The 57048-nt window shown below is 42.5% G+C and carries 65 protein-coding genes; 54 read left to right on the top strand and 11 right to left on the bottom strand.

From position 1 onward, the window contains the following. Window positions 1-215 precede the first annotated feature (215 nt). Window positions 216-689 carry a (2Fe-2S) ferredoxin domain-containing protein gene (locus I8748_RS07695; RefSeq protein ID WP_198124041.1) on the bottom strand — a complete coding sequence of 158 codons (474 nt, stop codon included), beginning with the start codon at window positions 687-689 and terminating at the stop codon, window positions 216-218. Between the two features lie 245 nt (window positions 690-934). On the opposite strand from I8748_RS07695, the gene groES reads away from it, so the two are divergent. From groES to I8748_RS07675, 4 genes are all read left to right on the top strand, one after another. Then, window positions 935-1246, top strand: coding sequence for a co-chaperone GroES (gene groES, locus I8748_RS07690; RefSeq protein ID WP_096558463.1), 312 nt, complete (start codon window positions 935-937; stop codon window positions 1244-1246). Window positions 1247-1340: 94 nt separating this feature from the next. After that, the gene (groL, locus tag I8748_RS07685) at window positions 1341-2975 is read left to right on the top strand and encodes a chaperonin GroEL (protein WP_198124040.1); all 1635 of its coding nucleotides are present in this window, start codon (window positions 1341-1343) and stop codon (window positions 2973-2975) included. A 96-nt stretch (window positions 2976-3071) separates the two neighbouring features. Continuing rightward, window positions 3072-3884: a DUF4351 domain-containing protein gene (locus I8748_RS07680; RefSeq protein WP_198124039.1), complete on the top strand. Its 813-nt coding sequence runs from the start codon at window positions 3072-3074 to the stop codon at window positions 3882-3884. A 455-nt stretch (window positions 3885-4339) separates the two neighbouring features. Continuing rightward, window positions 4340-4600, top strand: a complete 261-nt coding sequence (locus tag I8748_RS07675) for a hypothetical protein (RefSeq protein WP_225896349.1) — start codon at window positions 4340-4342, stop codon at window positions 4598-4600. A 257-nt stretch (window positions 4601-4857) separates the two neighbouring features. Here the strand turns inward: I8748_RS07675 and I8748_RS07670 are convergent, their stop codons facing one another. Genes I8748_RS07670 through I8748_RS07660 form a run of 3 tightly spaced genes read right to left on the bottom strand, consistent with a single transcriptional unit; the run spans window position 4858 to window position 10286 of the window. Further along, window positions 4858-8358 carry an AAA-like domain-containing protein gene (locus I8748_RS07670; protein ID WP_198124038.1) on the bottom strand — a complete coding sequence of 1167 codons (3501 nt, stop codon included), beginning with the start codon at window positions 8356-8358 and terminating at the stop codon, window positions 4858-4860. Window positions 8359-8369: 11 nt separating this feature from the next. Further along, window positions 8370-9932, bottom strand: coding sequence for an AAA-like domain-containing protein (locus I8748_RS07665; RefSeq protein WP_198124037.1), 1563 nt, complete (start codon window positions 9930-9932; stop codon window positions 8370-8372). A 9-nt stretch (window positions 9933-9941) separates the two neighbouring features. Continuing rightward, window positions 9942-10286 (bottom strand): CU044_2847 family protein, encoded by a 345-nt coding sequence (locus I8748_RS07660; protein WP_198124036.1) that lies wholly within the window; start codon window positions 10284-10286, stop codon window positions 9942-9944. A gap of 168 nt (window positions 10287-10454) precedes the next feature. On the opposite strand from I8748_RS07660, the gene I8748_RS07655 reads away from it, so the two are divergent. Continuing rightward, a complete protein-coding gene (locus I8748_RS07655) occupies window positions 10455-11597 on the top strand; it encodes a hybrid sensor histidine kinase/response regulator (protein WP_198124035.1) in 1143 nt (380 codons plus the stop codon). A gap of 209 nt (window positions 11598-11806) precedes the next feature. Here the strand turns inward: I8748_RS07655 and I8748_RS07650 are convergent, their stop codons facing one another. Beyond that, a complete protein-coding gene (locus I8748_RS07650) occupies window positions 11807-12268 on the bottom strand; it encodes a pentapeptide repeat-containing protein (RefSeq protein ID WP_198124034.1) in 462 nt (153 codons plus the stop codon). Between the two features lie 64 nt (window positions 12269-12332). Between I8748_RS07650 and I8748_RS07645 the strand changes: the two genes are divergently transcribed. Next, window positions 12333-12509, top strand: coding sequence for a hypothetical protein (locus tag I8748_RS07645; protein ID WP_214662466.1), 177 nt, complete (start codon window positions 12333-12335; stop codon window positions 12507-12509). A 70-nt stretch (window positions 12510-12579) separates the two neighbouring features. Here I8748_RS07645 and I8748_RS07640 read toward each other — a convergent pair whose 3' ends face one another. After that, complete coding sequence (locus tag I8748_RS07640; RefSeq protein ID WP_198124032.1) at window positions 12580-13443, bottom strand: alpha/beta fold hydrolase; 864 nt, start codon at window positions 13441-13443, stop codon at window positions 12580-12582. A gap of 296 nt (window positions 13444-13739) precedes the next feature. On the opposite strand from I8748_RS07640, the gene I8748_RS07635 reads away from it, so the two are divergent. Continuing rightward, window positions 13740-14882 (top strand): glycoside hydrolase family 10 protein, encoded by a 1143-nt coding sequence (locus I8748_RS07635; protein ID WP_198124077.1) that lies wholly within the window; start codon window positions 13740-13742, stop codon window positions 14880-14882. 252 nt (window positions 14883-15134) lie between these two features. Here I8748_RS07635 and I8748_RS07630 read toward each other — a convergent pair whose 3' ends face one another. Next, complete coding sequence (locus tag I8748_RS07630) at window positions 15135-15362, bottom strand: helix-turn-helix domain-containing protein (protein ID WP_318781200.1); 228 nt, start codon at window positions 15360-15362, stop codon at window positions 15135-15137. 220 nt (window positions 15363-15582) lie between these two features. Between I8748_RS07630 and I8748_RS07625 the strand changes: the two genes are divergently transcribed. The 5 genes from I8748_RS07625 (at window position 15583) to I8748_RS07605 (ending at window position 20820) form a co-directional block, all read left to right on the top strand. After that, window positions 15583-15831, top strand: a complete 249-nt coding sequence (locus tag I8748_RS07625) for a hypothetical protein (protein WP_214662465.1) — start codon at window positions 15583-15585, stop codon at window positions 15829-15831. A 90-nt stretch (window positions 15832-15921) separates the two neighbouring features. Then, complete coding sequence (locus tag I8748_RS07620) at window positions 15922-16347, top strand: DUF2358 domain-containing protein (RefSeq protein WP_198124030.1); 426 nt, start codon at window positions 15922-15924, stop codon at window positions 16345-16347. Window positions 16348-17240: 893 nt separating this feature from the next. Next, window positions 17241-17897, top strand: a complete 657-nt coding sequence (locus I8748_RS07615) for a Nif11-like leader peptide family natural product precursor (protein ID WP_198124029.1) — start codon at window positions 17241-17243, stop codon at window positions 17895-17897. A 241-nt stretch (window positions 17898-18138) separates the two neighbouring features. Next, entirely contained in the window at window positions 18139-18723 is a 585-nt protein-coding gene (locus tag I8748_RS07610) for an FHA domain-containing protein (protein ID WP_198124028.1), read from the top strand. Between the two features lie 141 nt (window positions 18724-18864). Beyond that, the gene (locus tag I8748_RS07605) at window positions 18865-20820 is read left to right on the top strand and encodes an FHA domain-containing protein (RefSeq protein ID WP_198124027.1); all 1956 of its coding nucleotides are present in this window, start codon (window positions 18865-18867) and stop codon (window positions 20818-20820) included. 150 nt (window positions 20821-20970) lie between these two features. Here the strand turns inward: I8748_RS07605 and I8748_RS07600 are convergent, their stop codons facing one another. Then, a complete protein-coding gene (locus tag I8748_RS07600) occupies window positions 20971-22380 on the bottom strand; it encodes a tetratricopeptide repeat protein (protein WP_198124026.1) in 1410 nt (469 codons plus the stop codon). Window positions 22381-22751: 371 nt separating this feature from the next. Here I8748_RS07600 and I8748_RS07595 point away from each other — a divergent pair, with 371 nt between their 5' ends. The 6 genes from I8748_RS07595 (at window position 22752) to I8748_RS07570 (ending at window position 30296) form a co-directional block, all read left to right on the top strand. After that, the gene (locus tag I8748_RS07595; protein WP_225896348.1) at window positions 22752-23474 is read left to right on the top strand and encodes a GDSL-type esterase/lipase family protein; all 723 of its coding nucleotides are present in this window, start codon (window positions 22752-22754) and stop codon (window positions 23472-23474) included. A gap of 322 nt (window positions 23475-23796) precedes the next feature. Continuing rightward, on the top strand, window positions 23797-24231 hold the full coding sequence (locus I8748_RS07590; RefSeq protein WP_198124024.1) for a hypothetical protein: 435 nt from the start codon (window positions 23797-23799) through the stop codon (window positions 24229-24231). A 323-nt stretch (window positions 24232-24554) separates the two neighbouring features. Beyond that, a complete protein-coding gene (locus tag I8748_RS07585) occupies window positions 24555-25844 on the top strand; it encodes a cation:proton antiporter (protein ID WP_198124023.1) in 1290 nt (429 codons plus the stop codon). Between the two features lie 721 nt (window positions 25845-26565). Then, complete coding sequence (locus I8748_RS07580; RefSeq protein WP_198124022.1) at window positions 26566-28755, top strand: cation:proton antiporter; 2190 nt, start codon at window positions 26566-26568, stop codon at window positions 28753-28755. A 4-nt stretch (window positions 28756-28759) separates the two neighbouring features. Next, window positions 28760-29269 (top strand): hypothetical protein, encoded by a 510-nt coding sequence (locus tag I8748_RS07575; RefSeq protein WP_198124021.1) that lies wholly within the window; start codon window positions 28760-28762, stop codon window positions 29267-29269. An 82-nt stretch (window positions 29270-29351) separates the two neighbouring features. Continuing rightward, window positions 29352-30296, top strand: a complete 945-nt coding sequence (locus I8748_RS07570) for an AMIN domain-containing protein (RefSeq protein WP_198124020.1) — start codon at window positions 29352-29354, stop codon at window positions 30294-30296. 445 nt (window positions 30297-30741) lie between these two features. Here I8748_RS07570 and I8748_RS07565 read toward each other — a convergent pair whose 3' ends face one another. Next, window positions 30742-31281: a DUF3172 domain-containing protein gene (locus I8748_RS07565; RefSeq protein WP_096558138.1), complete on the bottom strand. Its 540-nt coding sequence runs from the start codon at window positions 31279-31281 to the stop codon at window positions 30742-30744. A 76-nt stretch (window positions 31282-31357) separates the two neighbouring features. On the opposite strand from I8748_RS07565, the gene I8748_RS07560 reads away from it, so the two are divergent. Continuing rightward, the gene (locus I8748_RS07560) at window positions 31358-31537 is read left to right on the top strand and encodes a hypothetical protein (protein WP_198124019.1); all 180 of its coding nucleotides are present in this window, start codon (window positions 31358-31360) and stop codon (window positions 31535-31537) included. Here the strand turns inward: I8748_RS07560 and ndhN are convergent. Both ndhN and I8748_RS07550 read right to left on the bottom strand, forming a co-directional pair. Further along, window positions 31518-32006 (bottom strand): NAD(P)H-quinone oxidoreductase subunit N, encoded by a 489-nt coding sequence (gene ndhN, locus I8748_RS07555; RefSeq protein WP_198124018.1) that lies wholly within the window; start codon window positions 32004-32006, stop codon window positions 31518-31520. The genes I8748_RS07560 and ndhN overlap by 20 nt on opposite strands. An 825-nt stretch (window positions 32007-32831) precedes the next feature. Further along, window positions 32832-33092 (bottom strand): hypothetical protein, encoded by a 261-nt coding sequence (locus I8748_RS07550; protein ID WP_214662464.1) that lies wholly within the window; start codon window positions 33090-33092, stop codon window positions 32832-32834. A 147-nt stretch (window positions 33093-33239) separates the two neighbouring features. Here I8748_RS07550 and rplC point away from each other — a divergent pair, with 147 nt between their 5' ends. The 35 genes from rplC to secG all read left to right on the top strand — a co-directional run bounded on the left by rplC (window position 33240) and on the right by secG (window position 56864). Further along, window positions 33240-33875, top strand: coding sequence for a 50S ribosomal protein L3 (gene rplC / locus I8748_RS07545; protein ID WP_198124016.1), 636 nt, complete (start codon window positions 33240-33242; stop codon window positions 33873-33875). A gap of 120 nt (window positions 33876-33995) precedes the next feature. After that, a complete protein-coding gene (rplD, locus tag I8748_RS07540; protein ID WP_198124075.1) occupies window positions 33996-34628 on the top strand; it encodes a 50S ribosomal protein L4 in 633 nt (210 codons plus the stop codon). Continuing rightward, window positions 34621-34935, top strand: a complete 315-nt coding sequence (locus tag I8748_RS07535; RefSeq protein WP_096558134.1) for a 50S ribosomal protein L23 — start codon at window positions 34621-34623, stop codon at window positions 34933-34935. Before rplD ends, I8748_RS07535 begins: the two co-directional genes overlap by 8 nt. Window positions 34936-35044: 109 nt before the next feature. Then, window positions 35045-35908 (top strand): 50S ribosomal protein L2, encoded by an 864-nt coding sequence (gene rplB / locus I8748_RS07530; RefSeq protein WP_198124015.1) that lies wholly within the window; start codon window positions 35045-35047, stop codon window positions 35906-35908. 113 nt (window positions 35909-36021) lie between these two features. Next, window positions 36022-36300 (top strand): 30S ribosomal protein S19, encoded by a 279-nt coding sequence (rpsS, locus tag I8748_RS07525; RefSeq protein ID WP_096558132.1) that lies wholly within the window; start codon window positions 36022-36024, stop codon window positions 36298-36300. Window positions 36301-36438: 138 nt separating this feature from the next. Further along, window positions 36439-36798: a 50S ribosomal protein L22 gene (gene rplV, locus I8748_RS07520; protein ID WP_096558131.1), complete on the top strand. Its 360-nt coding sequence runs from the start codon at window positions 36439-36441 to the stop codon at window positions 36796-36798. A gap of 52 nt (window positions 36799-36850) precedes the next feature. Then, window positions 36851-37606 carry a 30S ribosomal protein S3 gene (gene rpsC / locus I8748_RS07515; RefSeq protein WP_198124014.1) on the top strand — a complete coding sequence of 252 codons (756 nt, stop codon included), beginning with the start codon at window positions 36851-36853 and terminating at the stop codon, window positions 37604-37606. A 93-nt stretch (window positions 37607-37699) separates the two neighbouring features. Next, complete coding sequence (gene rplP, locus I8748_RS07510; RefSeq protein WP_096558129.1) at window positions 37700-38125, top strand: 50S ribosomal protein L16; 426 nt, start codon at window positions 37700-37702, stop codon at window positions 38123-38125. A 3-nt stretch (window positions 38126-38128) separates the two neighbouring features. Beyond that, window positions 38129-38356, top strand: a complete 228-nt coding sequence (gene rpmC, locus I8748_RS07505; protein ID WP_198124013.1) for a 50S ribosomal protein L29 — start codon at window positions 38129-38131, stop codon at window positions 38354-38356. 6 nt (window positions 38357-38362) lie between these two features. Then, complete coding sequence (rpsQ, locus tag I8748_RS07500) at window positions 38363-38614, top strand: 30S ribosomal protein S17 (protein WP_198124012.1); 252 nt, start codon at window positions 38363-38365, stop codon at window positions 38612-38614. Between the two features lie 42 nt (window positions 38615-38656). Further along, window positions 38657-39025, top strand: a complete 369-nt coding sequence (gene rplN, locus I8748_RS07495; RefSeq protein WP_096558126.1) for a 50S ribosomal protein L14 — start codon at window positions 38657-38659, stop codon at window positions 39023-39025. Then, window positions 39025-39372: a 50S ribosomal protein L24 gene (rplX, locus tag I8748_RS07490; RefSeq protein ID WP_096558125.1), complete on the top strand. Its 348-nt coding sequence runs from the start codon at window positions 39025-39027 to the stop codon at window positions 39370-39372. The genes rplN and rplX overlap by 1 nt, the downstream gene beginning before the upstream one ends. A gap of 104 nt (window positions 39373-39476) precedes the next feature. Continuing rightward, on the top strand, window positions 39477-40025 hold the full coding sequence (gene rplE / locus I8748_RS07485; protein ID WP_198124011.1) for a 50S ribosomal protein L5: 549 nt from the start codon (window positions 39477-39479) through the stop codon (window positions 40023-40025). Between the two features lie 20 nt (window positions 40026-40045). Beyond that, the gene (gene rpsH, locus I8748_RS07480) at window positions 40046-40447 is read left to right on the top strand and encodes a 30S ribosomal protein S8 (protein WP_198124010.1); all 402 of its coding nucleotides are present in this window, start codon (window positions 40046-40048) and stop codon (window positions 40445-40447) included. A gap of 79 nt (window positions 40448-40526) precedes the next feature. Further along, a complete protein-coding gene (gene rplF / locus I8748_RS07475) occupies window positions 40527-41075 on the top strand; it encodes a 50S ribosomal protein L6 (RefSeq protein WP_198124009.1) in 549 nt (182 codons plus the stop codon). Window positions 41076-41077: 2 nt separating this feature from the next. Next, complete coding sequence (gene rplR, locus I8748_RS07470; RefSeq protein ID WP_198124008.1) at window positions 41078-41440, top strand: 50S ribosomal protein L18; 363 nt, start codon at window positions 41078-41080, stop codon at window positions 41438-41440. A gap of 100 nt (window positions 41441-41540) precedes the next feature. After that, the gene (rpsE, locus tag I8748_RS07465; protein ID WP_198124007.1) at window positions 41541-42065 is read left to right on the top strand and encodes a 30S ribosomal protein S5; all 525 of its coding nucleotides are present in this window, start codon (window positions 41541-41543) and stop codon (window positions 42063-42065) included. 95 nt (window positions 42066-42160) lie between these two features. Further along, window positions 42161-42604 carry a 50S ribosomal protein L15 gene (gene rplO, locus I8748_RS07460; RefSeq protein ID WP_198124006.1) on the top strand — a complete coding sequence of 148 codons (444 nt, stop codon included), beginning with the start codon at window positions 42161-42163 and terminating at the stop codon, window positions 42602-42604. A 112-nt stretch (window positions 42605-42716) separates the two neighbouring features. Further along, window positions 42717-44030: a preprotein translocase subunit SecY gene (secY, locus tag I8748_RS07455; RefSeq protein ID WP_198124005.1), complete on the top strand. Its 1314-nt coding sequence runs from the start codon at window positions 42717-42719 to the stop codon at window positions 44028-44030. Next, a complete protein-coding gene (locus I8748_RS07450) occupies window positions 44030-44590 on the top strand; it encodes an adenylate kinase (RefSeq protein ID WP_198124004.1) in 561 nt (186 codons plus the stop codon). The genes secY and I8748_RS07450 overlap by 1 nt, the downstream gene beginning before the upstream one ends. Window positions 44591-44784: 194 nt before the next feature. Next, window positions 44785-45009, top strand: coding sequence for a translation initiation factor IF-1 (gene infA, locus I8748_RS07445; protein ID WP_006276978.1), 225 nt, complete (start codon window positions 44785-44787; stop codon window positions 45007-45009). A 382-nt stretch (window positions 45010-45391) separates the two neighbouring features. Further along, window positions 45392-45505, top strand: a complete 114-nt coding sequence (gene rpmJ, locus I8748_RS07440) for a 50S ribosomal protein L36 (protein WP_015129703.1) — start codon at window positions 45392-45394, stop codon at window positions 45503-45505. A 118-nt stretch (window positions 45506-45623) separates the two neighbouring features. Then, window positions 45624-46004 carry a 30S ribosomal protein S13 gene (rpsM, locus tag I8748_RS07435; RefSeq protein ID WP_198124003.1) on the top strand — a complete coding sequence of 127 codons (381 nt, stop codon included), beginning with the start codon at window positions 45624-45626 and terminating at the stop codon, window positions 46002-46004. Window positions 46005-46061: 57 nt separating this feature from the next. Further along, entirely contained in the window at window positions 46062-46457 is a 396-nt protein-coding gene (gene rpsK, locus I8748_RS07430; RefSeq protein WP_096558115.1) for a 30S ribosomal protein S11, read from the top strand. A gap of 450 nt (window positions 46458-46907) precedes the next feature. Continuing rightward, a complete protein-coding gene (locus I8748_RS07425; RefSeq protein ID WP_198124002.1) occupies window positions 46908-47855 on the top strand; it encodes a DNA-directed RNA polymerase subunit alpha in 948 nt (315 codons plus the stop codon). A 33-nt stretch (window positions 47856-47888) separates the two neighbouring features. Then, window positions 47889-48239, top strand: a complete 351-nt coding sequence (gene rplQ / locus I8748_RS07420) for a 50S ribosomal protein L17 (RefSeq protein ID WP_096558113.1) — start codon at window positions 47889-47891, stop codon at window positions 48237-48239. A 156-nt stretch (window positions 48240-48395) separates the two neighbouring features. Then, a complete protein-coding gene (truA, locus tag I8748_RS07415) occupies window positions 48396-49274 on the top strand; it encodes a tRNA pseudouridine(38-40) synthase TruA (RefSeq protein ID WP_198124074.1) in 879 nt (292 codons plus the stop codon). 37 nt (window positions 49275-49311) lie between these two features. Continuing rightward, window positions 49312-49767, top strand: coding sequence for a 50S ribosomal protein L13 (rplM, locus tag I8748_RS07410; RefSeq protein ID WP_198124001.1), 456 nt, complete (start codon window positions 49312-49314; stop codon window positions 49765-49767). Next, a complete protein-coding gene (gene rpsI, locus I8748_RS07405) occupies window positions 49767-50183 on the top strand; it encodes a 30S ribosomal protein S9 (protein ID WP_096558111.1) in 417 nt (138 codons plus the stop codon). Before rplM ends, rpsI begins: the two co-directional genes overlap by 1 nt. 156 nt (window positions 50184-50339) lie before the next feature. Then, window positions 50340-50579, top strand: a complete 240-nt coding sequence (rpmE, locus tag I8748_RS07400) for a 50S ribosomal protein L31 (protein WP_198124000.1) — start codon at window positions 50340-50342, stop codon at window positions 50577-50579. Between the two features lie 98 nt (window positions 50580-50677). Further along, complete coding sequence (prfA, locus tag I8748_RS07395; RefSeq protein WP_198123999.1) at window positions 50678-51778, top strand: peptide chain release factor 1; 1101 nt, start codon at window positions 50678-50680, stop codon at window positions 51776-51778. Window positions 51779-52026: 248 nt separating this feature from the next. After that, window positions 52027-52824 (top strand): Rpn family recombination-promoting nuclease/putative transposase, encoded by a 798-nt coding sequence (locus I8748_RS07390; protein WP_198123998.1) that lies wholly within the window; start codon window positions 52027-52029, stop codon window positions 52822-52824. Between the two features lie 161 nt (window positions 52825-52985). Then, window positions 52986-54680, top strand: coding sequence for an ABC-F family ATP-binding cassette domain-containing protein (locus tag I8748_RS07385; protein ID WP_198123997.1), 1695 nt, complete (start codon window positions 52986-52988; stop codon window positions 54678-54680). Between the two features lie 203 nt (window positions 54681-54883). After that, entirely contained in the window at window positions 54884-56482 is a 1599-nt protein-coding gene (gene gpmI, locus I8748_RS07380) for a 2,3-bisphosphoglycerate-independent phosphoglycerate mutase (protein WP_198123996.1), read from the top strand. A 148-nt stretch (window positions 56483-56630) separates the two neighbouring features. After that, entirely contained in the window at window positions 56631-56864 is a 234-nt protein-coding gene (secG, locus tag I8748_RS07375) for a preprotein translocase subunit SecG (protein ID WP_096558106.1), read from the top strand. Window positions 56865-57048: the final 184 nt, after the last annotated feature.

Here is a 57048-nt window from a genome sequence, read left to right as displayed (position 1 = left end):
GCTCATTGGCAGAAGTCCAGTAAGGATACGTAGAGCAGTAGTTTTTATAATGCGCTATTATATATCCCTTTGAAAGCGGCAGGTGGAAAACGTTGATTAAATAATAATCCTTCTAGTTCACACTAGTTCACAAGTAAGTATTGGCTTAAGATGACCCTAGCTGCAAAACAACCCGCGCTTTCATTGGCTTACTGCTTTACTATATCCTTCAGATGTTAAGCCTCTATCAAATGTTCACAAGCAAGTAAGGGAGTTTCCGGCAAAGGATGGGTTAAAAATGCATATTCTTCCACCACCTTATTGCCTATCAAGTGTTCTTGGATGATCCGCTCAATAACTTCCGGGTTTGCTTGGCGATACCAGACACCATCCGGGTAAACAACCATTATCGGCCCAGAACAACAAACTCGCAAGCAATTGGCTTTGGTTCTGAAGATGCAAGTGGGACGACTTTCTTGGGGGCGATCGAGTTTTAGCTCTTTGAGACGCTTTTTTAAGTATTCCCAGGCTTCCACACTAGCTTGTTTTGAACAGCAGTTAGCAACTGTCTGGTCAGCACAAAGAAAAATGTGTCGCTGAATTTTTGCTAGTCCCAGAGTTTCTACACAATTACTTAAGGCTTGATTGTCCGGGGGTTTAGTGGTTTTGGGGATTTGTCGGCTTTTCTGGATCACTGTATTGTTACTCATTGAGCGGCTCCCTGATTACAGTTCTATAACAATTTGCAAGCTTTGCAAACAAACTTGACCATATAAAAATATTCGTAACTTACAGAACAGAACCCGAAAGCTCTGAATAATTGAGTATTCATACTTAAGTGAGCCTGCGATTACCGAGTTCGGGAACCCGTACACAAGCAATTATTGCCATTGGGTGCTGCTCTTCGGTAAATTAGCACTCAGGAGTTGAGAGTGCTAACTCTGGAGAAAATTCTATGGCAGCTGTATCTCTAAGCGTATCTACAGTAAAACCTTTAGGCGATCGCGTATTCGTGAAAGTGAGCGCCTCTGAAGAAAAAACCGCAGGTGGTTTGTACTTGCCCGACACCGCTAAGGAAAAGCCCCAAGTAGGCGAAGTAGTAGCCCTTGGCCCTGGCAAGCGTAATGACGACGGTAGCCGTCAAGAATTGGAAATCAAAATCGGCGATAAGGTGTTGTACTCCAAGTACGCTGGCACCGACATCAAACTCGGCACCGAAGAATATGTACTGCTTTCTGAAAAAGACATTTTAGCAGTCGTTGCGTAATCGTCATTAGTCAGTAGTCAGTGGTCAGTAGCAAATGACAACTGACAACTAACAACTGACAACTAACAACTAATCAATTAACAATAGAACAACTATGGCAAAGCGCATTATCTACAACGAAAACGCCCGTCGCGCCCTAGAACGAGGCATTGACATCCTGGCTGAGGCTGTAGCTGTTACCCTTGGCCCCAAAGGTCGTAACGTAGTCCTAGAAAAGAAATTTGGCGCACCCCAAATCGTTAATGACGGTGTAACCATCGCCAAAGAAATCGAACTAGAAGACCACATTGAAAACACAGGTGTGTCTTTGATTCGTCAAGCTGCTTCTAAAACCAACGACGCAGCAGGCGACGGTACCACCACCGCCACTGTTTTAGCCCACGCGATTGTCAAAGAAGGCTTGCGGAACGTTGCAGCAGGTGCTAATGCGATTTTGCTGAAGCGCGGTATCGACAAAGCTACCAGCTTCCTCGTGGATAAAATTGCTGAACACGCTCGTCAAGTAGAAGATTCCAAAGCTATTGCTCAAGTTGGTGCAATCTCTGCTGGTAACGATGAAGAAGTCGGTCAGATGATTGCCCAAGCAATGGACAAGGTAGGCAAGGAAGGCGTAATTTCCCTAGAAGAAGGGAAATCCATGACTACCGAATTGGAAATCACCGAAGGGATGCGCTTTGACAAAGGCTACATCTCTCCTTACTTTGCAACCGATCCTGAGCGGATGGAGGCAGTATTTGATGAGCCTTTCTTACTGCTCACCGATAAGAAAATTGCTTTAGTACAAGACCTCGTACCAGTGTTAGAGCAAGTTGCTCGTGCTGGTCGTCCTTTGGTGATTATCGCCGAAGATATTGAAAAAGAAGCTTTGGCAACTCTGGTAGTTAACCGTTTGCGCGGTGTACTCAACGTTGCTGCTGTGAAGGCTCCTGGCTTTGGCGATCGCCGCAAAGCTATGCTAGAAGATATCGCTGTCTTGACTGGCGGTCAATTGATCACTGAAGATGCTGGTTTGAAGCTGGAAAACACCAAGATTGATGGTTTAGGTAAAGCTCGCCGTGTCACCATTACCAAGGACAACACCACAATTGTTGCTGAAGGTAACGAAGTTGCAGTTAAGGCTCGTGTAGAACAAATTCGTCGTCAAATCGAAGAAACCGAATCTTCTTACGATAAAGAAAAACTGCAAGAGCGTTTAGCTAAACTCTCCGGTGGTGTAGCTGTGGTGAAAGTCGGTGCAGCTACCGAAACCGAAATGAAAGACAAGAAGCTGCGCTTAGAAGACGCTATCAACGCTACCAAAGCTGCTGTAGAAGAAGGTATCGTTCCTGGTGGTGGTACAACTCTGGCTCACTTGGCTCCTTCTTTGGAAGAATGGGCAAACAGCAACCTCACAGGTGAAGAGTTGATTGGTGCTTTGATTGTCGTTCGCGCCTTACCTGCACCTTTGAAGAGAATTGCTGAAAACGCTGGTCAGAATGGTGCTGTCATCGCTGAACGCGTTAAAGAGAAAGAATTTAACGTTGGCTACAACGCTGCAACCAACGAATTCGTCGATTTGTTAGCCGCGGGTATTGTTGACCCTGCCAAAGTGACTCGTTCTGCTCTGCAAAACGCTGCTTCCATCGCTGGCATGGTGTTGACAACCGAATGTATCATAGTTGACAAGCCCGAACCTAAAGACGGCGCTCCTGCTGCTGGTGCTGGCGCTGGTGGCGACTTCGATTACTAATACTTGATAGTCCCCTGTTTGTAAAACAGCTGCTTCCCTTGTGGAGGCGGCTGTTTTTTTATGGGAATATTTTTGGAATGAGGAAAAAAGAGAGATTTGAGTTACGACAACGCTTGTAAATATTTAGCTGAACAGTACCGGGCTGAGTTTGTCCGCTGGTTGCTTGGGGTAGAAGTGCAAAAAATTGAAGTGTTAAAAACAGAACTTACACTTGAACCAATACGCGCAGATTCCGTAACCTTTCTGCAAGCAGCTAACCAAATTTTGCACATTGAATTTCAAACCTTGGCGACATCTAACCCGCCCCTTAATTTCCGAATGCTTGATTATTCTGTGAGATTGAAACGTCAATACCGATGTTCTGTAACTCAGGTGGTAATCTTTTTGCAGGAAACTAATAACGAGGTAGCTTTCACAGAAGAATATCGAGACGAGACAACAATTCATCACTATCGGGTAGTTCGCCTGTGGGAGCAAGATTCAGCAGTATTTTTAAGCAATTCTGCACTATTACCTCTAGCAACTTTGACACGAACTAACTCGTCGCAAGCTTTACTGGCACAAGTGGCTGAACAAATCGCTACAATTTTAGATAGAGAGGAACGACAAAATATTGCGAGTTGTGTAGAAATTATTGCGGGTTTGCGATTTGATAAAGATTTAATTAGGCAATTATTACGGGAGGATATTATGCGCGAGTCTGTAATTTATCAAGATATCGTTCAAAAGGAAGCATTTAAACTGATTAGTCGTCAGCTTAAAAGGCGCTTTGGTGATATTGATGCATCATTAGTTGAGCAGGTTCGTAATTTATCTGCGGAACAGTTGGAAAATTTAGGGGAGGCGTTATTGGATTTTTCGCAAGTAGCTGATTTAGTAGTTTGGTTAAACCAACAAGAGCAAGCTTAATTCAATCGTGAAAACTGCTATTTGGAAGTTAAATTAGAGGCAACTTTTTATAAAAATATAAATATCTGCATTAGTACCAAGAAGCATCCCTAAAAATTTAGTGAGTTTAACAAACAGATTTTTAATAGTCCACTATTTTTATCATGAATACAACTCTACTTGATTACTAAGAGCGGTTAATAAATTCTTCAGGCTCAATCCCTGCTTGTTTTGATTAGGGATGAGTGGAGTTGACACAACCTTAAATTATATTAGATACAAATGTAGTCTTGTAGTTTTTGGGTGATCGTCTGCTTTATGATGAGGGTGTATTAGCGTTCGCGCAGCGTGTCGCAAAGCAACTCAGCTCACCGTTCGCGTAGCGTCTCCTAGGGAAGATATTACTATGCTTGGTGTTTTAGCCATAAGTCGTTTTTAAAAGCTAAGATAAAAGTGCAGCATTCCATGTTCAACCCATGATCAACCCTAAATTAATGATTGAACCTTCATACTGGTTGGAAACAGGAATAAAACTAGAAAAAGTTAATAATCTTAATCTTTTTAAGTTTACCGAAGAACTACAAGCTCGTTCAGATGAACTGCTAGAACGAAGCAAATCTGGATTAATCACACCAGAAGAAAAAGCTGAATTAGATGGTATATCTGAGTTGGCGCAGATTTTTACCTACGCTAATTCTGTTTTAGCTGCTGAATCAAAATGGTTCCAAACCAATTGATATAAATGATGAACGTCATGGTAATGGGTTCATTCAGAAATCTCGGCGACTTTGGTTGCAAGCTGGTTGGCATCCTCCACAGGCAGATCCGCATCAGGAAACAGAAAATTAATTGAGTGAGAAATGTGCGATCGCCTGCTTTGTTGTGAGGTGCGTTAGCCAAGCTTACCGAATGTATAACTTCTCAGCAATTTTTGGATACTATTACCTCTGGTAAATAAATGCGATCGCCTGCTTTGACAAGTGTTATCTCTGATCTATTCAGGTTTTGTCTTAACAATAACATTATCAAAAAATACAGCTACTCCATCACTATTATCTGGTAATGAGATAACTCCTATTCGTCCATCACTGTAAGAATTATCTTCAAAAATACCGATTCTTTGACCATTAATCCACCAAATTATTCTTTCGCCCTCGCACACAATTCTCAATTGATTCTCATTCTTATTACCTTGCTTGATACTAGTGGAGTAATGCCATCCCACTTTGTCTTCCCAACGCTTACTTGTTGAATATTTACCCATATAAAATTGTCCATTACCTTTAATTAGCAAATAATAAAATTTTTCATCAACCTGATCACTATATCGAGCAACTATACCGAATCCTGCATCGTCAGATCCACTTATTTTCGTGGCGTTTACTGAGAAATCAACATTTTTAATTATCTGATTTTGCTTACCCCAAATAGACAAACTCCAGTTATTTTGAGACTCAGGATGAAATAAACCTCCGCCTGTGATAATTGCTGATGGGTCATGATTCCATTCTTTTGATGGGTATTGAAAATCATCTACAAGTATAGTGTGTGAGAAAAAATCTGTATGATTTTGAAATCTAGGAGTTATCAAGCCAATCGAAAATAATATAAAAGGTATGATAATAGCAATTGTATAGATTTTAGATAAGTAAGAATGTTGTTCTATAAGTTTAAAAGACTGAATCAATCCTATAGCTCCACCAATAAAGCAGCCTAATACTAACCATCCAATTTCTGCTGGTTCGATACCAATCACTCTTAATGGATATGCAGTTAAGTCAGCAGTTATAATAAAAGTTGAACCAATCCAAGCACAAATATTAATTAAAAATTTAATTACAAATAAACTTAATAATAATATTGAAATTAACAATACAGCTTTTATAAACAAAGGCAGAAAAATTACTTTACTTCTGCTCATATATGAATAATTATATATCCGCTGATTATTTGTAATATTTATATTTTGAATATTTTCTCTCAATTCATTTATTCGATTGGAAAAAACTGTTATTTTTAACCCAACTTTGGTTTTAATATAATTCATATAATTTGAATATTTATATAATATAAATATCAAAAGCAGAACTATTAAACTTCCAAATATTGAACATGTTAACTGGATCTCTGGTATTCCTAATATACTCAAATGAATAAATGGAAAAAATTCCAGCCAATAAGAAGATTTGGTTACTTCAGGTGGATATGATAAAAGCCAGCTATCATCTAAGTCTACTGATAGGAATCTTCCTAAAATATGGCGAATTATAAACATAATTAATCCGAGAGGAATACCAATTATAACAGCGGATTTAGCATTAGCAATTATGTCCCGTATGCAGCTTTTTTTAAAATAAACAGGTACTTCAAATTCACCCTGATTAGTTTTTAGAAAAACTTTCTCTTTATACCATCCTGCTTCCAGCGATGTTGTATTTATATTTAAGGAAAACTCTAAGCATGATTCTTCAAATTTAGACGGTGTGATTTGAAGATAATTTTTATTAGTAAAAGCAGTTCCCTTAATTTTTGCGTCTGATGGGTCACAAGTTAGTTGAAATGAGGCAGAAAAGAAATTACTATCATCTCTGAGAACTCCTAAGTTTAATTCAGGTATTTCTACAAGTTTAGCGTATATTATTATGTAGCTTACCTCTATAATAATACGCTTTTCTTGCTTAATATTTTCTAGATTTATCTCTATAAAACCAGAGTATTTTCCTGGTTTTACCTCAATAGTATTCAAATCAATATCAAGTGTTTTATCAATAGATGAATCAAATTTATTATTAACAATTCGCAAGCCAGGTAGATTACCAACAAGGGTTACATTTCCCCATGCAAAACCACGACCTTTATTAACAATATTTAGAGAAAATCTATGTTGAGTTCCAACTGCTACTTCACCGAAGTCTTTATGATTCTGTTCAAAAGCAATTTTCGGATAGGCATCACGTCCTACATGTTCACATAGTGCCCGTACAAAGATTTCCAAACCTTTACGCTTTTCGTGCTGGTAGGAACGCACAATTTCTAGTGACATGTTTGCTATATCTGTCTTAGACCGAAGTAGCCAATCTTTAAAAATTCCATTGAACAAATACTGTTCTGCTATATCTGGATCATTATCACATTCCTCAATCAAATCATAAATAGAAAACAATTTTTTATCTTTAAATATAAATTTATATGGTTCTGAAATTTCTTCTAATTCTCTTGTACGGAGTTCTTGGCTAGCCTGTAAAAAATCGTAATCTTCCCTACTTAAATTCCTTTTGTCTGCCCATTTATGCGCCTTATTTAACTCATCTTTACGCAAAAGCCTCGATTCATCTTGACGGTTGCTTGCTAGCCAAGCTGTGATTTTTTCTCTATAACCTGGTGGTCGTAAATTTGCTAACTCATTGTTAAGCCATTCTTGATCAAAAACATTTTCATAAATACGATTATAGACCTGTAATTTACTATGTTTTTTAACGACCAATCCTGTCAGTCTTAATTCCATCTGTTCGTAATTGTCATTCGCTGATATTCCCTGTTGTTGCAAAATCTGTTGATACAGTCCTAGTAGCTGACTAGCACGTTGTTCATTGCCCAAAATGCGATTGCGTATTGTCTTCAAATGCTCCGGATTATCCTGTGATTCCCAATTTTCGATGATACGCGATCGCACCAATTCTTCAACTCCCGATGCTTCTATACCATTAGGGATGAGCTTACAAAGCTTTTGGGTCAGAAACGGTTGTCCACCCGTCCAATCCAAAATTTCTTCTAGTACTAATTGGGGATTGCTGACTTTTCCCTTTAATCCATTAACTAAAGGCTTAACGTCGTCTTCGTACAAATCAAAGCCTTTTAATTCAATAGCTCGACCTATATTAAACGGTGTGCGTTGTTTATTCTTTATCAAATCTGAGGGAGTCGCCACACCCAACAAGCAGAATGTTAGGCGTTTATAGATTGGTTTATGAACTCGTTGGTTATAGCATGACCGGATCATACTCAAAAAATCATCAGTAGAAAAATTTTTCAAACTCAAAACTGTATCAATTTCATCAATAAAAATAACAATATTTTCTGGAATTTCCTTGAGTAAATTTTCTTCAATAAACTTGCTTAAGTGGTTTACTGGAGACAATGATTCGTGACTATTCCACCAATTATCTAAATCAAAAGTTTCAGATATATTTAAATCTGTAACCAGTCTGTTGATTACGCCGGCGTACCATTCCTTTGGGGTAATATCCGTACCAATTTCGTTCAGGTCAAATGCTGCACAAGTAATTCTGTTTTTCTCCAACTGTTCCATCACTCTTACCCGCAGACTCGATTTACCCATTTGTCGCGAGTTCAGGACATAGCAAAACTCTCCCTGCTTCAAGGCTTGATAGAGTTCCACATCTGCCTGTCGCATTACATATGTGGGGGCATCAGGTGGTAAAGTCCCCCCGACTTGGTATTCGTAGTTTGGTAGAGGATCTGGTAAATTTGCCATAAAGATTACAGCTATAGGTAATCGCAAAAATATTGGCGATACAAGTCACATAGCGGCGTAACACAGTTGCCACTGTATTTCACCAATCTCATATTCCGTAATTTAGATGCTTTACGGATGTCAATTTTAATTGGCGTATTAGCATCAGCTACTTGCTTCATAGCTGTCAGCAATTCTGAATCTTGCTGCAAAATTGATAACTGGTGATATAGATGATCGCCATACAAACCACCATCGGTGGGAGCAATTTGTAATAGTTCTTTCAATGTCATTTCGCGTCGTGCTATTTTATACAGTGCTTTCTTCACCAGCCAAGGATGTCCGCCTACCATTTCCATCAGTTGGGTAACTTGCTGTTCATTCCAACCGAGTTTTAGGTGTTGTACTAAATTCTGCACCTGTCCTTGATTTAACTCTGGTATTTCAACAGCCATCCCTACGTTGAACGGCGACTTATTTTTACCTAGAATGTACTCTTCTTTGGAATAGGCAATGACTAACCGCAGCTTTTTCCAAATCGCCTTACTCTTAGCATTTTCATGCCAAGTTCGCAGCAATGGCAGAAAATCCCCTGCGATCTTTTCATGGGAGAAAATTACATCGACGTTATCCAATCCCAAAATCAAAGAACTGCTGATTGCTGGTAACAAATATTTTTCAAAATAGTTTGTACATTTGCTATTGGCACCCAGCACACCTTGCCAATTTTCAGTTAGGCTATATGGTAGATTCAATTCTCCAGCTATCTTGCCACAAAACCATTGCAAGAAACGTTTTAGACAATTAAATACTTCTTTTTCTGGTTCTTGAAAGTCCACTCGTACTGCTTGATAGCCTTGCTGAGTTCCATAATATAAAATTTGAGTCATTAAGTAAGTTTTGCCCCATTGCAAAGGAGCTTGCAACCGGATTAATGCTCCTGGTTTCTTAATCTCTTTGTAACAATCATTATAAAAAGCCTCATCGAAAAACGGAAATTCGAGTTCTGTGGCTATTTCTGGATACAGCAAACCTGTCAATTCAGGCCAATTTTCTTGCACTGTTGATAGTGGTACAGCTAATCCTCCTTGCTTTCCGTCGAAAGCAGCAATCATCCCAACTACAGCTTGTAGTTGAATATCAAAGACGGGAGAACCGCTATAGCCATCGATGATTTCTTGGGAGTCTGCCATTGTCCGCAACCGTAACATTGGTAGGTTATCAAAATCACTACTATGGTTAGCATCGGTGATACTGCCTTCAATCGTGGCACCTTTTGGATACTCCAAAGAACGCCCATAGCCTATCGAGCGAAATTGATTCCCCGGTTCAAAACTCAATGAGAGAGTTACAACTTTGCCTTGATAACCAGGTAATTGCAATATGGCAAAATCATGACGTTTTTGAGCGCCTAAATAAATTAACTCAACTTTCTGCCCATTGATTCGGACTTTTTCCCAACCACCGACTGACTCAACTACATGGGCGCAGGTAAGTAAATGTCCTGTAGGTGAGATGAAAAAGCCCGTGCCTTGGATATTACCTTCTGGTGTAGCGATCGCCACCGTACAAGCCTTAACTAAATCCCAACTCATGAAAATTTGTTACTTGTTTTCTTCTGGTGTCAATTTCCAAGTTATTTTCACCTTCAGTGATGCCTGCCCAGTGGATTCAACCACATAGACCGAACCTTTAGCAGTAAAATTGACTCCAAACTCAACTTCTGCGCTTACAGGTTGCGATTCTTGCTGCAAGGTACGAAATGCTTTTGTAATGGGACGACACCCGCGAACAATCAAATCTCTAACTGCATCGAAGCTTGCCTCTACTTTTTCCACAGGCAATTCACCAGGAGCTGCAACACGACCCACTGCTGTATCTGGTAACTCAACTGCTACCAAAATCGTGCCGCCATCTTCTGTATTCAGTTCTAAAAGTTTACGAGCCATAATTTAATAAGGGCTGTCAAGTAGTTTTTAAAATAAATTTATTTAAGTTTTTAGGTAAACAATTTTTCTTACGAGAGAATTTACTTAAGGGTAATAACTAAAAAAATTATACTAGTAAACCAGTTTCGCTAAAAATTTACTTTTATTCCTCTACTTTGGCAGCTTTATATGAGTTTACAATCTTCTCGTTCTGACAAAATTTTGGTTGTCGATGACTCTCCTGATAATGTGTTTTTGATCAAAACCATTTTGGAGGAAGAAGGCTACACAATTAGCACAGCAGAAAATGGGATTTCAGCATTGGCACAACTACAAGCATCGCCTTGTGATTTAGTGCTACTGGATTTGATGATGCCTGGAATGGATGGATACGAAGTTACTAGGCGGATTCGTGGGGATATGAAAATGCAGCAATATATCCCCATTTTGTTGATAACTGCCCATGATGCGCCGAATGTGGCACATGGATTAGACTTGGGTGCTGATGATTTTATCCGTAAACCCGTGACAGTAGATGAATTACTCGCACGAGTGCGATCGCTCCTAAGATTAAAGCACAGTATCGATGAACGTGATGAAATCGCCCGCCAGCGAGAAGATTTTGTCTCTCGCCTCACCCACGATTTACGCACTCCCCTAGTAGCAGCCGATCGCATGTTAATGCTATTTCAACAGGGTGCTTTGGGCAGTTTATCACCACAAATGCAAGAAGTGATTACTATCATGGCTCGCAGCAATATTAATTTGCTGACTATGGTAAATACCTTATTAGAAGTTTATCGCTTTGAAGCCGGTCGTAAAACCCTGGCATTTCAACCAGTTAATTTAGCCAAATTGTTAGAAGAGGTAGCTGGAGAACTGACTCCTTTAGCACAAGACAAAGCACTATCCATCAATTTGGATTTTACCGAAGAATCAACCACAATTATGGGCGATCGCATGGAATTGCATCGTCTATTCACTAACCTTGTGGGAAATGCGATCAAATTTACTGAAATCGGTTCGGTGACTATCCGCCTCACTTTTGTACCGTTGACTAGCAAATGCATCAGCTACTCTCAGTTTTCTTTGCCCTCCACGGTTAGTGATTACATTACCATTGAAGTTGCCGATACAGGCTCAGGTATTCCTCCTGAAGAACAAGCCACTTTGTTTGAACGATTTCGTCAAGGTAGCCACAAAAGTTCTGGCAGTGGCTTAGGATTGTACCTTTCTCGCCGCATCGTAGAGGCTCATCACGGTACTATCATTGTCAAGTCTGAGTTAGGTAAAGGTAGTGTATTCATTGTTAGCCTACCAGTTAAACAGTAGGTAACTTATAAGTTATGATTTATGTCATTTTTTCCCTAGATAAATCATAATTTATAAGTTAAACATGTATGAATTGGGAACTCAGCAAAACAGAAAATAATTAATGGTGCGTTATGGACATTAGTCCTAACGCACCACCACATTAAAGCTAATTCAGTCAGCAGTCATCAGTCTTTTGTGTTTGTTTGAACTAGCTAACGGAATTTAGCTTAGTCCCAATCAGGAAATACTTCACCCTGGCCTTCTCCACCAACGCCGATTCCAGTGTGATAGATGTCAGCATCAGTGATATTCATGTTTTCCATTGATGCACCGTACACATTAGAGTCGTAAATTTGAGCGCGAGTAAAATTAACGCTGTTGAGATTAGCTTTCTTAAAATTGACGTTGGTTACCAAAGCTTCTGTTAAGTTAGCTCCTTTCAAATTAGCGTTGGTGAAATCAGCACCTTCGAGGTTAGCTCCAGAGAGGTTCGCACCTTGAAGATTTGCTCCTCGTAAATCAGCACCAATTAAATGAGCGCCACTGAGGTTAACACCTGATAGATTACACCCAGTACATTCCCCAGTTGAAGTTAACCTTTGTAAATCTCGTGAATTCCCAGCGTTGACTGAGCTAATGAAAAAGAGGGGAGCTGCTAAGGCTAAAGCCGCGAATAGCTTGAGTTTCATAATATTCCCCCTTTGCGATTAAATTGCATCCGTTCTTTCCCTCACACTCTTATTATCTCATTAAATGACTTGCAAATGTTTATTGTATTCATCAACTAATTGCCATGAGAAAAATTTTGCTGGTCATGCCAGAAATACTATTGGTTATGGTTTTTGGCGATTTTTGACTAATAAAATCGCCAAAAATGCCATGATTAAAGCACTGTTAAATCTTGTGAAGAAATTGCATGATTATGCATAGTTTTGTCACTAAGATTAACCAGTATTTTACCGTTACTAAATAATACTTGGGTTTAGTAATATTTCGTAATCTAAAGCACTAAATATTCTTTGATATACTGGTTAACTAACTCTGGCTGTTCTTGCTGTACGCAATGCCCACAATGGTGAATATACTTAATTTGTAGGTCTTGGACATAAGCTGCGGTATCGTAGGTAAGTTCCTTACCCAGTGCAATATCGTTTTCTCCCCAAATCATCAGTGTGGGCACATGCAAAATACTCCAATTTTTATTGGACATAAACTGTTGTAAACCATTGCGGTAATAATTCAACATTGCTGTGATAGCACCACGTTTTGCAGCAGCATCTTTATAAGCATTGATATCAGCTTGAGTGAAAGCATTTTTATTAACTGCTGTGGCTTGAAAAGTTTTTTCAATCAATTGAAAGTCTGAAGATTGTAAGAGGAATTCTGGTAGCCAAGGTAGCTGGAATAAGAACATGTACCAGCTGCGTAGCAACTGTTGGGGAGTGAATAAACCTTGGGCAAACTTGGCAGGATGAGGTAGATTAAGTATAATTAACCGCTCTACCATCTCCGGGTGAGCATAAGCAAAAGACCAAGCGATCGCACCACCCCAATCATGTCCAACTAAAATACACTTGTCGTATCCTAATCCTTTAATTACTCCCTCTACATCTTTAATAAATTCATCCATGATATAAGCTGATTGCTCTTGTGGTTTATCACTCTCGTTATAGCCACGCAAATCAAGAGCAACGACTTGGAAATACTTAGAAAATTCTGGTATTTGATGCCGCCAAGAATACCAAAATTCTGGAAAGCCATGTAACATCAACATTAAAGGGCCTGCTCCTTGGGTAACATAGTGCAGTTTCAACCCATTAGTAGTTATATATTCGTGTTTCCAAGAATCTTGAATGACAGACATATGTTGTATTTTTTTCCAGTATTAGGTGAGCGTTGTTTCAATCATGTTTAGAGTTTCTCATCAAAACATCTATTAAGAGACAGTTTTAGTCTGAGAATTCACCTGTGGGTAGATGTTGTTCTCAAGTCAGAGAACTTTCATTGAAAGCGGCGGGAAACTCCATCCTCTTGTGAGTGGTCGAGGTTATTCGCTCCGCTGCCGCGCATGGTTTCCTGACTTGAGCGAACTGGCGTCATTGGTAATTTCTTGCCCTTGCAGGATGGAGTTTTTTATAAAAGTGGGCATGGTTCATGGCAATGGAAATACGTGGTGTTTGGTTGACCACTACTGACAGTCAGGTTCTTAAGTCACAGCAAAACATTGCTGAGGCAATGGATTTTCTGGCTGAAACAGGGTTCAATGTGGTGTTTCCTGTTGTTTGGAGCAAGGGCGCCACGCTGTATCCCAGCCAGACAATGAAGCAAACTTTTGGGATGGAAATTGAGCCTTTGTTTCCCAGCCGTGACCCTTTAGAAGAAGTAGTACAAGAAGCACGACGGGTAGGATTAAAAGTTATCCCTTGGTTTGAATACGGCTTTGCTAGTTCTTACAACTTGAATGGTGGTATACTTCTACAGAGGAAACCAGAATGGGCAGCCCTTAACTGTAACTGCAATTTACTGAAGAAAAACAATTTTGAGTGGCTAAATTCCCTTGACCCCCAAGTGCAAGAATTTTTGCTGAACTTGGTGCTGGAAGTGGTAAATAATTATGATGTTGATGGTATTCAAGGAGACGATCGCTTTCCTGCCTTACCCTGTGAAGGAGGCTATGACCAAGTAACTGTCAGCCGCTATCAGCAACAATTTGGTGAAAATCCGCCACAAAACCCCAAAAATCGGCAATGGCTACAGTGGCGTGCAGATATCCTCACAGACTACCTAGCGCGTCTATACAACGAAGTCAAAGCGGTTAATCCCAACTTAATAGTTTCCATGTCTCCTAATATCTATGATTGGGGATTTCAGGAATACTTGCAAGACTCTCCTACATGGCTGAAACGGGGACTAGTCGATATTATCCACCCACAAATTTATCGCCGTGAGTTTAGTAGCTATAAAGCGATCGCTGATAAACTCGTAAATCAGCAGTTTACAGATGCAACCTTGCAAAGGTTAGCACCAGGAATTTTAATCAAGCTTGGCACTTACTGTATTAGTCCAGAATATCTGGTGCAGGCAATTGAATACAATCGCCTGCTTGGCATTCAAGGCGAGGTATTCTTTTTTTATGAGGGTTTGCGAGAAAATAACAACGCCTTAGCTAAGGTGTTGCGAAATGGGCCCTATGCTAAATCTGCTTCTTTTCCCACTTTGTCCGATTTGAGTGCTGCTAAGGTAAGCAATAAGATAACATCTTCTATTTGGCAACGTTTGCAGAACTTTTTCAGAAGCCTTTAATAGCACTCAACAAGTCAATTTCTCACTAGTCCCTTAGTGTCTTTGTGACGGCAGTCGCTTCAAGTCGGCAAAGCCGGACGCCAGTCGCCTCAAGTCGGGAAACCCTTTCGGCAGTTGCTTCAAGTCAGCAAAGCCGCCCAACGCACTGCCTCACCCCGGCGCAGGCTCCCCAACGCGCTACCTCGTCTTCGTGGTTTAAAAGTCAATTTTTTACCACCAAGGCACCAAGACATGAAGAAAAATACATCATTGTCATTTCTCTTTAGAATCAAGCTGATCCTCTTCATAAACTAACAAGTCTCCTGGTTGACACTTCAGTGCTTTGCAAAGCGCATTCAAGGTAGATTCATCAATTCTGGTAAAGCGGCGACGAAGTTTTAGCCTAGACACTGACCTAGGATTCATTCCAGTTAAAACAGCTAGTTCTTTGTTGCTAATGTTGCGTTCAGCCATCATGACTGCCAATTTCCATCGAATCACCACTCAAATGCTCAATTATATCTGTGTTATGGCAAGGCAGATGCTAACACTTTGTTTCAGCAATTATTTCTTTATTAGACCGTTAAGGTTTTTTATTAGACCGGAGCGGTTGTAAAATTCCTCGACTCACAATAGACTAATTGTGTACAGATGACAAAGCGATCGCACTCTAGTTTTCCAGGCAAGAGGTGCGATCGCTTGTTTATCAACTAAAAATTAGATGACACTTATCATGATAGAACCTCATTCGGTTGCGGAGCTAATCAAAGCGCCTATTCCTGATGCACCACAAGGTAAACAACCCGTGCGTCTTATAGACTCTGGTGCTGCTAAAAGCGTGAATGGTATTCTTCACAGCTTGCATGTTCTAGGCTTTGCAGAAGTAGGCGAATGGACTCCACCCTTACCTTCGCCTGTGAATGGAGAAGTCATTAGAATTTTGACTCGTTACATGAATATTGACAGTTAAAACTTACGTAGGTTCGCCTCCAGCTACTTGTAGTATGGGGGCGATATCTCTATGCAAAAATTAGAAAAATGCTTTTAAGGAATAAAGTGGGTGGAAACTCAATTGCAAGTACAACAGGTGATTCAGACCCTGAAGCAGGATTTACCGACATTATTTGAAAAAGATATCTCTTATGATATCTATACGCAAGATATCTATTTTCAAGACCCAGTAAACAAATTCAAGTGGAAATTTAACTATCGCATCATATTTTGGACTTTGCGATTTCATGCGCGGCTATTTTTTAGCCAAATTTACTTTGATTTACACGAAGTGTATCAGTCAGCCGAAGATACTATCCTAGCAAAGTGGACAGTTCGCGGAGTTTTGCGTGTTCCCTGGAAAGCAAAGCTATTTTTTAATGGCTATTCTACATATAAATTCAATCAAGATAACTTGATATATGAGCATATCGATACCTGGGATCGTAAACCAGGTGAGATTCTACGCCAGTTTTTCCACAAGGGCGGAAATTAGATAACTATATCTAGATCAGTTAATATGTCCCGCCTCGGAATTTCTTCCGAGTCTCATAGTGCAAGTCTTCACTAGAGGACTCAAAGAAAAATTCAATCTAGTCCACTATTAGTGGACTTTTACGATTAGCCTGGAACTTTAGTTAATGGCGGGACATAGATTAAACATGAAAATTTTCGACTTGTGTGTACACGGTAGCTTAGTAAGGGGGAAATACAGGGGGGTTACGATTATCTTAAATTCTTACGAATGATTTAGGGCTGCTATATCAAAGCAGCACAACAATGGAAAATAAATATTATTAATGCAACAAACTAAAGGAATTGATTCGATAAGCGATCGCTTTTACTTCCTACGCGACTTAGCAATTAGCCCAAGCTAGCATAAACTTTCTTCTCTCTGCGTTCTCTGCGCCTTGGCGGTTCGTTTCAAAAAAGATTTACCAGTCAAAATAGCAGCCTGATAATTAAACACCATATAAAGTTACTTTAAATACACATTTAGATGTGATACTTTTTACTTACTAAATAAGCAGCTAATTAAATCAAAATAAAAATTAGTATTTTTTTATACTTTAAAAACTACCGTTGTTCTAGTTTGCTTCACACTAATTAACGTGCCAATAAACTTAATATTACGAAGAAATGCTTATATAATTTATATTAAAGAAAGTAACGAAGTCGTAAGAGCGATCGCTATCCTTTATCTTCTATTCAGTATAACTTCATATATATGTTTTAAATTGCACAAAAACTTTTTACTGAGGTTGCGTGTGCTTTAATTTGCATAATTTTGTGTATTAAATACTGTCGAAGACTTTCCAATATACGGATTACACTGAGATTTATAAACAGTAATTCTCTACAGAGGTGGAGATTTAAGAGAGATAATTTATGTATTATCAACTTTGGGATTTTTTCCTAAGAGAAGAGCAATATCTTTCCTGGAAGGAAAAGATAAAACTTCACAGTAAATTTGATAAATCAACATGGCAAAAAATTATAGATTTTTTGTCATTTATAGAACACAGTTTTCTCTTGAGAAGTCAACTAGGAGAAACTGATAGTCTTGAAAGATTTATCAAATTAGCTCAAGAGAATGGTTGTAATTTAACAGCAGAGGAGCTTGCTTGGTTTTTAATTACAAGGAAACAGATTTGGGATATATTCGACTTAGCACAAAAAACGCCATCACTCAAAGAGGAATTGCTTGCAGCTAAAAATCCGCAAGAATTTATCAAAATAGCAGCAGAGAGTGGCTACTACTTTTCTGTAGAAGAATTAGCTTGGCTGTTAACTGAACTCAAGTCATTTTCTGAATTAGTACCCATTAACAACAGTGTAGGCGAGATCCTCACAGTCTCGAACTACGGCAAAATTGAAATCGGATACTGGATTTGGCTAGCAGAAGACTGGGGAATTGTGCCACCATTCTGTCATCTAAATCAGCCCGATACTAGCCTAACCCAATATACACCTAATCCTTTTTTGCCCGATCGCTGTTTCTTACCCAAGAGCTACTTTAATCAACGTTTGTTGAGTGTGGTGTAGTATCCAAAAATGGGAGCGGGGGTGCAGGGGTGCTTTGGGTGCAGGGGTGCAAGATAACAATTATTCTCCCTTATCTCCCTTATCCCCCTCATTACCCCTTAACATGGTGCTTAAGTTTTGCAAGAAGTCTATTGTTTTGTTGAAGTTTGTTCTAAATACTTGCTTGCCTCCACTCAATCGTGTTAGGAATCGCACAGAAAGGAGTTGAAGTAGCTAAATACGAGTTACCCAAGTTAGAACAATGAACACACTAACTTTACAGTGGCACGATGCAGGTCAAAATAAAACTCAGAATATTTACGAACAACAGCCAAGCAAAAATCCTGGTACAGTTCGCATTGGTCGCGATCCACTTCGGTGTGACATTGTTGTGAGTAACCCGACTGTATCAGGTTTACATGTTGAAATTTTTTTCCATAGCCAGCAGCAACGTTTTTTGATCAGAAATCTGCGATCGCAAAATCCCCCCCTTGTAGATGGACAGCAACTAGTCCAGGGTGAAATGCCTTTAAGAGAAAGCAGTGTGATTTATCTGGGTCAAATGCAACTCCAAGTGATTGCCGTTGTAATTAACAGCATTCCAGCAACAATTTTGACACCACCTCAGCCAGCAATATCAAATCCTTATCCACCAACGCCGCTACAGCAACCACAGCTAAATCTGAGACATCACCACCATCCACCAGCACCACCACAAGGGGTTTATGGCTTAGAGTGTCCGAAATGTCATAGAATTTCTCCGGCTGAAAACCTGCAAATTGGCTGTCCTTGGTGTGGTACATCTTTAGCTGCGGCAGTCAGTGTTTTAGTTGCACCGAGTAGTTAGGGGGATGGGAAGATGGGGAGATGGGGAGCAGGGGAGCAGGGGAGCAGAGGAGCAGGGGAGCAGGGAGATAGGGGAGAAATAACTCCTAACTCCTAACTCCTAACTTCTAACTTCTGACAACTGACAACTGACAACTGACCAATGACTAACTTACAAATTCAATTAAGTTGGGATGATCCGGCTACGGGAGAACGGCGAGAACCAAAGTTGAGTGTGCCTATAGCCTTTGGTCGAGAATTCGCCCGCTTACCTGCTGAATATGGAGGACAGCGTGTCTCTAGGATACTGCTCAACAGTAACGAAGTTTCTCGCTATCATGCCCTCATTAACCTGGAACAAAACCAACTACTAGTTATTGACCAAGGGAGTGTGAACGGTTTATCTGTCAACGGTCAACGGCAGACACGCAGTGTTCTAGCTAACGGGGATACGTTGCAAATTGGGCCGTATATGATTACGGTGACATTTGGCGTCAGCGCAACTACGCAAATCACCAGCCCACCTTCCATGATTCGGTTTAATCCCAATACCGATATCCCAGACCCCAACATTCCGCCAGCACCGCCTGTAGCGCCTGTAACTAGCAATTTTCCTCCACCAGCATTTCAAGCAGAAAAAGTCGATGTTCAAGCACTTCACGCTACAGGCTTGTCTGTAGATGAATCTGATTATCTTGCTGTTGGGGCAGGATTAGGTAGCTTTGTTTGGGTTGATTTGCTGCGGCTGAGTGGTGTACGTGCTGACAAAATTGTGGCTTTAGGATTAGAAGCGGAACCGTATGCACGTTATCGGCGTTTGTGTCAAAATTCGCAAATTCCTTTACATGAAAGACTGCGATCTAATTCTGACTCTTGCCCTGATAATATTTGGGGTTGGCCTAGTTATGCCTTGAGAGAAGCTTGGCGCGACTTCACCAAAGGTCAAATCAAGTCAGCAGCGAAGTATTTGTGGCAAGTATTTGCTGAACCAACTTTTGCCGAAACTTACACGCCCCGTTCCGGTAATGTCTTCGATTCTATAGACAGGGAAGTCAAGCGTATTGGCTGGAATCAAATTTATCGCTATGGACGAGTCAGGGCAATTCGCAAAACAGACGATGGCAGATATTGTGTAGCTTATTCTCGTGGGCCGGGAAATCATGCTTTTTTAGTTAGTCGTTATTTACATTTAGCTACTGGCTATCCAGCTATTCAGTTTCTTCCAGATTTGCAAGCTTACAGGGAAAAATATCAAGATTTTAAGTCTGTGGTGAATGCCTATGAGAATCACGACCATGTTTATCAGCAACTAGAACGGCAAGGTGGCACCGTGTTGATTCGGGGGCGGGGAATAGTTGCTTCGCGGATAATTCAACGCATTTATGAAGCCAGAAAGCAAAATCGCAATATTACAGTTTTGCATTTGATGCGATCGCCCAAACCTCAAGGCAATAAATTTCAATATGCCACACGTTTAGTCAAAAATCATTATGAATTTCAACCCTTCAACTGGCCAAAAGCCTGTTGGGGTGGTGAACTGCGCGAAATGTTAGAAAAAGCTAGTCCTGATGAACGCAAGCGGTTATTAACAGACTGGGGCGGCACCACCACCGCCGACCGCCGCGACTGGCAGCGCATTACTGAGCAAGGTCTAAGGGAAGGCTGGTATCAAATTACTTTTGGGCAAGTGGTAAGTGTGGAAAGGGATGCCCAAAACCGCACTATTACCCATATTCAAGAAAAAGGTTTTGGCGAAATGAATTTGGCAGCTGACTTTATTATTGATGCCACTGGACTAGACGCCAAAGTGGAAGCCAGTCCCTTGTTGAACGATTTGGTAAAACATTACAACTTACCTCTCAATGGCTTAGGGCGGTTAGTTGTAGCAAACAATTTTGAGTTAGTAGAAATGCGTACTACTAGAGGTCAAATGTATGCCGCTGGCGCTACTACCCTTGGCGGCCCCCATGCAGCAGTTGATAGTTTCCTGGGCTTACAGTACTCTGCACTAGTCGCCGTTGATGGACTCGCCGCCGCCCATGCGCCCGGAGTCCATCGTTTGAATGCTGTAAGTTCCTTTGGGCAATGGTTGAAGTGGGTATTCAATCAGTCGCCTTAGTGGGCAGGAGTTAGGAGTTAGGAGTTAGGAGTTAGGAGTTACTAGTTATTTTTCCCTCATCCCCCTCATCTCCTTCATCCCCTATCTCCCCATCTCCCCATCTCTCCTGCTCCCCTGCTCCCCTGCCTCCTGCTCCCCTGCTTAGTTCCGCTAGCGAGGTAGTACACGCAGTTCAGGAAGAGGTCGCACCGTAGGGATACTGGGTATCTTTTGTAAGCTAGGAGGTAAGCGAGGTATGGGCGGGATAATTAAAGAACTGTTAGATTCCGCTGCCATTTTAGTGATTTCTAACGCTTGAGATAGTAACCTCGAAGCTTTTTCTGCTTGCCCTGCTTTGGTGTAGCTACCAGCTATCTTGGTGAATACGTCCGCTTTTTCAGCAGAATTTTTCATCATTTCAGCGTAGGTTAATGCTTGGTCAGGCTGTTTCACTTCTAGATAATAGTCAGCTAGCCTAGCTAATGCTCGGTTTTTCCCATAACCTTCTGGAAGTGTTTGGGTCAACTTCCAGCCTAAGTCAATCTGCCCAGCATCAACATACCCAATGGCAACTGCCGACAAAGCATCAGTTTTGAGAGATTCGGCTTTGATGCTTTGAGCAATTTGAAATGCCGCTAAAAATCTCTCTAAAGTTTGTTTTTCTTGATTTGTTTCCAAATCAGGTTGGTTATACTGCCCAGTCAGGTCAGTTACTACTATGGATTTAGTACAGTCATCAGAAATTGCCCGAATAGGCTCAACCACTTGAGCAGCTTGTCCCGCCTTGAGGGCTTGGCGAGCTATCTTAGATAAAGCATCCGCCTTGTCATAATTGGACTTGAGACTCTCAACGATTTGTAAGGCTTGGTCATACTTGCTTAAATCTGCGTAATACTCAGCTATTCTTACCAAAGCATCATTTCTTTTATCTTCATCTGGCAGAGTTTGAATCAGCCTGATTGCTTGGTCTTGGCGTCCGCTTGCCGCATACTGAATTGCTATTTCGCTGATAGTGTCATCTTTTTGACTTCTATTCTTGATTCCTTGGGCAGTCTGAAGTGCTAATTTAAATTCACCTGCTGTTGCGTATTGAATAGCGATCGCATCCAATATGCTATCACGACTGTAATCTTCCTGTATACCAGCAACTACACCCAGAGCTTGGGAAAGCAGTTGCAGTGATTGTTTTGGTTGCCTTTGACGTTCAAAACTGGCTATTTTAACGAGTGTATCGGCTAAGAAATAGTTATCTTTGATCGATTGGGCAGTTTTGATAGCTTGGTCATATTGTCCAGATGCAGCATACTCAACTGCGATTTTAGCTAAATTTGTAGCTTCTGAATGGATGAATGGCAAGCTCGCTAATTTCGGTAAGGTAGCCAAACGAGGGAAAGGAGGTAGACAAATTAAGGAATCATTTGCAGAAGGAATTGGCGGCAGAACCACGGGTTTATCCGCTATCTGATACATCTTGTCAGTTGCTTGAAAGCTAGAAGCGAAAGATGGGGGCGTTATGGCTACCCACAAAATACAAGGAGCCAATAGTGGATGTAAGCATAAAGCAATTCTGCGGTAAGACATAGCGTAATAAAAGAAGACTGTCGATAAAAAATCTTACCTTCTATTATCTTGGTATCAAATATTTTTGTCATTTACTGAGTACTTATATGAAATATATGTGAGGTTGCCCTTGTTTACCATGGGGGCAATTCATGAAAAACTCCACCCATAAGGGAATAGAGTTTTTGGCAATGGGGAAGAAACAGTCAACAATGCCCTATGCCCTATCGCCAAAGTCAGCAGGTGACTGTCCCTCTGCACCCACAAAGGGATAAAGTTTCCCCCGGACTTCCAATTAAAAAAACTATTGCTTGCAGAATTTACTAAGATAGCCGTTAATGGTATAGAAATGTATAGAATTTCGTAAAGATTTAAAATATATTCTTTTTAAAATGCAAACAATCGAGCTTTCTTCCTCAATGCAGCTGTCTATAGCACCAAACCAATGTCAGCCTTTGAAGATCGTCGCACTGGGAGATAGCTTAGTCTATGGATTCGGCGATCCAGACAGAGGAGGCTGGGTTGAGCAACTGCGGCGTTGGTGGATGTTACCCAATAGTGCCGGACATGTACTATATAATTTGGGAGTGCGAGGCGATCGCACACAACAAGTAGCACAAAGGCTAGAGGTAGAATTCCGCCATCGCGGTGAACTGCGAAATCGCGTCCCCGACTTGATCATTCTGTCAGTAGGAGTAAATGATTCAGCCCGGTTAGCTCGCCCCAATGGACGAAATTATACAGATTTTACCGTATTTGAATCAGAAATAGCTTCTCTATTAGATATGGCGCAGCAACTTTGTCCAGTACTATTTATAGGTATGGTGCCAGTGGATGAGTCCAAAATGCCATTTCTAGACTGCTTCTACTACAATCATAGCGATCAGTATCGCTACAAAGAAGCCACTCGACTTGCTTGCCTCAAACGGCGAATTCCCTATCTGGATATTTTCGAGAAATGGATGGAACGCAGTGAAACTTGGCGACTCCAACGCCTCAGCGAAGATGGTCTTCATCCCAACACATTAGGCTATCAAGCTTTGTTCGAGGATGTAATCCATTGGCAAGCACTGGCAGCCTATAATAGATTTGATTTGCAAATGCAAATATCCTAAAAATTGATTAGCTAATACTTATTAGGTATAGGCATAGCAAAAACATAGTGAAAATCGGCGTTGCTGATTAAAAATATGAATTAGCCTCACGCAAAGACATAAAGAAAAAGAAGCGTGATTTTTTAATTTTATATTCTTATTCAGCAATGCCTAGAAATCAATTAATTGTGGGGTTGTTAGACGCATATATCAATAGACTTTGTTACAAAAATATGATCAAAACACCTCACACATCATGCTAACATCTAACGTAAAGTTAGCCTAAATAGGCACAATTTTATTAATACAAAATATTTCTATTATTTAATTTATTTTACACTTTATGACTCCAACTTTATTTGGTCGCTGGCAAACTCGATTATTATTACTTGCCACTGTAGGTGTATTAGTATCCATACCATTTGCAACAGGCTTAATCGGGTTTGGTGCTAATTCAGTTTATTTTTGGATACTGGGCTATGTTGCCATCTTTGGCTTAGGTTGGGATTTACTTTATAATTATCTGCAAAAATTACGCTGGGATAGGGACTGGCCGGCAGTTTATCAACTCTTGGCTGGTATCTGGGAATTATTCTTTATCTACTGTGGAGTCAAACTTTTTGGCTTCTTACCAATACCTCTGCCTAAAGAAGAACTATCACTGGGAGCTTTTCTACTACACTACAGCTGTGTTTGGCTAGCAGTTTTCATTGCTTCACAAAGTCTCATGCGGATTATTTTTCTGCGTTGGCGTTTTCGGGGTGGACAGTGGTTATAAGGCTTTCAATTATTGATTAATAATTAAATTCAAACTGTTCAGTAAATTTAAAAAAATATAATAAGATTTACATTTTGTAAATTTACAGCAAATTTTTAATCAACTAAGCTTCACCACAGATAGTACATTTACGAAATATGTAATTGTGCTGTTGTAGCTATTATGAGAAAAAAAACAGGGCAAACTAACTGTATAGTTGAGGAATTCTGTAACCACCAGATGTAATATTTGGTGTTTATATTTATGTTGCGATTTTGTTATCTCAACTAAAGATTGCTACATTTATCTGACTCATTGTCGCTATTTTTCATAAGGAAATTTCAATGTCAAATTTCGAGCTAGTGCTGAAGCTATTGCTGCAATTAACTATTATTTTAGTTGCCTGTCGATTAATAACTATTGTTGGGCGACGCTACCTTGGACAAACTGATGTTGTTTGCGAAATGATCGCTGGTGTGATGTTAGGGCCATCATTGTTCGGCTTAATTACCCCTGATTTACAGCAATGGCTTTTTCCCAAAGCTCCAATTTTGCTAGCTACAGGAGAAAAGATTCCTAACCCATCAATGTCAATTCTTTTTGCCATCAGTCAGATTGGTTTAGTAATTTATATGTTCTTAATTGGCTTAGAGTTTAATACCAATTTGATTAAACAGCGAGTCAAAAGTGCAGGTTTAGTTTCTGCGGCGGGGATACTTGCACCATTCACTTTAGGCGGAACAGCAGCTTTTTTATTGTATGGCAAAGCTGAACTCTTTAAACAAGGAGTGACTCCTTGGGCAGCAGCTTTATATTTAGGTGCTTCCATGTCAATCACCGCGTTTCCTATGTTAGCCAGGATGCTGTACGAACGTGGTATTGCCAAAACTCGCTTCGGAACTTTAGCATTAGCAGCAGGTTCCATAGATGATGCAACTGCATGGTGTTTATTGGCTATTGTACTGGCAAGTTTGAAAGCTAACACAAGTATTGCCATCTTTGCTATTGGTGGCGGTATTGGCTACGTACTATTTTCAATTTTTGTTGGGCGTCCAGCACTAACGATTTTCACTCGCATGACAAAACGTGATGATGGTGTAACCATCCAAACTCTAACTTTGGTATTGATTGTTTTAATGTTTAGTTCCTGGTTTACTGACGCAGTAGGCATCTATGCAGTATTTGGGGCATTTATTTTGGGTACAGCAATGCCAAGAGGTGAATTTGCAGATCAAATACGCGATCGCACAGAATATTTAACCACTTCATTTTTACTACCAATATTTTTTGTCTTCTCTGGACTCAACACTCAAATTGGACTAGTAAACACACCTGCTTTGTGGGGAATTACATTATTAATCGTAGCGATCGCTATTTTTGGTAAAGGCATTGCTTGCATGTTAGCAGCAAAAATTGCGGGAGAAAATTGGCGGGAATCCGCAACTATTGGCGCTCTCATGAATGCCCGCGGCTTGATGGAATTAATTATCCTGAATATTGGTCTTGAGCAAGGCATAATTACTCCAACTCTATTTACTATCATGGTAATTATGGCAATTTTTACTACACTCATGGCATCACCGCTAGTTGCCTTTTTGCTGCAAGGCACAAGCTATACCAAATCTTCTGTATAAGTAAATTTCAATCACAACATGAATGTTAAACATTTAATATTTGTGTCGTGAAACTAGGGACATACAGCTTTGCTTCTCTAATGCAAATATTTTCAAAAAATTGGTTTTTCCTATATTTACACCTATTTCTTGATTACTTACACACAAGTGATAGAAAATCAAGCCGCACTAGAAAAGCCATTACTTTGGGGAGATATCCCTTTGTGATCGCAACTGGCTCAAGATAGAAAAATGAAAATTTGAGAACTGTTTTGCTGAAATGCTATTCTTTAGCAATCAATACAGTTTAGCTAAACATTTCTTTCTTCCTCTGTGTTCTCTGCGCCTCTGCGGTAACCTGCGGCAAGCCCTACTCTTCGAGTTCTGCTTTGCAGTACGGGTGACGCTCGCAAGCTCGCTAACGCTGCGCTAACAGCATTTACTCCTCTTGGGGAAACCCCAAGACCCTTCGGGTGACGCTCCTGCGTCGCTAACGCTACGCTAACGCCAGTTGCTCCACTTGGGCAAAGCCCAAGACCGCACTGGACTCACCGTACTGCTTCACCGCTTACGCGTCTACGTAAAATTAACTTTGATTACATAGTCTTAGCCTGAACTGAACCGTATTCATTGATGGGTGACGTAATTTCATCTTTAATCTTTCATCCTTGAGGTTGACATTTTGCTGTCATTTAAAGAATCATCTTAGGGAAACCAGATAGCGTCTTTTATTGAGGAAACCATGCAGACAGTTATTCTTGTTCTGGTTGAAGTGCTGATTGTGATTGGACTATCACGGCTAGTAGGATTGGCATTCAAGTCAATTAAGCAACCGTTAGTCATTGGTGAGATTGTCGCCGGGATCATGCTCGGCCCATCTTTATTTGGTTTAGTTGCTCCTGATGTAGCAGCTAGCTTATTTCCACCAGAAACTATTCCTTTTTTAAATGTCTTGTCTCAGGTGGGACTGATATTTTTCATGTTTCTGATTGGATTAGAGTTAAATCCTAAATATCTCAGTGGTCAGTTAGAAGTAGCAGTTTTAACTTCTCACGTCAGTATTTTAGTACCATTTTCCCTAGGAACACTTCTAGCGGTGCTGCTTTATCCCCTGGTTTCCAACGCTAGTGTATCATTTACTGCCTTCGCCCTGTTTTTAGGGGCAGCCATGTCAATTACAGCATTCCCAGTACTAGCTCGTATTATCACTGAGAATAATTTGCAAGGTACACGCTTGGGGACATTGGCATTAACTTGTGCAGCAGTGGATGATGTCACAGCTTGGTGCGTTTTAGCAGTTGCGATCGCTGTCGCTCGTACAGGTAATTTTGCTGGTGCAATACCCACAATTATCGAGAGTTTAGTGTACATTGGCTTCATACTGACCGTAGGACGTTGGTTTCTGCGACACCTAGCCACCCATTATCTCCGCACCAAACGCTTAAGCCAGTTCGTTCTAGCTGGGATTTATATAGCGGTAGTTGCTTCTGCATTGATTACCGAACTCATTGGTATTCACCTCATTTTTGGGGCGTTTTTACTGGGAGCAGCAATGCCCAAGAACGCAGATTTAGTAAGGGAATTGGCAGAAAAAACTGAAGATTTTGTGCTGGTATTTCTTTTACCAGTGTTTTTTGCCTACAGTGGTTTGCGGACGCAAATTGGCTTACTGAATCGTCCTGATTTGTGGCTATTATGTGTATTAGTGTTAGCAGTGGCGATCGCAGGTAAGTATATCGGTACTTATGTAGCAGCTCGTGTCAGTGGCATTAATAACCGGGAAGCATCAGCACTTGGTTGGTTGATGAACACTCGCGGTTTGACCGAGTTAATTGTACTCAATATTGGTTTGGAGTTGGGAGTAATCTCGCCCTTAGTGTTTACCATGCTGGTAATTATGGCATTGGTAACTACATTCATGACCTCGCCACTGCTGGAATGGACATATCCCAAACGGCTCATCAAGCTAGATTTAGTAGAGCCGCAAGCCGAAGAGCAAACAGATATAAATGCAGCAAATGAAGGCGAATCTTATCAACCTTACCGAATTTTAGTACCAGTAGCCAATCCCAGTACCCAAAAAGGTTTGCTACAGTTGGCAGTAGCGATCGCTCTTAATTACCAACAACCCGCCATTGTCAATCCCCTCAGTTTGATTGAATTGGAAGAAGACTATGCTTTTGGAAGTACCCCAGGTGAGGCTGACCGATTAATTGACCAGCGTCGAGTGCAGTTAGAACATTTAATTAACACTCTAGAACCAGCGATCGCACGGTCTTATGTACATCCTATCATTCGCATATCCAACAATGTTGCCAGAGAAACATCACAGATTGCGACAATTGAACAAGCTAATTTAATTCTTGTAGGATGGCATCGCCCAGCATTTAGTAATAATCGCTTGGGTGGACGAGTCGGACAAATTCTCAGTACTGCACGAGTTGATGTAGCAGTTTTCATCGACCGCGGAGGGGAGCGATTAGAAAAGTTATTGGTTCCTTACTCCAGCAACATTCACGATGATTTAGCATTGATACTGGCTCTGCGATTGCTAATTAATATTGAAAGCTGTACGTTGCAAGTTTTACACGTAGTCACCGAAAATTATCTCCAAGATGAATTGAGTGATGAACTGCACAGAATAATTGGGCAATTGCCAACTAGTGTACGCGATCGCATTGAAATCAAGATTGTCGAAGCCAAAGAACCAATTCAAGCTGTAATTGCAGCCTCAGAAGCTGTTGACTTGACCATAGCCGGTACCAGCCGCGCTTGGGGTATTGAGCGCCAAACCCTAGGAAGATACACTGATGCACTAGCTATTCAATGTCGCTCCTCACTGCTGATCACCCGACGCTACAATCAAGTCATTTCTCACCTCGGATCAGTACTTACTGAGGTTAGTAATCCAGAATCAGCACTCAAGAATTGAAACAATGAATCATTTTAACTCCAAATCCTTGGCTTTCTACGGAGCGGCAATAGGTTTAGTTCTACTCTTGTTTAAAGTTGTAACTGCTTATGGAGAACAAAATCTCAAAGCTCCTCCGGTAGTTAACGGTCGCTATCGTCTAACCTTGGCTGAAAATTTACCTAACTGTGAACAACCAAGCCCTCTGTTGTTAAACATTCAACAATCGGGTATTTACTTAAATGCCTCATTATTACCAGCAAACGCTAATGCAAACACAGAGAAACAACACTCCCTCACAGGTCTGTTCCAAAATCAGCAGTCAAGTCTATCTGGAAAAGTTGACGGAAATATTCTTTGTAATACTCCGGTGGCTCAGAGCGATCGTAACAAATTAGTCACAATTCAAATGAAACTAGTAGATCAAGGTAAGATTACTGGTCAACTAACCGTTAATGGCATTTCCCAAAGCTTAGGATTTACCGCAATGTTACAAAAAGACCAAGAAAAATCACAGAAGTCAAACAGCCATTGAATTGTGGGCAATTTTTTACATCAGTAAACCATTACCAATGCCTGAAAATGCCTCATGGCTCAACATACAGGGTATAAAAATAATGTCCAAGAGACTGACGACTAGGCAACTTTCCCAATGGAGCCAGCAACTATTTAGTGTTAGCTTGTTCGGCTTGTACACAGTAGTTATGCTGGAAACAGCAACCAGTGCTGTTAAACCAGTGCCCAAAAAGTCAACAGGTCAAAATCATCAAACTGTACAATTGCCAAATGGTAAAAATACTGCTCAGCCAATAGCGAGACTAGATGATTGGCGCTTTTACCCAGAAGCTTTACAACTAGAAATTACACTTTCAGCAGGCATAACTCCCAAATACTTCTACCTCTCCCAGCCCCCTCGGATTGTTGTAGATTTGCCGAAGACCAAATTAGGTTATGTTCCCACAAATCAAAATTATTCTGGCGCAATTAAAGGAATTCGCGTTTCCCAATTAAATGCAGGCGTAACTCGTATTGTCCTAGATTTGGCAACAGGGACTTTTGTAGATCCCAACCAGATACAACTGCAACCTGTTTCTAAGCAAAACCCCACTCGCTGGGTATTACGTGCTTTTAATTCTAACTATGGCCGTTCCTCCATACAACCAGGATTACAGCCTGCGCCCAACAACTTACCACCAAATCCTAATAACTACTATCCTCAACCCTCTAATACTCTACCTCCAACCCCCAACTATTCGCAACCCAACATATCTCCAAGTAACTACCTGCAATTTCCTAGCACTCTAGCCCCAACAACTAACCAGCAGCCATTTGTCACGGTTCCACCCCTGACTCCTAACAACTCCTCTCAAGTACCAAGTTCTCTTCTTCCGCCACCTTCTTTCCCCAATCAACCTAGTAATCTTAACAGCACTCCTTCTGTAGCAAGCCCTAACTTTCCCACCCCAACAGTGCCAACAATCAATCATGATTATTCAACCCCTAATCAACCAAATGTTGAGGTGATTGAATTTGGTCAACCCCTTCCTCAACGCAGATATTAGATTGATTTATTTATCCAAATTTCAGTAGGTAGACGTTAAGAAAGATGAACTTAAACAAATTGTGCTTATAAATTTATATCAGCACTAAATTAGATAAAAGCTTTACCCGATAATTAGGCAGATATAGAACCGGATACTGTATATATTTCAACTAGTGGACTGCTAGTTTTATTTGCAAGTGAACAAATATAGCAGTCGAAGAATACTTTTTCAGCAGGAATACTAAAAAGAGGATGATTAAAGCTCGCCTAAGTAATACTTTAATATCCTCTAAATGTTTGCCAACCTAGTCATAGCAATTTGCAAAAATAATGCGACAGTATAGATTCACATAACTCAGACGCTCCAAACCAATTGCCAATCATGGCACTAGAATTCAAAAATGTAACGTCCGCAACACAGTGGCTCCAAAATCCAAAATCCAAAATCTAAAATCCAAAATGTATTAGAATCTTTCTGTTTCCTGATTCGGTGCTACTGCTCCTGGTTGAGCCATGAAGAAGTTTTGCGCTGCTTCATTTTGGTAAATACATCTAATGTCAGGTTTATCACTGTCCAAGTTACCTGTAAAGCCGAAAGTATTCAGACGATTCTTACATTCGTTTACTTGTTGAGATGTTACAAGCTTGCGTTGCTCTAAAAGTGCCCAGTTATTCTGACGCAGAACGCATCCTGGACGCATACTTGGTTGAGCTACGTAGACATTGAAGGGGTTAAGAGTAACAAACAGTCTGGCATCCATTACCATTGCACTGGCACCATACTGTACGCAAATCTCAGGGTTCGGTGCTTTAGTATCAATAAATTCACGGGAAGCTACGTTTGATGGACTCAATGTAGTTGTAGAACTAAAAGCAATGCCAATTCCAATTCCCAAAATCAGCACCCCTGCCAAAATAGCAATGGTAGTGAGGTTAAACATTGGGGATTGGAAAGCAGAAGGTTTAGAAACAGTAGCCGATCTACCAGTAGATTTACGTCTCATTTTCGCTCTTTCAGTTTCACGCCTAAGAAAGCAGAGAGTGGTCTAACCTGCTCTCCCTCTTTCAGTATGCCGAGTCTTGACTGTAATTGCCTGCAAGTTTCTGGAAATATTTTATTTAAATGACAAAACTAACAAAGTTTGGTCTAAGTGTCTTGACCGAGTAGCTGGCAAAAAACAAAATAGAGACGATCGCACCTCAGCTAAGTACACAAAAGTAGCGATCGCCCTATTATTAATTACCCAGCTTTATAGCTAGCTGAGAATGTCTCTGTTAGAGGTTGCCAACGAAAAGCGCGATCGCCACCTCTTTCAATGACTACTTTAACCCGTGGTTCCAAGCTAGGCAAAGTTGCTAAAAACTCAACTTCCTGATCGGAAAGAATATGCCCCTCAATAATCCACAAGACCAGCCCCTTAGATTTTGGTGGTAGCTGTTCCAAGTGAGAATTGATAATTGGTGGCACATAATATACGTAACCTACTGCCGCACCACTACTAGTACTTTTTTTACCAAGATGTGGTGGTCTGACTCCATGAACACCTGTGAGATAGGCAGCCACGTCGCCCAGCCCCCTAGCAGTAATATGGAGAGTAGTATAGCCAGCAGCACGCAGTCTGCGTTGATACCGACCTTCAAAACCTCCTTCCAAAGGAACGTACACACCAAGAGAACCAAATTTTTCCAGATCGCGAATTAAACCGTTGCCAGTGGTTATTAGTGCCATAGATTTTTTGTCCTATCCCACCTAGATATCTCTATTATTTACCTTGAAGCGATAGATTAAGATAGATAAACTTTATCCAAAACAGCAGAAGTTACTATTGAACCTGAAGAAGCAGGGATGCTTTGCTGCTCAATTTCTTTTGCAGCCCCAGGATAAAAGCATAAAAAAGAGAAATTTGAACTGACCCTAGAAGCAGCCTGTTTCAGCATCTCCTAGCTTGTAAAAGGGAGTAGGGAGTCGGGATATTCCTTTTTCATGCTTATTTATAGGATTTTCCCGTGAATGGCTGATTGAAACGCCAATGCCTTGAGGTATGGGTTTGCTCCCCTGCTCCCCTGCTCCCCACTCCCTTTCGGTCGTGGGGGCCCCGAGTTCCCCTGCTCCCCTGCTCCTCCGCTCCTCCGCTCCCCCGTCCCTTTACAGCCGAAAATCGATCTACAAATTACTAGACAAAAGTAAAGAAATGATTTATATTATTAGATTGTGACCAAATTCGCAATTTAGTATGCCTTCTTACTGCCATCATGAACTGGTGTTAGCATCAGGAAAATGATGACTCTATTTATTTAAAGAGTATAAGCTAGCTCAAAGTAGCACAAGACTGGTAAACTAAAAAAGCTTTCAGGTCAAAAAGGAGCTAGAGGCTAAAAAACAAAGTCTCTTTTGAGTTCCAAAATACGTTCACTCCTGTAGCCCCCTAAAACAACCAGGCGAAACCTTAAGCTATAGTTTAAGGGATTTAGTGAGGTAGGAACTGAGCAGTGATGTTGGTTTGATGACATTGCATCAGCCTCAGTTAACGGATACTGAGCAGTAAAAGCCTGCTTAAGTCCCACTACAGCAGGGCAGTTGCACGCCAGTTGCTACAACTTTGGAAACGAAAGCAACGCACTGGCTACTCCAGTCGGGAAACCAACCCACAGCACTGCCTCCAGAAAGTGCCAAAGCAATTGCTTGGACGAAAGCATTGCTGCACAAAGTGCAAAGCTCTAGAGCATTGCCTTGATTCCAGAAGTTATCTCTTCCCAGTGGGAAGATGCTTGTGGCTGTTCTGGTGACCAACTGAGTGAAACTAACCGGATTCACCAAACAGTAGCGGCACAGTTGGTTATGTCCGGAAGAAGTTGAAATAATTAACTTCTGGAGGCTCGTCCACCTTCAACCGACATAAGAGCGCGTGTCTCATCGAGTCCGATTCCAAGGTAAGCAAGTAGATAAGGAGAACCAGTTACTGTGTCTGTAGGGATTCTCGGCACCAAGCTGGGCATGACCCAAGTATTTGATGAAGCAGGAGTAGCGATTCCTGTAACCGTCATTCAAGCGGGCCCATGCACTGTTACACAGATTAAAACCAAACAAACTGATGGTTACGCCGCCATTCAAGTTGGCTTTGGCGAAATTAAACCAAAAGCATTGAACAAACCGCTGCTGGGTCACCTAGCAAAATCATCTGCCCCAGCATTACGTCACTTGAGTGAGTATCACACAGATAGCTCTAGTGATTATGCTTTAGGTCAAGAAATTAAAGCAGATATTTTTAGTGCAGGTCAAATTGTAGATGTAGTCGGTACAAGTATCGGTCGCGGTTTCGCAGGCAACCAAAAGCGCAACAACTTTGGTCGCGGGCCCATGTCGCATGGTTCCAAAAACCACAGAGCGCCAGGTTCCATCGGTGCTGGTACAACACCAGGTCGTGTTTATCCAGGTAAACGGATGGCAGGGCGTTTGGGTGGTAGCCGCGTCACAATTCGCAAGTTAACAGTAGTGCGAGTTGATGCGGAACGCAACTTATTGCTAATTAAGGGAGCCATTCCTGGTAAGCCAGGGTCATTGGTGAATGTTCTGCCCGCAAAGAAAGTTGGTAAATAGTCAATGGGAGCCAGTGCTTCGGTCGCCAGACAGCCTTTGCAACTGGCGTTCAACAGTCAATAGTCATTGGACTATGGACTTTTGACTATGGACTTTTGACTAATGACAAAGGACACAAAGATGGTAGAGAGTGTAGTTAAAAATTGGCAAGGGGAACAAGTCGGTCAGGCGACCCTTGAGTTGCGAGTTGCCAAAGAAGAAACAGCGGCTCATATTGTACATAGAGCCTTAGTAAGACAATTAACCAATGCTCGTCAAGGCACTGCCAGTACAAAAACTCGTTCTGAAGTTAGAGGTGGCGGTCGCAAACCTTGGCGGCAAAAAGGTACAGGTCGCGCTCGTGCTGGGTCTATTCGTTCACCATTATGGCGTGGTGGTGGTGTGATCTTTGGGCCAAAGCCTAGAGAATATAACTTAAAATTAAACCGCAAAGAGCGACGTTTAGCATTGCGGACAGTATTCGTAAGCCGCATTGACGACTTGATTGTAGTAGAAGAATTTAGCAACGAGCTATCACGCCCAAAAACCAAAGAATTGGTAGCAGCATTAACTCGTTGGGGCGCAGAACCAGAGAATAAGACACTTTTAATTTTGTCTGAGATTGCGGAGAATGTTCATTTATCAGCCCGCAACATAGAAAATTTAAAGGTAATCCTAGCTAACCAGCTAAATGTTTATGATTTGCTGCACGCTGACAAAATTGTAGTGACAGCATCAGCCCTAGAAAAAATCCAGGAGGTCTACAGTGCCTAACTTCGACCCCCGCAACCTTCCTGACTTAATCCGTCGCCCAATTGTTACAGAAAAGGCGACCATCCTGATGGAGCAAAATAAATACACTTTTGAAGTGACTCCAAAGGCAACCAAGCCAGAAATTAAAGCGGCAATAGAAGACTTATTTCAGGTCAAGATTGTCAAAATCAATACGACATTACCACCCCGCAAAAAGCGCAGGGTTGGTAAATTTATCGGTTACAAGCCGCAATACAAGCGAGCTATTGTCACCGTCGCGCCTGGGGACGAAGAGAAGATTAGACAAGTTCTATTCCCAGAAGTCTAAATAAAGTTATGAGTTAAGAGTTATGAATTACGAGTTACTACACTCAAAACTCATCACTCAAAACTTAAAAACTCAAAACTCAGCACTAAGCACTCAGCACTGAAAAAATATGGGTACTCGTTCTTATCGCCCTTATACCCCCAGTACTCGTCAAGTTACGATCTCCGACTTTGCAGAAATTACCAAAACAGAGCCGGAAAAATCGCTAACGACGTACAAACATCGTCCCAAAGGTCGCAATAATCAAGGGCGGATAACCAGCCGTCGTCGGGGTGGCGGACACAAACAACTTTATCGGATTATTGATTTTAAGAGAGATAAGCGTAATATCCCAGCGAAAGTAGCAGCGATCGAATACGATCCCAATCGCAATGCTCGAATTGCTCTTTTGTATTATCAGGATGGAGAAAAACGTTACATCCTTCAACCGAACGGCTTGAAAGTTGGCACAACACTTATTGCTGGGCCGGAAGCACCTATTGAAGATGGGAATGCTTTGCCACTGGCCAACGTTCCTTTAGGTACAAATGTTCACAACGTAGAACTGACCCCTGGTAAGGGCGGTCAAATTGTGCGTTCAGCTGGTGCTACAGCGCAAGTTGTGGCAAAAGAAGGCAATTATGTGACTTTGAAACTGCCTTCAGGAGAAGTTCGCTTGATTCGGCGGGAATGCTACGCCACCATCGGACAAGTAGGCAACACCGATGCTAGAAACCTGAGTGCGGGTAAAGCAGGAAGAAATCGCTGGAAAGGTCGCCGTCCCAAGGTTAGAGGTAGCGTGATGAACCCAGTTGACCACCCACACGGCGGTGGAGAAGGTAGAGCGCCTATTGGTAGATCTGGGCCTGTAACACCTTGGGGTAAACCTGCCTTGGGTGCCAAGACACGTAAACCCAAAAAAGCCAGCAGTAAATTGATTGTACGTCGTCGCCGCAAATCTTCTAAACGCGGTCGTGGTGGTCGTGAATCGTAAAGAGTTATGGGTTAAGAGTTATGAGTTAAGAGTTATGAGTCAAATCTAATTCCTAACTGCTAACTTCTAACTCCTAACTTCTAATTCCAAAATCCAAAATCCAAAATCGAAATATGGGTCGTTCTCTAAAAAAAGGTCCTTTCGTTGCCGATCATTTGCTCAGCAAAATTGAAAAGCTGAATGCAAAAAACGAAAAACAAGTTGTTAAAACTTGGTCGAGAGCATCGACAATTTTGCCACTGATGGTAGGTCACACCATAGCTGTTCACAACGGACGTCAACACGTTCCAGTTTTTATCAATGAACAGATGGTGGGTCATAAACTAGGTGAATTTGCCCCCACACGCACTTACAGGGGTCATGGCAAAAGTGACAAAAAAGCGGGTAGGTAAGTTGTCAGTGGTGAGGCAGTCCGGTCTTGGGGGTTTCCCCATGAGGAACTGCCTCACCCGAAGGGTCAGTGGTCAGTAGTCGGTAGCTGGAAACAACTGACAACTAACAACTGACAAATGACAAAAAAGGAGAAAATTATGGCTACTGATACTACTGAAGTGAAAGCGATCGCTCGTTTTATACGCATGTCTCCCTTTAAAGTGCGTCGCGTACTCGACCAAATACGGGGGCGCTCATACCGAGAAGCACTGATCATCCTAGAATTTATGCCCTATAGAGCTACTGAACCAGTATTAAAGCTGCTCAGAAGTGCTGCCGCTAACGCCGAGCATAACGCCGGATTAGATCGAGCTAAACTAATCATTACCCAGGCATACGCAGATCAAGGCCCAGTGCTAAAACGGTTTCAACCAAGAGCGCAGGGACGAGCTTACCAAATTCGCAAGCCGACGTGTCATATTACTGTAGCCGTTGGTGCTAGTGCCGATGCTGAATAAGCAGACCGACACGAAAAACTGCGTAAAGTAAGAAATATTAGAGGAAGCATTAGTGGGACAGAAAATTCATCCAGTTGGTTTTCGCCTGGGTATTACACAAGAACATCAATCCCGTTGGTTTGCCGTTCCTGACCGCTATCCAGAACTTCTCCAAGAAGACCACAAACTCCGTAACTACATAGAACAAAAGTTGGGCAGACTCGCTCAAAACAACGCTGGAATTTCCGAAGTTCGCATTGAGCGCAAAGCAGACCAAATCGACCTCGAAGTACGCACGGCTCGCCCAGGTGTAGTAGTAGGTCGTGGTGGGCAAGGCATTGAAGCATTGCGTACTGGACTCCAAGAACTGTTGGGTAGCAATCGTCAAATTCGGATCAACGTAGTTGAAGTACAGCGAGTTGATGCAGATGCATATCTGATTGCCGAATACATTGCTCAACAACTGGAACGCCGTGTTTCCTTCCGACGGGTGGTACGGCAAGCCATTCAGCGTGCCCAACGTGCTGGTATCCAAGGTATTAAAATCCAAGTCAGCGGACGGCTCAACGGTGCGGAAATTGCTCGGACAGAGTGGACTCGTGAAGGTCGAGTACCCCTACATACCTTAAGAGCTGATATTGACTATTCCTACACCACAGCCAAAACTGTTTACGGAATTTTAGGTATTAAAGTGTGGGTGTTCAAGGGAGAAATTATCCCAGGACAAGAAGAAACTCCACCTCCACCCGCAGCCCGCGAACGCGAACCTCGTCGCCGTCAACAACAACGCCGTCGTCAACAATTTGAAGACCGTTCAAATGAAGGATAAATGGGAATGGAGCATGGCGCACGGGGCATTGCCAATTTTCAATGCCCAATGCCCAATGCTCAATGCCCAATGCCCAGTACCCAGTAGCCAATCATGTTAAGTCCAAGAAGAACGAAATTCCGCAAGCAACAGCGCGGACGAATGGAAGGTCTAGCCAACCGTGGCAGCACCCTCAACTTTGGCGACTTTGCACTCCAAGCTCAAGAACCAGCTTGGATCACCTCTCGTCAAATTGAGGCTTCCCGACGAGCAATGACTCGTTATATCCGTAGGGGTGGCAAAATCTGGATTCGGATTTTCCCTGATAAACCCGTAACCATGCGTCCTGCTGAAACCCGGATGGGTTCCGGTAAAGGTTCGCCAGAGTTTTGGGTAGCAGTAGTTAAGCCAGGGCGAATTTTGTTTGAAATCGCCGGTGTTTCGGAAGAAATTGCTCGTGAAGCCATGCGCTTGGCTGCCTATAAGCTGCCGATTAAAACTAAGTTTATTGTGCGCTCTCAAGTTGAGGAGCAGGAGTAGGTAATGGCTCTTCCCAAAATTTCAGAAGCTAGAGAATTAAGTGACGAGAAACTGGCCCAGGAAATTATCGCAACCAAAAAACAACTGTTTCAGTTGCGTTTACAAAAAGCCACAAGACAGCTAGATAAGCCCCACCAGTTTAGACATGCCCGACATCGCCTAGCCCAATTGCTGACGGTAGAAGGTGAGCGCAAACGGGCAGCAACTCAACCGCCTCAAGAAGAAAAGTAGGAGATTATGGCAATCAAAGAACGAGTTGGCTTGGTAGTGAGCGACAAAATGCAAAAAACGGTAGTAGTTGCCGTGGAAAACCGCGCTCCCCATCCCAAGTACGGCAAGATTGTAGTTCAAACTCGGCGCTATAAAGCTCACGATGAAGAAAATAAGTGCAAAGTGGGCGATCGCGTGAGGATTCAGGAAACCAGACCCCTGAGTAAAACCAAGCGCTGGCAAGTTACAGAAATACTGAATACCAAAGCTACAGCTTAATAGTTGTTACAAAAGTAACGACTGCAAGAAGGGAAATTAATTATGATTCAACCCCAAACCTACCTGAATGTTGCAGATAATAGCGGTGCCCGCAAACTCATGTGCATCCGTGTATTAGGTGCAGGTAACAGCCGTTATGGTTTTATTGGCGACAAGATTATCGCCGTTGTCAAAGATGCCATTCCCAACATGGCTGTGAAAAAATCTGATGTTGTGGAAGCGGTAATTGTCCGCACCCGTCACAATATCCGTCGCGATAGCGGTATGAGTATTCGCTTTGACGATAACGCTGCTGTGATCATCAACAAAGATGGTAATCCCAGAGGCACACGGGTATTTGGCCCAGTTGCACGGGAACTACGCGATAAAAACTTTACCAAAATCGTTTCTCTGGCTCCGGAGGTGCTGTAATGGCAAGCCAAAAGCCCAAAGTATTCCACAAAATGCACGTCAAAACTGGCGACACCGTGCAAGTGATTGCTGGCAAAGACAAAGGTAAAGTTGGTGAAATTATCCAAGCATTTCCCCAACTGAGTAAAGTCATTGTTAAAGGCGTGAATATTAAAACTAAGCACGTCAAACCCCAGCAAGAAGGCGAATCGGGACGGATTGTCACTCAAGAAGCTCCCATTCATAGCTCCAACGTGATGCTTTATTCCACCAAGCAAAACGTCGCCAGTCGTGTCTGCTATACCTTCACAGAAGAAGGCAAGAAAGTCAGAAAACTGAAAAAAACTGGCGAAATTATTGATAAATAAACGCCAGTCTACTGAAAATTTTAGATTTTAAATTTAATCGAAAATCTAAAATCCCAAATTAAGAGTTCCCTGACCAAGCCCAGGGATAACCAGGACAAAAAACTATGGCAACAACAAGACTCAAAAATTTATACCTTGAGACAATTGTTCCTAAACTAACTAATCAGTTTCAATACACCAACGTTCATCAAGTGCCGAAGTTGGTAAAAATTACTGTTAACAGAGGTTTAGGAGAAGCGGCTCAAAATGCTAAGGCGCTGGAAGCGTCATTAAATGAAATTGCAGTGATTACTGGTCAAAAACCAGTAGTGACTAGAGCAAAAAAGGCGATCGCGGGCTTCAAAATTCGTCAAGGTATGCCTGTTGGCATCATGGTGACTCTCAGAGGCGAACGAATGTATGCCTTCCTCGACCGACTAATTAGCCTGACACTACCTAGAATCCGAGACTTTCGCGGTGTTAGTCCTAAAAGCTTTGACGGTCGTGGAAACTATACACTGGGTGTCAGAGAACAGTTGATTTTTCCAGAAATTGAATACGACAACATCGATCAAGTCCGTGGTTTGGATATTTCCATCACCACTACAGCGAAAAATGACGAAGAGGGCCGCGCCTTACTTAAGGAATTGGGTATGCCCTTTCGCGATCAATAAGTTCATCTAAAGAGGGAACGATGGCGGCTAACGACACAATTGCAGATATGCTGACGCGCATCCGCAATGCCAATCTGGCAAGGCATCAAACTACACAAGTGCCAGCCACAAAAATGACACGTAGTATTGCCAAAGTGCTGCGGGATGAAGGTTTTATTGGTGAATATGAAGAAGCAGGAGAAGGGATAAAGCGGAATTTGGTGATTTCCCTGAAGTACAAAGGTAAAAATCGTCAACCCCTGATCACTGCCCTAAAGCGGGTGAGTAAACCTGGTTTGCGTGTTTACTCTAACAGAAAAGAATTACCAAGGGTACTAGGTGGCATCGGCATTGCCATTATTTCCACATCCAGTGGGATCATGACCGACCGCGAAGCGCGGCGTCAGAATTTGGGTGGTGAAGTACTTTGCTACGTGTGGTAGTTATTAGTCATTAGTCATTAGTCATTTGTCACTAGTAGAAGACAAAAGACACTGGACAAGTAACAAAGGACAAAAAGTCATGTCTCGTATTGGTAAACGTCCAATTACTATTCCTGCCAAAGTACAAGTAGTGATTGATGGCACAAAAGTTGTTGTGAAAGGCCCTAAGGGAGAACTTTCTCGCAACCTGCCTACCGCTGTCACAATCTCCCAAGAAGGAGAAACATTGCAGGTTAACCGTCGTGATGATTCCCGTACTGCTAGGCAACTGCACGGCTTGAGTCGTACATTGGTTGCCAATATGGTAGAGGGAGTTTCCCAAGGTTTTCAGCGCCGTTTGGAAATCCAAGGTGTTGGCTACCGGGCACAAGTTCAAGGTCGTAACCTAGTTTTAAATATGGGTTATAGCCATCAGGTACAAATTGCTCCACCAGACGGAATTCAGTTTGCAGTAGAAAATAATACCAACGTCATAGTCAGCGGCTATGACAAAGAAGTGGTAGGTAACACAGCAGCTAAAATTCGTGCCGTTCGTCCACCAGAGCCTTACAAAGGTAAAGGTATTCGCTATGCAGGTGAAGTGGTAAGACGCAAAGCTGGTAAGACTGGTAAGAGTGGTAAGAAATAAACATGAAACTTACTCGTAGAGAATCAAAACAGCGCCGCCATCGGCGTGTTCGTGGAAAAGTTCATGGTTCTCCAGAACGCCCAAGGTTAGCCGTATTTCGCTCGAATGAGCATATTTATGCTCAAGTAATCGACGATACCCAGCATCATACCTTGGTAGCAGCTTCGACTGTAGAACCAGATTTGAAATCTAGCTTAGCTTCCGGCTCAAATTGTGAAGCATCAATGCAAGTTGGCAAATTAATCGCAGCGCGATCGCTAGAAAAAGGCATTACCAAAGTAGTCTTTGATCGCGGTGGTAACCTCTATCATGGTCGGATTAAAGCCCTAGCTGATGCCGCACGCGAAGCTGGTTTAGATTTTTAAAGTCATTAGTCATTGGTCATTAGTCATTGGTCATTGGACAAATGACAAATGACAACTGACAACTGACAACTGACAACTGACTAATAGAGAGCATTTGATTATGGCAACTGGTCGTCGTAAAGCTAACCGCACAAAAAAAGAAGAAACCAACTGGCAAGAGCGGGTTATCCAGATTCGCCGCGTGAGCAAGGTCGTTAAAGGAGGTAAAAAACTCAGCTTCCGAGCGATCGTTGTCGTTGGTAACGAACGTGGTCAAGTTGGTGTAGGAGTAGGCAAAGCCTCAGATGTAATTGGTGCCGTGAAAAAAGGCGTAGCCGACGGCAAAAAACATCTAATTGACATTCCGATTACTAAATCTAACTCTATTCCCCATCCCATTGATGGTATAGGTGGTGGCGCTAAAGTGATTATGCGTCCAGCTGCCCCCGGTACTGGGGTAATTGCTGGTGGCGCTGTCCGGACTGTGCTGGAGTTAGCTGGGGTTCGTAACGTCCTAGCTAAACAACTAGGCTCCAACAATCCACTCAATAATGCTAGAGCCGCAGTTAACGCCTTATCTACACTGCGTACTTTTGCCGAAGTCGCTGAAGATCGCGGCATTCCTATTGAAAATCTCTACATCTAATTTGGTCATTAGTCATTGGTCATTAGTGAATCACAAAGGACAAATGACAAACGACAAATGACATCAGACCGACGACAACTAACAATTCTTAGCTTATGAGACTCAATGATGTTAAGCCGCAAAAAGGCTCAAAAAAGCGCCGCCGCCGCGTAGCTAGGGGTATTTCTGCCGGACAAGGTGCCAGTGCTGGTTTAGGTATGAGAGGTCAAAAATCTCGCTCTGGTAGTGGTACGCGACCGGGTTTTGAAGGTGGTCAACAGCCATTGTACCGCCGTTTACCCAAGCTCAAGGGTTTTCCGATTGTGAATCGGAAAAATTACACTACGATTAATGTAGAGAAGCTAGCTTCCCTTCCTCCTAATACAGAAGTAACTTTGACCTCCTTAAAGACAGCAGGAATTTTGACTGCTGTCAAGGGGCCATTGAAAATTTTAGGTAATGGAGAATTGAGCGTTCCGCTCAAGGTACAAGCAGCAGCTTTCACAGGTCAAGCTCGTAGCAAAATTGAGGCAGCGGGTGGGAGTTGTGAAGTTATATGAAGTTTCAAGTCTGAAGGATGAAGGACGAAAAATTTAGACCTCACATTCTGTACTTCTGACTTTGTACTTCACACTTCACACTTGCGACTTCATACTTCAAAGGTAGCACTCTATGATCAGTCGAGACAAAGCCCCAACGGCTCAAGAAACTTTTATGCAGATGGCACAAGCAGCCGGACTGAGAGGTAGGCTGCTTGTCACCGTCGGTATTTTAATTTTGGTTCGCCTAGGTATCTTTTTACCTGTACCAGGGATTGATAGAACTAGATTTCACGACGCCATATCGGGCAACAATTCCATATTTGGTTTATTGGATATCTTTTCTGGACGAGGACTTTCGACTTTGGGAGTCTTTGCGTTGGGAATTTTGCCCTTTATTAATGCGTCCATTATCATCCAATTGCTCACCGCTGCTATTCCATCTTTAGAAAATTTACAGAAAAACGAAGGCGAAGCAGGCCGGCGGAAAATTTCTCAAATTACCCGCTATGTGACTGTAGGTTGGGCGATTGTCCAAAGTGTAGCTTTTTCGGCATTATTCCTCCAACAATTTGCCTTAAACCCAGGCCCAATATTTGTAGCTGAAACTGCGATCGCTCTGACTGCTGGTTCAATGTTCGTAATGTGGGCATCGGAACTGATTACAGAACGTGGTATAGGGAATGGAGCATCATTGCTGATTTTTGTTAACATTGTTGCTTCATTACCAAAATCATTAGGCGATACCATTGACTTGGTGCAAGTTGGCGGTAGAGAAATAATTGGTCGCGTGATAGTGCTAGTTTTGGTATTCCTGGCGACGATTATTGGGATTGTGTTTGTTCAGGAGGGAATCCGCCGCATCCCCATTATTTCAGCCCGTCGCCAAGTTGGTCGCAGAGTGTTAGCAGAGCAGCGTAGCTATCTACCCCTGCGTCTCAACTCTGGGGGTGTAATGCCGATTATCTTTGCCGCTGCTATCCTCAGTTTGCCACTCTTAATCGCTAATTTCACCAAAAATCCAGAGATAGCTAACATTGTAAACACTTATCTTAGCCCTGGTGGTTCTGCACCTTGGGCTTATGCACTGGTTTACTTAACTTCGATTATTTTCTTCAGCTACTTCTATTCTTCATTGATTGTCAACCCAGTTGATGTAGCGCAAAACTTGAAGAAAATGGGATCTAGCATTCCGGGTATTCGTCCAGGAAAAGCTACAAGTGAGTATATCGAGCGAGTGATCAATCGACTGACTTTCTTGGGTGCTATCTTTTTAGGCTTTGTTGCTATTATCCCTACCGCTGTCGAAAGTGCTTTGGGAGTACCAACCTTTAAAGGACTGGGTGCTACCTCTTTGTTGATTCTAGTGGGTGTGGCCATTGATACAGCCAAACAAGTTCAAACTTATGTCATCTCTCAGCGCTATGAAGGAATGGTGAAACAATAGTGACGCGATTAATCTTCTTGGGGCCACCTGGATCTGGTAAAGGAACTCAAGCTCAAACCTTGGCTTTGCACTTAAATATTCCTCATATTTCTACAGGTGAAATATTAAGGCAAGCCATGAAAGAGCAAACTCCTTTGGGAATTAAAGCTCAAAGTTATGTAGATAGCGGCGAGTTAGTCCCTGATGAGCTAGTACAGGATTTGGTTCAGGAACGCCTCAATCAACCGGATGCCCAATCTGGTTGGATTTTGGATGGTTTTCCTCGTAAAGTAACTCAGGCGGTTTTTCTGGAAGAACTGCTAAAAGAAACCCATCAAAGTGGCGAAAAGGTAGTTAATCTGGATGCGCCAGATGAAGTTGTGGTGACACGTTTACTTGCTAGAGGACGAAAAGATGATAGCGAAGAAATCATTCGTCGCCGTTTGGAAGTCTACCGCACTGAAACTGCACCCTTGATTGATTATTACCGCGATCGCCATAGACTTTTAACTGTCAATGGCGATCAAACCCAAGAAGAAGTCACCACTGAACTCCACAAGATAGTAGCCTCAGAGAGCTAAAACAGGCAGTAGAAAGCAGGAAGCGGTGAGTAGTGAATCTTCTTTACCACTCACCACTCCCATAATTTACAGGAACCAAGTCAATTTTAGCTAAGATATATTAAGAAGCTGTTGATATATTTTTTAAAATGTGTTCTTTTGCAGGTAAAGTACTGCAACTGAACCAGAGATTGTTGAGTTGAGGAAAAAACAAATTGTCTAAGCAAGATTTGATTGAAATGGAAGGCACAGTTACAGAGTCTTTGCCCAATGCAATGTTTCGCGTTGACTTGGATAATGGCTTTAACGTGTTAGCACACATTTCTGGCAAAATTCGCCGCAACTATATCAAGATTTTACCTGGCGATCGCGTCAAGGTCGAGTTAACTCCTTACGACTTGACAAAAGGTAGAATTACTTACCGTTTGCGTAAGAAGTAAGTGTCAGCAAGATCATTTCCCTCCGGGGGTAAGTAGATTATTAACTAAGCAACAAGCAATTCAAATGCAAGGCAATGCCATAGAGTTATTGCATAGTAACAGCCTACTTTATGAGCAAGATGATGGAGCAATGAATACAATTTCTTGGCTCATTTAAGCTTTAGCGCCATTATACAAAAATTTTATCTGGCGATCGCGTCAGAGAAAAGTTAAACAGCAATGACCTAGGGGAAAGCAAAGTTAACTACCGGCTACGGAATAAGCAATCATATGTAGAAAAGTCTACCACAAAAGCATCTTTTTGGATAATTTCTAGTTAAATAATTGAATTAGTTTTCCTAAAAATGCTATAATTTACCATTTGGAGTCAGTTAAAAAAGGCATGAAAGTCAGAGCCTCAGTCAAGAAAATTTGTGAAAAGTGTAACGTGATCAAGCGTCGTGGTCGCGTGATGGTGATTTGCGTGAATCCCAAGCACAAGCAACGCCAGGGGTAGCGCTCTTAGATATCTAAGGGTAAGATGCAACGTACCCAGTCACCAGAAACAAGAAAAGACGCGATGGCGATCGCGTTTTTCCTACAGCAATTGCGAGAACAATAGGGAGAAATTCATTGTGGCACGTATTGCCGGAGTAGACCTACCACGCGATAAACGCGTCGAGATTGGTCTGACTTATATCTACGGAATTGGATTATCAAGGTCGCAGGAAATCCTGGCGGCTACAGGTGTTAACCCAGACACCCGCGTTAAAGATCTAAGTGATGCTGATGTAGCAGCCCTGCGAGCAGAAATAGAAAGCAATTATCAAGTTGAAGGGGATCTGCGGCGCTTAGAGGCAATGAACATCAAGCGCTTAATCGATATTGGCTGCTACAGAGGGCGTCGTCATCGTATGGGCTTACCAGTTAGAGGACAAAGGACTCGCACCAATGCTAGAACCCGTCGTGGGAGAAGGCAGACAGTGGCAGGTAAGAAGAAGGCTCCAGGCAAGTAATAATTTCTCAACACTTGCTCACCAGAGCAAGTTTTACCTTAAATTAACTAAACAAATATGGCGAGACAACCAACTAAAAAAACTGGGAGCAAGAAGCAGAAACGGAATGTACCAAACGGGATGGCTTACATTCAGTCTACTTTCAACAATAGCATTGTCACCATTACTGATCAAAATGGAGATGTGATCTCTTGGGCAAGTGCTGGTTCTAGTGGTTTTAAAGGTGCAAAAAAAGGAACTCCCTTTGCAGCACAAACTGCTGCTGAAAGTGCAGCACGTCGAGCGATAGATCAAGGAATGCGCCAAATTGAGGTAATGGTCAGCGGCCCAGGAGCAGGTAGAGAAACAGCTATCCGGGCACTGCAAGGGGCTGGACTGGAAATTACATTGATTAGAGATATTACTCCCATTCCTCACAATGGTTGCCGTCCCCCCAAGCGCCGCCGAGTTTAGATCCAACTTGTTGAGCAGGATGTAGGTAAGAAGTTTGAGCCAAGATCAACCACTTGCAATGGCAGCTTGGATGTTTAGTTGACAAACACTCTACCAAGGTGAGGACAACCAAATAAGTCGTATCAGCTTGTGGGGTGGATAGTGTTGACACTTCCAGCTTCAATGCAATAAAAAATGTTAGCTTTTGTTAGCATTTTTAGATCAGCTAAACAACTTCTAACAACTTGGGCAATCAAAAGCAAGTAACCTCTTTTGATCAAGGAGGCTGCTAAGCTTCAGAGAACCCACAAGAATCATGATCGCTTGTAGGGCTAATAGGGGTGTCAAACTCAACCGCCATAGCATGTTGGCAGTTTGATACACCTAAAAAGCTCTCAGAGCAATAAAGTAAATTTCGAGAGGCAAATCAATTGCCTGCTAGCAGCACCTTAAAACAAGGGAGGCTACTCCGTGGCGCAGTTTCAAATTGAATGTGTAGAATCTAATACTGAGGAAAGTCGAAGCCATTATAGTAAATTTGTTCTGGAACCTCTAGAGCGCGGTCAAGGAACAACAGTTGGCAACGCGCTGCGGCGGGTTTTACTGTCCAATCTAGAGGGTACAGCAGTAACAGCAGTGAGGATTGCAGGCGTTACACACGAGTTTGCGACAGTTCCGGGTGTACGTGAAGACGTACTGGAAATCTTGATGAGAATGAAGGAAGTCATCCTCAAAAGCTATTCCTCTCAACCCCAGATTGGTCGATTGCTCGTTAACGGCCCAGCAACAGTAACTGTGGCTCATTTCGATTTACCCAGTGAAGTAGAAGTCATTGATCCGACCCAGTATGTCGCCACCCTAGCCGAGGGCGGAAAACTGGAAATGGAATTTCGCATTGAAAGAGGCAAAGGATACCGCACTGTAGAGCGAGGACGGGAAGAAGCCACATCTTTGGACTTTCTGCAAATTGACTCAGTGTTTATGCCAGTGCGGAAAGTCAACTATAGCGTCGAAGAAGCCCGTGGGGATGGCTCGATTACCAAAGACCGATTGCTGTTGGAAGTTTGGACAAATGGCAGCATTTCTCCCCAAGAAGCCCTATCCTCAGCCGCTGGGATCTTGGTTGATTTATTCAACCCCTTGAAAGATATCTCCCTAGAACCAACAGATTTAGGGAATGAGATTCCAGACGACCCAACCGCCCAGATTCCCATCGAGGAATTACAACTTTCTGTGCGTGCTTATAACTGTCTCAAGCGAGCGCAAGTTAACTCTGTAGCTGACTTGTTGGACTACACCCAAGAAGACCTCTTAGAAATTAAAAACTTTGGTCAAAAGTCAGCAGAAGAGGTAGTTGAAGCTTTACAGCGACGCTTAGGCATTACCTTGCCACAAGAAAGAGGATCTAAACACAGCTAAGCCCAAATTGTTAATCATACCTAGTCCATTGTTATGCGTCACCGGAATCGAGTCAAAAAACTCAGTAAACCTGCTGACCAGCGCCGCGCCTTGTTGCGGGCGCTGACCACAGAACTGATCCGTCATGGTCGAATCACCACTACTTTAGTCAGAGCTAAAGTATTGCGAGGTGAAGTAGATAAAATGATTACCTTAGCCAAAGACGGTTCCTTAGCAGCACGTCGCGCAGCCCTCGGATACATATACGACAAACAACTTGTTCACGCTTTGTTTGAGCAAGCTCCTACTCGGTATGGTAATCGCAATGGTGGTTATACCCGCATTTTGCATACTGTGCCACGTAGGGGAGATAATGCGGAAATGGCAATAATTGAACTAGTTTAAGTCATTAGTCATTAGTCATTAGTCATTAGTCAAGAATTCTAGACAAAATGACCCTGATGGGTACTCTTCGAGAACCCCTTCGGGGAACGGCAGTTGCTTCAAGTCGGGAAACCGCAAGGGCGCACTGCCTCACAAATGACAAAGGACAAAATCCGTATGTTAGAAAGCGACCAGCCTAAAGAAAGTCAGCGAATAGCCTTGGTAATCCAATACCTGGGCACTCATTTTCATGGCTGGCAACGGCAAAAGAAGCAGCGTACAGTCCAAGAAGAGATAGAAGTAGCGATAGCGAAAATTCTCGGTCATCATGTGACACTACATGGTGCCGGACGTACTGATGCTGGAGTCCATGCTGCTGCTCAAGTAGCCCATTTTGAAGCTACCGGTTTAATACCAGCTCATAAGTGGGCCACAGTCCTTAACAGCTATTTGCCCGAAGATATATTAATCAGGGCTTCAGCTGGTGTAAATCGCCGTTGGCACGCTCGCTTTAGTGCTGCTTACCGTCGGTATCGTTACACGATATACACTGAAGCTCGACCGAACTTGTTCGTGCAACCCTTCAGTTGGCATTATTATTATGCACCGCTGGATGAATCCTTAATCCAAGCTGCCCTGAAACCTCTGTTGGGAAAGCATCATCTAGCCGCTTTTCATCGTGCAGGCTCAAAGCGATCGCATTCCTGGGTAGAGGTACAAGCAGCAGAGTGCGTTCGCAGCGGGCCATTTATCCATATTGAAATACAAGCAGATGGATTTTTGTATGGCATGGTACGGCTGTTGGTAGGGATGCTGGTGCAAGTTGGTTCCGGCCAGCGGACACTAGCTAACTTTACCGAACTTTGGAAAGAGCAACGTCGGGAAGAAGTCAAACATGCTGCACCTTCACAAGGCTTGTGCTTGTTGCGAGTCGGCTATCCAGATTTTCCCTTTCCTCCAGAAATTTGGTACGACACCCTGCCAAAGTTGGTTATTAGTCAGTTGTCAGTGGTCAGTGGTCAAACACAAACAACTGACATGACAACTAACAACTGACAACTAACAAATGACAAATGACAAAGGACAAACAACAATGAGTAAAACATACCTTCCTCCTCAAGAATCCCTTGAGCGTGAGTGGTACGTAGTAGATGCTACTGACCAACGCCTTGGCCGCCTCGCCAGTGAAGTCGCCCAAATCTTAAGAGGCAAAAACAAACCTGAATTCACTCCGCATTTGGATACAGGTGACTTCGTGATTGTCGTCAACGCTGAAAAAGTCGCAGTCACAGGCAAAAAACGTACCCAGAAAGTTTACCGTCGCCATTCTGGTCGTCCCGGTGGGATGAAGACAGAAACCTTCGCTAAACTACAACAGCGCCTACCAGAACGGATTGTAGAACATGCTGTTAAAGGTATGCTACCCAAAAATAGCCTAGGTAAGCAGTTGTTCACAAAGCTGAAAGTCTACGCTGGGCCTACTCATCCCCACGCAGCTCAAAAACCCAAAGAACTTAAAGTTAATACAATTCCTGGAGCAGAAGATTAATGGTAGTAGCAGAAAGCAACAGCGGTCGCGCCGTGTACTGGGGTACTGGTCGTCGTAAGTCCGCAGTAGCACGAGTACGCTTGGTTCCCGGTAGCGGTCAATTAATTGTGAATGGCAAGCCTGGAGACTTGTACTTCCAATTCAATGCCAATTACCTGGGAGTGATCAAAGCGCCCTTAGAAACTCTGGGGCTAGAAAACGAATATGACATTTTGGTGAAAGCAGAAGGCGGCGGCTTGACCGGACAAGCTGACTCTGTACGTTTGGGAGTTGCCCGTGCTTTGTGCCAATTAGACCCAGACAACCGCCCACCTTTGAAAACTGAAGGTTACTTAACCCGCGATCCACGAGCCAAGGAGCGGAAAAAGTATGGTTTGCACAAAGCTCGCAAAGCTCCTCAGTACTCGAAGCGATAGATGGGTACTGGGTATTGGGGATCAGGGCTTAGGGATTGGGAAAATTACTTGTTTATTTCTTTCCCAGTACCCAGTCCCTAGTCACCAGTCCCTAATCCCTAGTCCCAATTGAAACTTGAAAGTTATAATTTATATAGATTCACCACAAAAGGAACAATGGCTAAATCTGATATTCATCCCAAGTGGTATCCAGAAGCAAAAGTATACTGCAACGGTCAAGTTGTGATGACTGTTGGTTCTACTAAACCAGAATTACACGTAGATGTCTGGTCTGGAAACCACCCTTTTTACACTGGTACTCAGAAGATTATTGACACTGAAGGACGAGTAGAGCGCTTCCTTCGCAAATACGGCATGTCCGGCGAACAAAGCTCTGGTGGCAAAAAGAAAAAGTAGCGGGTTGGCTCTGCTGTTAACGACGACCTGGCAACGGCTGGGTCGCTTGTCATTTTATGCTTGAGCCAATTTGTTATTTTTAAGGAGCGATCGCACTCATGGCTGAAACATACCTGCTGGAGAAACTTAAATCTGTTGAACAAACCTTTAATGAATTAACTCGTCGCCTGGCCGACCCAGATACCGCCAAAAACCCCGATGAGTATCAAAAAATTGCCAAGTCTCGTTCTTCTTTGGAAGAGGTTGTGAATACCTATGAAACTTGGAAAACTGCCCAAGAAGAATTACTAGGGGCGCGTCAAGTACTCAAAGAGGCAAATGGCGATCCAGAGTTGCAAGAAATCGCAGCCTTGGAAGTGAAGGAATTAGAGGAAAAGCTGGAATACCTAGAAAATCGCTTGAAAATCTTGCTGCTACCCCGCGACCCCAATGATGATAAAAACATCATGTTGGAAATTCGCGCTGGTACTGGCGGCGATGAGGCGAGTATCTGGGCAGGTGATTTACTGCGGATGTATTCCCGTTATGCTGACACTCAAGGTTGGCGAGTGAAGCTAGTCAGCGAATCCTTAGGTGAAATGGGCGGCTTCAAAGAGGTGATTCTGGAAATTCAAGGTGACAGCGTTTACAGCAAGCTGAAGTTTGAAGCGGGAGTGCATCGTGTGCAGCGCGTGCCGGCAACTGAAGCTGGCGGACGCGTTCACACCTCTACAGCCACCGTGGCAATTATGCCAGAAGTGGATGATGTGGAAATCCACATCGACCCCAAGGATATTGAAATGACTACAGCTCGTTCTGGTGGTGCTGGTGGACAAAACGTCAACAAGGTGGAAACAGCCGTTGACTTGATGCACAAGCCGACAGGAATCAGAATTTTCTGTACGGAAGAACGCAGCCAGTTGCAAAACAAAGAACGGGCGATGCAAATTTTGCGGGCGAAGTTGTATGAAATGAAGTTACGCGAACAACAAGAAGCTGTAACTTCCATGCGGCGATCGCAAGTTGGTACAGGGTCGCGATCAGAAAAGATTCGCACCTACAACTATAAAGATAACCGCGCGACTGACCACCGCTTAGGTCAAAACTTTTCTCTGAACCCTGTTCTTGAAGGTGATTTAGAGACAGTAATTCAATCTTGTATTTCCCAAGACCAACAAGAACGTTTGGCTGAATTAGCCGCTTCTGGTGCTGTTAGCTAATCGCTGCTATTAAATAACTTGGAAAACCGCTTGTTGTGCTGTTAGTTTTAACAAACACAAGCGGTTTTTTAGTTCAGTGTGGAGTACGTTTCTATTTCACTAATATAGTGGTAACAAACAAATTTGCAAAAATACTTTGTGCCTTACTAGTAGAAAATTAAAGAACCACTAAGACACTAAGGCACAGAGAGAAAAAGGCTTTCTATGCGTTCTGCTATAGGCAGATCATAACTACTACTTATAAATTTGTGAAAACTGACACTATATTTTATCGTCTGTTTCAGGAATATCCTACTATTTTCTTTGAACTCATCGGTAATTCTCCTGACATAGCTAGGATCTATCAATTTTCATCAGTTGAAATCAAACAAACAGCTTTCAGAATTGATGGTGTCTTTCTACCTTCACAATTAGAAAATGCGGTTTACTTTGCTGAAGTGCAGTTTCAAATAGATGAAGAATTTTATTCACGATTGTTTGCAGAAATATTTTTATATTTGCGCCAAAATCAACCACAAAATGATTGGTGTGCTGTAGTTATATACCCAAACCAGAGTGTAGATACAAAAAACGTCAAACATTATCGGGAATTTTTTGCTAGCCAGCGAGTTAAATGTATTTATCTTGATGAATTAGGTGAACCTGCATCGCTGCCCATTGGTATTGCAACCGTCAAGTTAGTAATTGCAGCTGAAGATGCAGCGATCGCACAAGCAAGAGAGTTAATTAATAGAACCAAGCAAGAGATAGAGTTACCACTGCAACAACAGCAATTATTACAATTGATAGAGACAATCTTGATTTACAAATTTCCCAATATGAGTAGAGAGGAAGTAGAAGAAATGTTTGGATTAAGCGATTTAAAGCAAACCCGAATCTACCAGGAAGCCTTTGAGGAAGGTAAAGAAGAGGGTATAGAAGAAGGTCAGCGTCGGGAAAAGTTAAGAATGATTTCTCGATTGTTGAGATTAGGCTTGACTGTAGAACAAGTGGCTGAAGAGTTAGATTTGAGTGTTGAAGAAGTAAGGCAAGCAACACAAAATTAGTTTTGCTGAAGGTGCGGTAGTTTTGCGTGTAGCCAAAGCCAAACTTGATGCACTGCTTTGTGGAAGTTCCCTGAAACAATTTTTGGTTAATTTTTGTTAATATTGGAAGCGGTGTTAGTATTGCGTCCTCAACTACCCATTCCCTACCTGAGAGAAACTTGATGCTGCGACTTGAACATATCAGTAAAATTTATCCTACAGGCGAAGTTCTCAAAGATATCAACTGGGAAGTCAAACCAGGCGATCGCATTGGCTTAGTAGGTGTCAACGGTGCGGGAAAATCCACTCAACTGAAAATCATCAACGGTGAAATCGAACCGACTGCTGGTGAAATTATTCGTCCAGCTAGTTTGCATATTGCCTACCTCAACCAAGAGTTTGAAGTAGATCCCACCCGTACCGTTAGAGAAGAATTTTGGACAGTTTTTAAAGAAGCTAATCAAGTGCAGCTATCTCTAAGCCAGGTACAGCGGGAGATGGAAACGGCTACCCCAGAAGAACTTGATCGGCTGATTAATAAATTAGACCGCTTACAACGCCAATTTGAAGCTTTGGATGGCTACGGACTAGAAGCACGTATCGGCAAAATCTTACCAGAAATGGGATTTGAGCAAGAAGACGGCGATCGCTTAGTCAGTGCTTTTAGTGGCGGTTGGCAAATGCGGATGAGTTTGGGTAAAATTCTGCTGCAAAAACCCGATTTATTGCTGCTGGACGAACCGACTAACCACCTAGACTTAGAAACAATCGAATGGTTGGAAAATTACCTTAAAGGACTAGTGACTCCGATGGTAATTGTCTCCCATGACCGAGAATTTCTTGATCGGCTGTGTACCCAAATTGTAGAAACTGAACGTGGTGTTTCCACAACCTACCTGGGAAATTACTCAGCATACCTCCAGCAAAAAGCCGAAAATCAATTAGCCCAACTAAACGCCTACGAACGTCAGCAAAAAGAACTAGAAAAACAGCAAGCTTTTGTAGACAGATTCCGCGCCAGCGCTACCCGCAGCACCCAAGCAAAAAGCCGGGAAAAACAACTAGAGAAAGTTGAACGTATCGAAGCACCCACTGCTGGAGTCAGAACCCTGCACTTCCGCTTTCCCCCCGCACCTCGTAGCGGAAGAGAGGTAGTAGAGATTAAAGATTTAACTCATATTTATGATGATAAGATTTTATTTTTGGGGACGAATCTCCTAATTGAAAGGGGCGATCGCATCGCTTTTCTGGGCCCCAACGGTGCAGGCAAATCTACGCTTTTACGCGTAATTATGGGTATGGAACCACCCACAGAAGGCATCGTGAAATTAGGTGATCACAATGTCATCCCTGGCTACTTTGAGCAAAATCAAGCTGAAGCGTTGGACTTGAAAAAAACTGTCATGGAAACTATCCATGATGAAGTTCCCGATTGGAAAAATGAAGAAGTCCGCACGCTTTTAGGAAAGTTTTTATTTAGCGGTGATACAGTATTTAAATCAGTTGGGGCATTGAGTGGAGGGGAAAAAGCTCGTTTAGCATTGGCAAAAATGCTGTTACGTCCAGCCAATTTACTGATTTTAGATGAACCGACAAACCACCTAGATATCCCAGCTAAAGAAATGCTGGAAGAAGCACTCCAGAATTACGATGGTACTGCGATCGTGGTTTCCCATGACCGTTATTTTATCTCTCAGGTAGCCAACAAAATAGTGGAAATTCGCGATGGTGAATTTCGTGTCTATTTGGGAGATTATCATTACTATCTCCAGAAAGTTGCTGAAGAAAAAGAACAAGCAAGGTTAGCTGCAATTGCTGCCGAAAAAGCTGCCAAAAAAGCTGCCAAAGCTGCTAAAACTTCTGGCAAACGTAAGTAATAGATCAGTCTAGTAGTAGCAGTTGACTGCTACTACTAGACAAAATGAATAGCTAGATATCACAAAATCAACACAATAGTTAGCGAATATTAAAAAACATTGTTATTAAATAATAAAATAAGTTAATAAGCAGAAATTCACTTGCAGCTGTGATTAGCAGTGGTATCATTCGGGTATTACAAAAAGTAAAGGGCAATTTTACTATGACCAAAGCACCTGTTGCTCCTGTGGTGCTAGTCATTTTAGACGGATGGGGCTACTGCGAGGAGACACGAGGAAATGCGATTGCAGCTGCTAAAACTCCAATCGTGGAAAGCTTATGGACAGCTTATCCCCATACTCTCATCCGCACTTCAGGAAAAGCCGTAGGGTTGCCAGATGGTCAAATGGGCAACTCGGAAGTTGGTCATTTGAACATTGGTGCTGGGCGAGTGGTACCCCAAGAACTCGTTCGCATCTCAGATGCAGTTGAAGACGGTTCTATTCGCCAAAACCCAGCACTTGTCAAAATTTGCCAGGAAGTTCGCTCTCGAAATGGCAAGTTGCATATAGTAGGGCTTTGTTCTGAGGGAGGGGTACACTCGCATATCACCCATCTATTCGGACTACTTGACTTAGCCAAAGAACAGCGAATTTCAGAAGTTTGTATTCACGCCATTACTGACGGTCGTGATACTGCACCAGTAGAGGGTGCAAAAGCGATCGCACTCCTGCAAGACTACATAGACAAAACAGGAGTAGGGCGGATAGTCACCCTCAGCGGTCGCTACTACGCAATGGATCGCGATCGCCGCTGGGATCGAGTCAAACGCGCCTATGACGTAATGACACAAGATAGTCCAGGTAACGGTCGCCAGCCTGTGGAAGTCCTACAAGCATCTTACTCTGAAGGTGTCACCGACGAGTTCATCGACCCAGTGCGAATTGCTCCTGGTGCAATAGAAGCAGGGGATGGCGTGATATTTTTCAACTTCCGCCCCGATCGCGCCAGACAATTGACTCAAGCTTTTGTCAGTCCTGCATTTACAGGTTTTGAAAGACAGCAAATCACGCCGCTGTCGTTTGTCACCTTTACCCAGTATGATCCCGACCTACCAGTAGCTGTAGCTTTTGAGCCGCAGAACCTGAGTAATATTCTGGGCGAAGTAATTGCCAATCACGATCTCAAGCAGTTTCGTACCGCTGAAACCGAAAAATACGCCCACGTCACCTATTTCTTTAATGGGGGTCTAGAGGAACCTTTTGCTGGAGAAGACCGAGAACTTGTCAACAGTCCGATGGTAGCGACTTACGACAAAGCACCAACCATGTCAGCAGAAGCGGTTACAGATGTAGCGATCGCAGCAATTGAAAAAGGCATCTACTCTTTGGTGGTAATTAACTATGCCAACCCCGACATGGTAGGGCATACTGGACAAATAGAAGCTACGATTACAGCCATTGAAACAGTGGATCGCTGTTTAGGTCGCCTGATCGATAGCATCGGCAAAGCCGGCGGCACAACAATTATTACTGCTGATCACGGCAACGCTGAGTATATGCTAGATGAAGAGGGTAATCCTTGGACGGCTCACACTACTAACCCAGTTCCCTTGATTTTGGTGGAAGGGGAGAAAGTTAAAATTCCTGGATATGGCACAAATGTCGAACTGCGAGACGATGGCAAGCTAGCCGACATTGCGCCCACCATTCTAGAAATTTTACAATTGCCCCAACCGCCAGAGATGACAGGGCGATCGCTGCTCAAACAAGCAGAATATGATGTACAACTCACTCGTACAGCCGTGCAAGTAGGTTTGTAAAAAGTTAGGAGTGAAGAAGTAAAGTTAGGAGTGAACAGTGAAGAGTTAATAATTAAGATTTCTTTAACTGTCAACTCCTAACTCCTAACTCCTAACTCCTAACTCCTAACTTTGTTTTTTGAAACTTGTTATAAATGAGATTGCTACCATGACAGTTACTAATATCGTGCAAGGCATTTGGGCATTTTCCGCATTGGCTTTAATAGTTTTGGTGTTGTTGCATAGCCCCAAAGGTGATGGTATTGGAGCAATTGGCGGACAAGCTCAACTTTTTAGCAGCACTAAAAGCGCTGAAAATACTTTAAACCGAATTACTTGGGCATTGACAGTAATTTTTCTCGGTTTAACAGTAGTTTTAAGCGCAGGCTGGTTGCCTAAATAAGGATAGGAAAATAGGGAAATGGGAAGAACCCAACACCCAAAATTTAACGTCCTGAAAAATTTAATTAAAAAGCGGTTACTAGCAGCTCTGGTTTTAGCCATTGGCACAGGGCTGCTAATTATTTTGGCTAGCTTCCAGTCCACTGCTGTATCACCAAAAACATCGCAACACACCCCAGAATTAA

The sequence above is a fragment of the Amazonocrinis nigriterrae CENA67 genome, from assembly GCF_016056305.1.
Taxonomy (GTDB): Bacteria; Cyanobacteriota; Cyanobacteriia; order Cyanobacteriales; family Nostocaceae; genus Amazonocrinis; species Amazonocrinis nigriterrae.
Note: the sequence above shows the minus strand (reverse complement) of the source record. Positions and strands in the feature narration are given on the sequence as shown.

Excerpts from the sequence above, each read along its gene's own strand:
- I8748_RS07695 (WP_198124041.1), bottom strand. The coding sequence starts at position 689 with ATGAGTAACAATACAGTGATCCAGAAAAGCCGACAAATCCCCAAAACC.
- groES (WP_096558463.1), top strand. The coding sequence starts at position 935 with ATGGCAGCTGTATCTCTAAGCGTATCTACAGTAAAACCTTTAGGCGAT.
- groL (WP_198124040.1), top strand. The coding sequence starts at position 1,341 with ATGGCAAAGCGCATTATCTACAACGAAAACGCCCGTCGCGCCCTAGAA.
- I8748_RS07675 (WP_225896349.1), top strand. The coding sequence starts at position 4,340 with ATGATCAACCCTAAATTAATGATTGAACCTTCATACTGGTTGGAAACA.
- I8748_RS07670 (WP_198124038.1), bottom strand. The coding sequence starts at position 8,358 with ATGGCAAATTTACCAGATCCTCTACCAAACTACGAATACCAAGTCGGG.
- I8748_RS07665 (WP_198124037.1), bottom strand. The coding sequence starts at position 9,932 with ATGAGTTGGGATTTAGTTAAGGCTTGTACGGTGGCGATCGCTACACCA.
- I8748_RS07660 (WP_198124036.1), bottom strand. The coding sequence starts at position 10,286 with ATGGCTCGTAAACTTTTAGAACTGAATACAGAAGATGGCGGCACGATT.
- I8748_RS07655 (WP_198124035.1), top strand. The coding sequence starts at position 10,455 with ATGAGTTTACAATCTTCTCGTTCTGACAAAATTTTGGTTGTCGATGAC.
- I8748_RS07650 (WP_198124034.1), bottom strand. The coding sequence starts at position 12,268 with ATGAAACTCAAGCTATTCGCGGCTTTAGCCTTAGCAGCTCCCCTCTTT.
- I8748_RS07645 (WP_214662466.1), top strand. The coding sequence starts at position 12,333 with ATGACTTGCAAATGTTTATTGTATTCATCAACTAATTGCCATGAGAAA.
- I8748_RS07640 (WP_198124032.1), bottom strand. The coding sequence starts at position 13,443 with ATGTCTGTCATTCAAGATTCTTGGAAACACGAATATATAACTACTAAT.
- I8748_RS07635 (WP_198124077.1), top strand. The coding sequence starts at position 13,740 with ATGGAAATACGTGGTGTTTGGTTGACCACTACTGACAGTCAGGTTCTT.
- I8748_RS07625 (WP_214662465.1), top strand. The coding sequence starts at position 15,583 with ATGACACTTATCATGATAGAACCTCATTCGGTTGCGGAGCTAATCAAA.
- I8748_RS07615 (WP_198124029.1), top strand. The coding sequence starts at position 17,241 with ATGTATTATCAACTTTGGGATTTTTTCCTAAGAGAAGAGCAATATCTT.
- I8748_RS07610 (WP_198124028.1), top strand. The coding sequence starts at position 18,139 with ATGAACACACTAACTTTACAGTGGCACGATGCAGGTCAAAATAAAACT.
- I8748_RS07605 (WP_198124027.1), top strand. The coding sequence starts at position 18,865 with ATGACTAACTTACAAATTCAATTAAGTTGGGATGATCCGGCTACGGGA.
- I8748_RS07600 (WP_198124026.1), bottom strand. The coding sequence starts at position 22,380 with ATGTCTTACCGCAGAATTGCTTTATGCTTACATCCACTATTGGCTCCT.
- I8748_RS07595 (WP_225896348.1), top strand. The coding sequence starts at position 22,752 with ATGCAAACAATCGAGCTTTCTTCCTCAATGCAGCTGTCTATAGCACCA.
- I8748_RS07590 (WP_198124024.1), top strand. The coding sequence starts at position 23,797 with ATGACTCCAACTTTATTTGGTCGCTGGCAAACTCGATTATTATTACTT.
- I8748_RS07585 (WP_198124023.1), top strand. The coding sequence starts at position 24,555 with ATGTCAAATTTCGAGCTAGTGCTGAAGCTATTGCTGCAATTAACTATT.
- I8748_RS07580 (WP_198124022.1), top strand. The coding sequence starts at position 26,566 with ATGCAGACAGTTATTCTTGTTCTGGTTGAAGTGCTGATTGTGATTGGA.
- I8748_RS07575 (WP_198124021.1), top strand. The coding sequence starts at position 28,760 with ATGAATCATTTTAACTCCAAATCCTTGGCTTTCTACGGAGCGGCAATA.
- I8748_RS07570 (WP_198124020.1), top strand. The coding sequence starts at position 29,352 with ATGTCCAAGAGACTGACGACTAGGCAACTTTCCCAATGGAGCCAGCAA.
- I8748_RS07565 (WP_096558138.1), bottom strand. The coding sequence starts at position 31,281 with ATGAGACGTAAATCTACTGGTAGATCGGCTACTGTTTCTAAACCTTCT.
- ndhN (WP_198124018.1), bottom strand. The coding sequence starts at position 32,006 with ATGGCACTAATAACCACTGGCAACGGTTTAATTCGCGATCTGGAAAAA.
- rplD (WP_198124075.1), top strand. The coding sequence starts at position 33,996 with ATGGTAGAGAGTGTAGTTAAAAATTGGCAAGGGGAACAAGTCGGTCAG.
- rplB (WP_198124015.1), top strand. The coding sequence starts at position 35,045 with ATGGGTACTCGTTCTTATCGCCCTTATACCCCCAGTACTCGTCAAGTT.
- rpsS (WP_096558132.1), top strand. The coding sequence starts at position 36,022 with ATGGGTCGTTCTCTAAAAAAAGGTCCTTTCGTTGCCGATCATTTGCTC.
- rplV (WP_096558131.1), top strand. The coding sequence starts at position 36,439 with ATGGCTACTGATACTACTGAAGTGAAAGCGATCGCTCGTTTTATACGC.
- rplP (WP_096558129.1), top strand. The coding sequence starts at position 37,700 with ATGTTAAGTCCAAGAAGAACGAAATTCCGCAAGCAACAGCGCGGACGA.
- rpmC (WP_198124013.1), top strand. The coding sequence starts at position 38,129 with ATGGCTCTTCCCAAAATTTCAGAAGCTAGAGAATTAAGTGACGAGAAA.
- rpsQ (WP_198124012.1), top strand. The coding sequence starts at position 38,363 with ATGGCAATCAAAGAACGAGTTGGCTTGGTAGTGAGCGACAAAATGCAA.
- rplN (WP_096558126.1), top strand. The coding sequence starts at position 38,657 with ATGATTCAACCCCAAACCTACCTGAATGTTGCAGATAATAGCGGTGCC.
- rplX (WP_096558125.1), top strand. The coding sequence starts at position 39,025 with ATGGCAAGCCAAAAGCCCAAAGTATTCCACAAAATGCACGTCAAAACT.
- rplE (WP_198124011.1), top strand. The coding sequence starts at position 39,477 with ATGGCAACAACAAGACTCAAAAATTTATACCTTGAGACAATTGTTCCT.
- rpsH (WP_198124010.1), top strand. The coding sequence starts at position 40,046 with ATGGCGGCTAACGACACAATTGCAGATATGCTGACGCGCATCCGCAAT.
- rplF (WP_198124009.1), top strand. The coding sequence starts at position 40,527 with ATGTCTCGTATTGGTAAACGTCCAATTACTATTCCTGCCAAAGTACAA.
- rplR (WP_198124008.1), top strand. The coding sequence starts at position 41,078 with ATGAAACTTACTCGTAGAGAATCAAAACAGCGCCGCCATCGGCGTGTT.
- rpsE (WP_198124007.1), top strand. The coding sequence starts at position 41,541 with ATGGCAACTGGTCGTCGTAAAGCTAACCGCACAAAAAAAGAAGAAACC.
- rplO (WP_198124006.1), top strand. The coding sequence starts at position 42,161 with ATGAGACTCAATGATGTTAAGCCGCAAAAAGGCTCAAAAAAGCGCCGC.
- secY (WP_198124005.1), top strand. The coding sequence starts at position 42,717 with ATGATCAGTCGAGACAAAGCCCCAACGGCTCAAGAAACTTTTATGCAG.
- rpmJ (WP_015129703.1), top strand. The coding sequence starts at position 45,392 with ATGAAAGTCAGAGCCTCAGTCAAGAAAATTTGTGAAAAGTGTAACGTG.
- rpsK (WP_096558115.1), top strand. The coding sequence starts at position 46,062 with ATGGCGAGACAACCAACTAAAAAAACTGGGAGCAAGAAGCAGAAACGG.
- rplQ (WP_096558113.1), top strand. The coding sequence starts at position 47,889 with ATGCGTCACCGGAATCGAGTCAAAAAACTCAGTAAACCTGCTGACCAG.
- truA (WP_198124074.1), top strand. The coding sequence starts at position 48,396 with ATGTTAGAAAGCGACCAGCCTAAAGAAAGTCAGCGAATAGCCTTGGTA.
- rplM (WP_198124001.1), top strand. The coding sequence starts at position 49,312 with ATGAGTAAAACATACCTTCCTCCTCAAGAATCCCTTGAGCGTGAGTGG.
- rpsI (WP_096558111.1), top strand. The coding sequence starts at position 49,767 with ATGGTAGTAGCAGAAAGCAACAGCGGTCGCGCCGTGTACTGGGGTACT.
- rpmE (WP_198124000.1), top strand. The coding sequence starts at position 50,340 with ATGGCTAAATCTGATATTCATCCCAAGTGGTATCCAGAAGCAAAAGTA.
- prfA (WP_198123999.1), top strand. The coding sequence starts at position 50,678 with ATGGCTGAAACATACCTGCTGGAGAAACTTAAATCTGTTGAACAAACC.
- I8748_RS07385 (WP_198123997.1), top strand. The coding sequence starts at position 52,986 with ATGCTGCGACTTGAACATATCAGTAAAATTTATCCTACAGGCGAAGTT.
- gpmI (WP_198123996.1), top strand. The coding sequence starts at position 54,884 with ATGACCAAAGCACCTGTTGCTCCTGTGGTGCTAGTCATTTTAGACGGA.
- secG (WP_096558106.1), top strand. The coding sequence starts at position 56,631 with ATGACAGTTACTAATATCGTGCAAGGCATTTGGGCATTTTCCGCATTG.